This window comes from Kitasatospora sp. NPDC004289, from assembly GCF_053602875.1.
This window is the reverse complement of sequence record NZ_JBSGEL010000026.1, coordinates 1-55318: the sequence shown is the minus strand read 5'-3', so window position 1 is coordinate 55318 and position 55318 is coordinate 1. Positions and strand designations below refer to the sequence as shown.

The 55318-nt window shown below is 73.1% G+C and carries 51 protein-coding genes, 2 pseudogenes and 1 riboswitch (1 of these 54 cut by a window edge); of the genes and pseudogenes, 27 read left to right on the top strand and 26 right to left on the bottom strand.

All coding sequences use genetic code 11. The features are described 5' to 3' along the window. Window positions 1-1417: the 5' portion of a SpoIIE family protein phosphatase gene (locus ACWEPF_RS19290; protein WP_452173539.1), read on the bottom strand. The gene continues 1286 nt to the left of window position 1, outside the view; only the first 1417 of its 2703 coding nucleotides appear in the window; its start codon is at window positions 1415-1417; its stop codon lies off the left edge, out of view. A gap of 56 nt (window positions 1418-1473) precedes the next feature. Continuing rightward, window positions 1474-2475 (bottom strand): 2-hydroxyacid dehydrogenase, encoded by a 1002-nt coding sequence (locus ACWEPF_RS19285; RefSeq protein WP_452173538.1) that lies wholly within the window; start codon window positions 2473-2475, stop codon window positions 1474-1476. A gap of 125 nt (window positions 2476-2600) precedes the next feature. On the opposite strand from ACWEPF_RS19285, the gene ACWEPF_RS19280 reads away from it, so the two are divergent. Together ACWEPF_RS19280 and ACWEPF_RS19275 are read left to right on the top strand one after the other, a co-directional pair. Further along, window positions 2601-3074 carry an RrF2 family transcriptional regulator gene (locus tag ACWEPF_RS19280; protein WP_452173537.1) on the top strand — a complete coding sequence of 158 codons (474 nt, stop codon included), beginning with the start codon at window positions 2601-2603 and terminating at the stop codon, window positions 3072-3074. 80 nt (window positions 3075-3154) lie between these two features. Then, window positions 3155-3529: a RidA family protein gene (locus ACWEPF_RS19275; protein WP_452173536.1), complete on the top strand. Its 375-nt coding sequence runs from the start codon at window positions 3155-3157 to the stop codon at window positions 3527-3529. Between the two features lie 65 nt (window positions 3530-3594). On the opposite strand, the gene ACWEPF_RS19270 is transcribed toward ACWEPF_RS19275, so the two are convergent. The 7 genes from ACWEPF_RS19270 to ACWEPF_RS19240 all read right to left on the bottom strand — a co-directional run bounded on the left by ACWEPF_RS19270 (window position 3595) and on the right by ACWEPF_RS19240 (window position 11016). After that, window positions 3595-4620, bottom strand: a complete 1026-nt coding sequence (locus tag ACWEPF_RS19270) for a 6-phosphofructokinase (RefSeq protein WP_345286729.1) — start codon at window positions 4618-4620, stop codon at window positions 3595-3597. A gap of 208 nt (window positions 4621-4828) precedes the next feature. Further along, complete coding sequence (locus ACWEPF_RS19265; protein ID WP_345286740.1) at window positions 4829-5557, bottom strand: type 1 glutamine amidotransferase; 729 nt, start codon at window positions 5555-5557, stop codon at window positions 4829-4831. Between the two features lie 125 nt (window positions 5558-5682). Then, window positions 5683-6945 (bottom strand): MurT ligase domain-containing protein, encoded by a 1263-nt coding sequence (locus ACWEPF_RS19260; protein WP_345286727.1) that lies wholly within the window; start codon window positions 6943-6945, stop codon window positions 5683-5685. Between the two features lie 201 nt (window positions 6946-7146). Then, entirely contained in the window at window positions 7147-8505 is a 1359-nt protein-coding gene (locus ACWEPF_RS19255) for a carotenoid oxygenase family protein (protein WP_452173535.1), read from the bottom strand. Window positions 8506-8534: 29 nt separating this feature from the next. After that, window positions 8535-9008, bottom strand: a complete 474-nt coding sequence (locus ACWEPF_RS19250) for an SRPBCC family protein (protein WP_452173534.1) — start codon at window positions 9006-9008, stop codon at window positions 8535-8537. Next, window positions 9005-10360 carry an MFS transporter gene (locus ACWEPF_RS19245; protein WP_452173533.1) on the bottom strand — a complete coding sequence of 452 codons (1356 nt, stop codon included), beginning with the start codon at window positions 10358-10360 and terminating at the stop codon, window positions 9005-9007. The genes ACWEPF_RS19250 and ACWEPF_RS19245 overlap by 4 nt, the downstream gene beginning before the upstream one ends. An 89-nt stretch (window positions 10361-10449) precedes the next feature. After that, entirely contained in the window at window positions 10450-11016 is a 567-nt protein-coding gene (locus ACWEPF_RS19240; protein WP_452173532.1) for a TetR/AcrR family transcriptional regulator, read from the bottom strand. A 312-nt stretch (window positions 11017-11328) separates the two neighbouring features. Between ACWEPF_RS19240 and ACWEPF_RS19235 the strand changes: the two genes are divergently transcribed. Both ACWEPF_RS19235 and ACWEPF_RS19230 read left to right on the top strand, forming a co-directional pair. Further along, window positions 11329-12801, top strand: coding sequence for an alpha/beta hydrolase (locus tag ACWEPF_RS19235; protein WP_452173531.1), 1473 nt, complete (start codon window positions 11329-11331; stop codon window positions 12799-12801). Between the two features lie 108 nt (window positions 12802-12909). Further along, on the top strand, window positions 12910-13308 hold the full coding sequence (locus tag ACWEPF_RS19230; protein ID WP_452173530.1) for a hypothetical protein: 399 nt from the start codon (window positions 12910-12912) through the stop codon (window positions 13306-13308). 21 nt (window positions 13309-13329) lie between these two features. Here ACWEPF_RS19230 and ACWEPF_RS19225 read toward each other — a convergent pair. Continuing rightward, window positions 13330-13828: pseudogene (locus ACWEPF_RS19225) on the bottom strand (helix-turn-helix domain-containing protein). 169 nt (window positions 13829-13997) lie between these two features. Here ACWEPF_RS19225 and ACWEPF_RS19220 point away from each other — a divergent pair. Both ACWEPF_RS19220 and ACWEPF_RS19215 read left to right on the top strand, forming a co-directional pair. Continuing rightward, window positions 13998-14246 carry a hypothetical protein gene (locus ACWEPF_RS19220; RefSeq protein ID WP_345286713.1) on the top strand — a complete coding sequence of 83 codons (249 nt, stop codon included), beginning with the start codon at window positions 13998-14000 and terminating at the stop codon, window positions 14244-14246. Between the two features lie 50 nt (window positions 14247-14296). After that, the gene (locus tag ACWEPF_RS19215) at window positions 14297-14692 is read left to right on the top strand and encodes a hypothetical protein (RefSeq protein ID WP_452173529.1); all 396 of its coding nucleotides are present in this window, start codon (window positions 14297-14299) and stop codon (window positions 14690-14692) included. Between the two features lie 10 nt (window positions 14693-14702). Here ACWEPF_RS19215 and ACWEPF_RS19210 read toward each other — a convergent pair whose 3' ends face one another. Continuing rightward, a complete protein-coding gene (locus ACWEPF_RS19210; protein ID WP_452173528.1) occupies window positions 14703-15020 on the bottom strand; it encodes a cupin domain-containing protein in 318 nt (105 codons plus the stop codon). Between the two features lie 116 nt (window positions 15021-15136). Continuing rightward, a complete protein-coding gene (locus ACWEPF_RS19205; protein WP_452173527.1) occupies window positions 15137-15667 on the bottom strand; it encodes a DUF4240 domain-containing protein in 531 nt (176 codons plus the stop codon). 130 nt (window positions 15668-15797) lie between these two features. On the opposite strand from ACWEPF_RS19205, the gene ACWEPF_RS19200 reads away from it, so the two are divergent. From ACWEPF_RS19200 to ACWEPF_RS19175, 6 genes are all read left to right on the top strand, one after another. Beyond that, window positions 15798-16463, top strand: a complete 666-nt coding sequence (locus ACWEPF_RS19200; protein ID WP_452173526.1) for a class I SAM-dependent methyltransferase — start codon at window positions 15798-15800, stop codon at window positions 16461-16463. A gap of 31 nt (window positions 16464-16494) precedes the next feature. Continuing rightward, window positions 16495-17259, top strand: a complete 765-nt coding sequence (locus ACWEPF_RS19195) for a leucine-rich repeat domain-containing protein (RefSeq protein ID WP_452173525.1) — start codon at window positions 16495-16497, stop codon at window positions 17257-17259. 121 nt (window positions 17260-17380) lie between these two features. Next, a complete protein-coding gene (locus tag ACWEPF_RS19190; RefSeq protein WP_452173524.1) occupies window positions 17381-18178 on the top strand; it encodes a TauD/TfdA family dioxygenase in 798 nt (265 codons plus the stop codon). A 40-nt stretch (window positions 18179-18218) separates the two neighbouring features. Continuing rightward, window positions 18219-18566, top strand: coding sequence for a hypothetical protein (locus ACWEPF_RS19185; RefSeq protein WP_452173523.1), 348 nt, complete (start codon window positions 18219-18221; stop codon window positions 18564-18566). Between the two features lie 54 nt (window positions 18567-18620). Further along, window positions 18621-19001, top strand: a complete 381-nt coding sequence (locus ACWEPF_RS19180; protein WP_452173522.1) for a hypothetical protein — start codon at window positions 18621-18623, stop codon at window positions 18999-19001. Window positions 19002-19045: 44 nt separating this feature from the next. Continuing rightward, the gene (locus ACWEPF_RS19175; protein ID WP_452173521.1) at window positions 19046-19483 is read left to right on the top strand and encodes a DUF6210 family protein; all 438 of its coding nucleotides are present in this window, start codon (window positions 19046-19048) and stop codon (window positions 19481-19483) included. Between the two features lie 24 nt (window positions 19484-19507). Here the strand turns inward: ACWEPF_RS19175 and ACWEPF_RS19170 are convergent, their stop codons facing one another. From ACWEPF_RS19170 to ACWEPF_RS19155, 4 genes are all read right to left on the bottom strand, one after another. Beyond that, window positions 19508-20371, bottom strand: coding sequence for a maleylpyruvate isomerase N-terminal domain-containing protein (locus tag ACWEPF_RS19170; protein ID WP_452173520.1), 864 nt, complete (start codon window positions 20369-20371; stop codon window positions 19508-19510). Between the two features lie 230 nt (window positions 20372-20601). Further along, the gene (locus tag ACWEPF_RS19165) at window positions 20602-21993 is read right to left on the bottom strand and encodes a GNAT family N-acetyltransferase (RefSeq protein WP_452173519.1); all 1392 of its coding nucleotides are present in this window, start codon (window positions 21991-21993) and stop codon (window positions 20602-20604) included. Window positions 21994-22090: 97 nt separating this feature from the next. Beyond that, on the bottom strand, window positions 22091-23548 hold the full coding sequence (locus ACWEPF_RS19160) for a pyridoxal phosphate-dependent decarboxylase family protein (protein WP_452173518.1): 1458 nt from the start codon (window positions 23546-23548) through the stop codon (window positions 22091-22093). A gap of 201 nt (window positions 23549-23749) precedes the next feature. Continuing rightward, complete coding sequence (locus tag ACWEPF_RS19155) at window positions 23750-24853, bottom strand: hypothetical protein (RefSeq protein ID WP_452173517.1); 1104 nt, start codon at window positions 24851-24853, stop codon at window positions 23750-23752. 296 nt (window positions 24854-25149) lie between these two features. On the opposite strand from ACWEPF_RS19155, the gene ACWEPF_RS19150 reads away from it, so the two are divergent. From ACWEPF_RS19150 to ACWEPF_RS19140, 3 genes are all read left to right on the top strand, one after another. Next, window positions 25150-25425 carry a hypothetical protein gene (locus ACWEPF_RS19150; protein WP_452173516.1) on the top strand — a complete coding sequence of 92 codons (276 nt, stop codon included), beginning with the start codon at window positions 25150-25152 and terminating at the stop codon, window positions 25423-25425. Window positions 25426-25467: 42 nt separating this feature from the next. After that, the gene (gene glmS, locus ACWEPF_RS19145; protein ID WP_345287465.1) at window positions 25468-27294 is read left to right on the top strand and encodes a glutamine--fructose-6-phosphate transaminase (isomerizing); all 1827 of its coding nucleotides are present in this window, start codon (window positions 25468-25470) and stop codon (window positions 27292-27294) included. Window positions 27295-27597: 303 nt separating this feature from the next. After that, complete coding sequence (locus ACWEPF_RS19140) at window positions 27598-28254, top strand: NADPH-dependent F420 reductase (protein WP_452173515.1); 657 nt, start codon at window positions 27598-27600, stop codon at window positions 28252-28254. A 1-nt stretch (window position 28255) separates the two neighbouring features. On the opposite strand, the gene ACWEPF_RS19135 is transcribed toward ACWEPF_RS19140, so the two are convergent. The 5 genes from ACWEPF_RS19135 to ACWEPF_RS19115 form a co-directional block, all read right to left on the bottom strand. Continuing rightward, entirely contained in the window at window positions 28256-28918 is a 663-nt protein-coding gene (locus ACWEPF_RS19135) for a DedA family protein (protein ID WP_452173514.1), read from the bottom strand. 37 nt (window positions 28919-28955) lie between these two features. Beyond that, the gene (locus ACWEPF_RS19130) at window positions 28956-29153 is read right to left on the bottom strand and encodes a DUF1918 domain-containing protein (protein WP_452173513.1); all 198 of its coding nucleotides are present in this window, start codon (window positions 29151-29153) and stop codon (window positions 28956-28958) included. A 75-nt stretch (window positions 29154-29228) separates the two neighbouring features. Beyond that, window positions 29229-29933 carry a TetR family transcriptional regulator gene (locus ACWEPF_RS19125; protein WP_449795212.1) on the bottom strand — a complete coding sequence of 235 codons (705 nt, stop codon included), beginning with the start codon at window positions 29931-29933 and terminating at the stop codon, window positions 29229-29231. Between the two features lie 87 nt (window positions 29934-30020). Continuing rightward, window positions 30021-30683: a response regulator gene (locus ACWEPF_RS19120; RefSeq protein WP_452173512.1), complete on the bottom strand. Its 663-nt coding sequence runs from the start codon at window positions 30681-30683 to the stop codon at window positions 30021-30023. Beyond that, window positions 30671-31978: a sensor histidine kinase gene (locus ACWEPF_RS19115; RefSeq protein ID WP_452173511.1), complete on the bottom strand. Its 1308-nt coding sequence runs from the start codon at window positions 31976-31978 to the stop codon at window positions 30671-30673. The genes ACWEPF_RS19120 and ACWEPF_RS19115 overlap by 13 nt, the downstream gene beginning before the upstream one ends. 173 nt (window positions 31979-32151) lie before the next feature. On the opposite strand from ACWEPF_RS19115, the gene ACWEPF_RS19110 reads away from it, so the two are divergent. The 5 genes from ACWEPF_RS19110 to ACWEPF_RS19090 all read left to right on the top strand — a co-directional run bounded on the left by ACWEPF_RS19110 (window position 32152) and on the right by ACWEPF_RS19090 (window position 38364). Continuing rightward, complete coding sequence (locus ACWEPF_RS19110) at window positions 32152-33438, top strand: hypothetical protein (protein ID WP_452173510.1); 1287 nt, start codon at window positions 32152-32154, stop codon at window positions 33436-33438. A 41-nt stretch (window positions 33439-33479) separates the two neighbouring features. Next, on the top strand, window positions 33480-34643 hold the full coding sequence (locus ACWEPF_RS19105) for a glycosyltransferase family 4 protein (RefSeq protein WP_452173509.1): 1164 nt from the start codon (window positions 33480-33482) through the stop codon (window positions 34641-34643). Window positions 34644-34767: 124 nt separating this feature from the next. After that, the gene (locus tag ACWEPF_RS19100) at window positions 34768-36111 is read left to right on the top strand and encodes a GH1 family beta-glucosidase (protein WP_452173508.1); all 1344 of its coding nucleotides are present in this window, start codon (window positions 34768-34770) and stop codon (window positions 36109-36111) included. Between the two features lie 145 nt (window positions 36112-36256). Then, window positions 36257-36754, top strand: a complete 498-nt coding sequence (locus tag ACWEPF_RS19095; RefSeq protein WP_452173507.1) for a hypothetical protein — start codon at window positions 36257-36259, stop codon at window positions 36752-36754. A 116-nt stretch (window positions 36755-36870) separates the two neighbouring features. Then, window positions 36871-38364: a condensation domain-containing protein gene (locus ACWEPF_RS19090; RefSeq protein ID WP_452173506.1), complete on the top strand. Its 1494-nt coding sequence runs from the start codon at window positions 36871-36873 to the stop codon at window positions 38362-38364. Between the two features lie 100 nt (window positions 38365-38464). Here ACWEPF_RS19090 and ACWEPF_RS19085 read toward each other — a convergent pair whose 3' ends face one another. Next, complete coding sequence (locus tag ACWEPF_RS19085; protein ID WP_452173505.1) at window positions 38465-39787, bottom strand: PucR family transcriptional regulator; 1323 nt, start codon at window positions 39785-39787, stop codon at window positions 38465-38467. Window positions 39788-39976: 189 nt separating this feature from the next. Here ACWEPF_RS19085 and ACWEPF_RS19080 point away from each other — a divergent pair, with 189 nt between their 5' ends. Next, window positions 39977-41314, top strand: coding sequence for a lipase family protein (locus tag ACWEPF_RS19080; RefSeq protein WP_452173504.1), 1338 nt, complete (start codon window positions 39977-39979; stop codon window positions 41312-41314). A gap of 7 nt (window positions 41315-41321) precedes the next feature. Here the strand turns inward: ACWEPF_RS19080 and ACWEPF_RS19075 are convergent, their stop codons facing one another. Then, the gene (locus ACWEPF_RS19075; RefSeq protein WP_452173503.1) at window positions 41322-42056 is read right to left on the bottom strand and encodes an alpha/beta hydrolase; all 735 of its coding nucleotides are present in this window, start codon (window positions 42054-42056) and stop codon (window positions 41322-41324) included. Between the two features lie 971 nt (window positions 42057-43027). After that, window positions 43028-43231 (bottom strand): hypothetical protein, encoded by a 204-nt coding sequence (locus ACWEPF_RS19070; RefSeq protein ID WP_452173502.1) that lies wholly within the window; start codon window positions 43229-43231, stop codon window positions 43028-43030. A 432-nt stretch (window positions 43232-43663) separates the two neighbouring features. On the opposite strand from ACWEPF_RS19070, the gene ACWEPF_RS19065 reads away from it, so the two are divergent. Continuing rightward, window positions 43664-44365 carry an AfsR/SARP family transcriptional regulator gene (locus ACWEPF_RS19065; protein WP_452173501.1) on the top strand — a complete coding sequence of 234 codons (702 nt, stop codon included), beginning with the start codon at window positions 43664-43666 and terminating at the stop codon, window positions 44363-44365. Then, window positions 44362-48111, top strand: coding sequence for an AfsR/SARP family transcriptional regulator (locus tag ACWEPF_RS19060; RefSeq protein ID WP_452173500.1), 3750 nt, complete (start codon window positions 44362-44364; stop codon window positions 48109-48111). The genes ACWEPF_RS19065 and ACWEPF_RS19060 overlap by 4 nt, the downstream gene beginning before the upstream one ends. A 210-nt stretch (window positions 48112-48321) precedes the next feature. Here the strand turns inward: ACWEPF_RS19060 and ACWEPF_RS19055 are convergent, their stop codons facing one another. After that, window positions 48322-50151 carry a cholesterol oxidase substrate-binding domain-containing protein gene (locus ACWEPF_RS19055; RefSeq protein ID WP_452173499.1) on the bottom strand — a complete coding sequence of 610 codons (1830 nt, stop codon included), beginning with the start codon at window positions 50149-50151 and terminating at the stop codon, window positions 48322-48324. Window positions 50152-50271: 120 nt separating this feature from the next. Beyond that, a riboswitch (SAM riboswitch) is annotated at window positions 50272-50414 on the top strand. Window positions 50415-50607: 193 nt separating this feature from the next. Between ACWEPF_RS19055 and ACWEPF_RS19050 the strand changes: the two genes are divergently transcribed. Beyond that, window positions 50608-51321, top strand: a complete 714-nt coding sequence (locus tag ACWEPF_RS19050; protein ID WP_345288705.1) for an IclR family transcriptional regulator — start codon at window positions 50608-50610, stop codon at window positions 51319-51321. Between the two features lie 108 nt (window positions 51322-51429). Here ACWEPF_RS19050 and ACWEPF_RS19045 read toward each other — a convergent pair whose 3' ends face one another. Beyond that, window positions 51430-52350 (bottom strand): phytoene/squalene synthase family protein, encoded by a 921-nt coding sequence (locus tag ACWEPF_RS19045; protein WP_452173498.1) that lies wholly within the window; start codon window positions 52348-52350, stop codon window positions 51430-51432. Window positions 52351-52481: 131 nt separating this feature from the next. Between ACWEPF_RS19045 and ACWEPF_RS19040 the strand changes: the two genes are divergently transcribed. The 3 genes and pseudogenes from ACWEPF_RS19040 to ACWEPF_RS19030 form a co-directional block, all read left to right on the top strand. After that, window positions 52482-53333 carry a peptidoglycan DD-metalloendopeptidase family protein gene (locus tag ACWEPF_RS19040; RefSeq protein ID WP_449795228.1) on the top strand — a complete coding sequence of 284 codons (852 nt, stop codon included), beginning with the start codon at window positions 52482-52484 and terminating at the stop codon, window positions 53331-53333. Between the two features lie 165 nt (window positions 53334-53498). Continuing rightward, a pseudogene (locus tag ACWEPF_RS19035) lies at window positions 53499-54212 on the top strand (FHA domain-containing protein); the annotation flags it as partial. Between the two features lie 161 nt (window positions 54213-54373). Further along, a partial coding sequence (locus ACWEPF_RS19030; RefSeq protein ID WP_452173497.1) for a serine/threonine-protein kinase occupies window positions 54374-55318 on the top strand: 945 nt, incomplete at its 3' end.

Sequence of the window (55318 nt, the reverse complement as noted above, 5' to 3'; positions counted from 1 at the left end):
GCACCAGCCGCGCGTGCCGGGGGTTGTGCGCGCTCCAGGCGGTCAGGGTCTCGTCGAGGTCGGCCTCGGCCACCGGGTGCCCGCTGCCCAGACTGCGGGCGCGCGGTGTGCCGGGGACCAGCGGGACCGGTTCGCCCAGCGGGATGAAGGGGCTCCCGGGGCCGGCCGGGCTCAGCCCGGCCCGCCGCATCGGCGCCCCGGCCGGGGGCTCCTCGCCGCGGAGCACGGGCTCGGCCAGGTCCACCGTGACGTGGTCCGCGAAGGCGGGGACGGCCAGCTCGGCCAGCTCCTGGGCGGTCCGCGTCACGTCCAGCGTGGTGCCGACCGCCAGGCCCGCCCCGTACAGCAGCTCCAGCCGGTCGCGGGCCAGCTCGGCCTTCCCGGAGAGGGCGCGGAGCTCGGTGGTGTCGCGCAGCGTGGCCACCAGCCCGGGCGGGCCGCCGTGCCGGTCGGTGGGCCGGACGTTGACCGCCAGCAGCCGCTCCCCGGCCGCCAGCACCTCGTCGGTGACGGGCCGTCCGGAGGCGAGCAGCTCGGCTGCCCTGGGGTCGAGCCCGAGCTCGCCGACGCGTCGGCCCTCGGCGTCGGCGGGCAGCCCCAGCAGCCGCTCGGCCTCATCGTTGGCCAGCAGCAGCCGGCCGTCCCGGTCCAGGATCAGCACGCCCTCGCGGACCGCGTGCAGCACCGCGTCGTGGTGCTCGTACATCCGGGTCATCTCGGACGGCCCGAGGCCGCGGGTCTGCCGGCGGAGCCGGCGGCTGACCAGGGCGGCGCCGAGGGTGGCCAGGGCTAGGGCGGCGGCGGCGCTGCCGAGCAGCACGGGCAGCTGCCGCTCGGCGCTGTCGCTGACCCGGCTGATCCTGATGCCCGCCGAGACCATACCGACCACTTGCCCCGCGTCGTCGCGCACCGGGACCACGGCCTGCACCAGCGGACCGATGGTGCCGTTGACCTGTTCGGTGATCGACTCGCCGGCCAGCACCGGCGCCGTGGTGCCGACGAACTTCTTGCCGATCCGGTCGGTCATGGGGTGGGTGTAGCGGATCGCGTCGGTGTTCAGCACGACCACGAAGTCGACCCCCGACCCGATCCGCGCCGCCTCGGCCTTCGGCTGGAGCACGGCGGTCGGGTCGGGGGAGCGCAGCGCCTCGACCAGACCGGGCGAGCTGGCGAAGGTCTCGGCCACCGCGAGGGAGCGCAGCCGGGCCTCGTTCGCGCTGTCGCGCTGCGCCCGCACCACGGACTCCACGCCGATCGTGACCACCAGCAGGAGCACGATCACGAGCTGGAGGACGAAGACCTGGCCCGCCACGGTGCGCGGGACCAGCCGGGGCCGCCACCGTCGGCGCCGGCCGTCGGAGCCGGTGACGGCGTCGGTCCCGGCGTCGCTCCCGGGCGGGTCCGAATTCGGAGCCATGTGCCCAGGTGTACCCCTCCCGGCCCGTCAAGGCCAGGAGGAGCGCGGTCCTCGGCTCACCTGCCGCCCGTCGGGACCAGGGTGTTCTCGCTTCGGTGGCCGGCCTCGAAGTCGGTGACGTTGCGGACGGTGGCGTCGATGATCTGGCCGACGGCGGTGCGGGTGAAGTAGGCCTGGTGGGAGGTGACCAGCACCTGCGGGAAGCTGATCAGGCGGGCCAGCACGTCGTCGTGGATGCCCTCCATGGAGCGGTCGTAGAAGAAGACGCCGGTCTCCTCCTCGTAGACGTCCAGGCCGACCCCGGCCAGGCGGCCCTCGCGCAGGGTCTCGACCAGGGCGGCGGTGTCCACCAGGCCGCCCCGGCTGGAGTTGACCAGGATGGCGTCGTCCTTCATCCGGGCCAGCGCGGCCGAGTCGATCAGGTGGTGGGTGTCGGGGAGCAGTGGGACGTGCAGGCTGATCAGGTCGCTGCGCTCCAGCAGCTCCTCCCGGGGGACGTAGGTCATGCCGAGCTCCCGGCAGGCCGGGTTCTCCGCGATGTCCCAGCCGAGCAGCTCGGTGCCGAAGCCGGCAGCGATCCGGGCGAAGCACTCGCCGATCTTGCCGGTGCCGATCACCCCGACCGTCATGCCGTGGACGTCACGGCCCATCAGCCCGTCCAGCCGGAAGTCGAACTCGCGGGAGCGGTTGGCGGCGCGGGAGAGGCGGCGGTTGACCGCGAGGGCGAGGGTCCAGGCGTGTTCGGCCACCGCGTAGGGGGAGTAGTAGGAGACCCGGGAGACGGTCAGGCCGAGCTCCGCCGCGGCCTCCAGGTCGATGTTGTTGAAGCCGGTGGAGCGCTGGGCGATCAGCTTGGTGCCGCCCTCGGCCAGCAGGCCGAGCACCTCGGCGTCGAGCTCGCAGTTGACGCTGGTGCTCAGCGCCGGGTAGCCGGCGGCCAGCGGGGCGGTGTCGGCGTTGAGGAAGACCGCGAGGGTGCGCAGCCGGTAGCCGTCCTCGAAGGCGGCGCGCAGCATCGGCTGCTCGTCGGCCTGGACTCCGTAGGCGAGGATCTCCATCGGGCCTGTGTCCTTCCGGTCGGTCGTGGCTGGCTCTCCTCGTACGCTAACCGCCGGGTGGCCGACGGGCCGTCAGGGCGCGCTTGCCGCCGCTATTCTGGACATGTAGGGTCCAGGTTGTGAAGATGAGTGAGGGTGTCGAGTGGGCCCTGCACTGCTGCCTCAACCTGGCCTGGGTCGAGGGTGCCCGGGCGCTGCCCGCGGTGAAGCTGGCGGCCTACTACGAACTGCCGCCCGCCTATCTGAACAAGCAGCTCCAGGCGCTGGCCCGGGCCGGCATCGTCAGCTCGGTCTCCGGCCCGAGGGGCGGCTTCCGGCTGGCCCGGGAGCCGGAGCGGATCACGCTGATGGACGTGGTGGCGGCGATCGAGGGGCCGGAGCCGGCCTTCCGGTGCGCCGACATCATCGGGCGCGGACCCGGTGCGCAGGCGCCGGGGCGCGAGCCGGAGAGTTGCCTGATCGACCGGGCGATGGGCCGGGCCGAGCTGGCCTGGCGCCGGGAGCTGGCCGCGCAGACGCTGGCCGAGCTGATGGCGCAGGTGGAGCGGAGCAGTCCGGGCGTGCCGGGCCGGGTCCGCCGCTGGTTCGCCGACGCCTGAACTCCCGTCCCCTGGGCGGGAGTTCTTCAGAGCCATATTCCGGACATGAAACATCCAGGTTATCGAGGGGACAGAGAACCATGCCGCACACCGTCGTCAACCCCACCGCCTTCGGCTACAGCCAGGCCGTCGTCACCGCCGACGGCACCGCCTACATCGCCGGCCAGTACGCCGCCGACGCGGAGGGCAACGTGGTCGAGGCCGACTTCGCCGAGCAGGTCCGGATCGCGCTGGCCAACCTCGGCACCGCGCTGGCCGCCGTGGGCCTCGGGTACGAGAACGTCGTCCGCCTCGGCAGCTACGTGGTCGACCACGACCTGGCGAAGCTCGGCGTCCTGCTGGAGCAGCTCACCGCCGTCTGGGGGGACGAGCCCCCGGCCCAGACCCTCTCCGGGGTCGCCGCGCTCGCCCTGCCGGGCATGCTCTTCGAGATCGACGCCATCGCCGTCCCCTGACCCCGGGTGCGGCGAAGGGCGGGCCTCCCAGGAGGGAGGCCCGCCCTTCGGCGTGCGACGGTGCGTCAGATGACGGTCTCGGCCTCGGTGTAGCGCTCGGCCGGGACGGTCTTCAGGTCGGCCACCGCGTCGGCCAGCGGGACCAGCTTGATCTCGGTGCCCTGGAGCGCGGTGATGTGGCCGAAGGCGCCCTTGTGGGCGGCCTCGACGGCGTGCCAGCCGAAGCGGGTGGCGAGGACGCGGTCGTAGGCGGTCGGGGTGCCGCCGCGCTGGGTGTGGCCGAGGATGACCGGCTTGGCCTCCTTGCCCAGGCGGTGCTCCAGCTCGCGGGAGAGCTGGTTGGCGATCCCGGTGAACCGCTCGTGGCCGTAGATGTCCTTGACGCCCTCCTCCCAGTGCATGGAGCCGGGCTCGGGCTTGGCGCCCTCGGCGCAGACCACGATGGCGAACTTCTTGCCGCGGTCGAAGCGCTCGCCCACGACCTCGGTCAGCTTGTCGATGTGGAACGGCCGCTCCGGCACCACGATGGCGTGGGCGCCGGCCGCCATGCCCGCGTTGAGCGCGATCCAGCCGGTGTGACGGCCCATCACCTCGACCACCATGACGCGCTGGTGCGACTCGGCGGTGGTCTTCAGCCGGTCCAGCGCCTCGGTGGCGACCGAGACGGCGGTGTCGAAGCCGAAGGTGACGTCGGTGCAGGCGATGTCGTTGTCGATGGTCTTCGGGACGCCGACCACCGGCAGGCCGGCGTCGCTCATCAGCTTCGCGGCCTTGAGCGTGCCCTCGCCGCCGATCGGGATGACGGCGTCGATCCCGAGGTCGGCGCAGAGCTGCTTGGCCCGCTCCACGCCGTCCCGCAGGTGGCTCGGCTGGACCCGCGAGGAGCCGAGGATGGTGCCGCCCTGGGCCAGGATGCCGCTCACCGAGTCGAGGGTCAGCGGACGGTGGACACCCTCCAGGAGCCCACGCCAGCCGTCCTGGAAACCGATGATCTCGTCGCCGTGGTCGACCACCCCCCGGTGGACCACGGAACGGATCACGGCGTTCAGGCCGGGGCAGTCACCGCCGCTGGTCAGCACTCCGATACGCATTGTTTTGCAACTCCCGAGCAGATGGGACAGCCGGACTTCCACCATAAAGGCGCCCGTGTCCGGCCGGGCAGGCGCCGACGCGGGCCACGTCACCTTTGAAGTGGCCCCCGCGGTACTGCACCGAACGCCGAGGAGGGTGTGCGTTCGAGGTCTCTATTCTGGCCCGGATCGGGCGGGGGCAGCAGCCCCCGCCCAACCAGCGGACAGGTCAGGCGGGCTGACGGGCCGCCGCGATCCGCTCCGCGCGCAGCGCGTCGTACCAGGTGGTGTCGGCCGGCGGCAGCGCGTTCACGTCCAGCGCCAACTTGATGAGCATGTCGGCCACCTGGGGGTTGCGGGCCATCACGGGCCCGTGCAGGTAGGTACCGAAGACGGTGTCCCGCCAGGCGCCCTCGGTGCCGTCACCGGTGCCGTTGCCGTTGCCGACCTGCACCGTGGCGAAGGGCCGCACGCCCTGGCCCAGGTGAGTGACGCCCTGGTGGTTCTCGAAGCCGGTGAGCTGAGGGAGGTTCAGCTGGGGGTCCGTCTCGGCGAGCACGTCGCCGACGCAGCGGGCGCCCTCGCCGCGGCCGGTCCAGACGTCCAGCAGGCCGAGGCCCGGCTGGCGCTCGCCCCGGTCGTTGAGGAACTCGTGGCCGAGGATCTGGTACCCGGCGCAGACCGAGAAGATGATCGCGCCGTTCTCGGCCGCCCGGACCAGGCCCTGGTCCGCCGCCAGCCGCTCGGCGGCCAGCCGCTGCGGGCGGTCCTCGCCGCCGCCGATCAGGTAGATGTCACCGCTGGTCGGCACCGCCTGGTCCGAACGGACGTCGATCCGCTGGACGTTGAGCCCGCGCTGGCGGGCCCGGCGCTCCACCACGAGCGCGTTGCCGCGGTCGCCGTAGGTGGACAGCAGGTCGGGGTAGACCCAGACCAGCCGCAGGGTGCTCTCGGTCATCCGCTGGGACCTTCCGTACTGAGCCTGCGCCTGCGGCGGCTGCTGCGGCTGGGCCGGTGCGGCCGGCGCGGGCTGCTGGGGGTGGACCTGGGGGGTGTAGTTCGGGTCCTGGTACGGGTTCGACATCAGTTCGCCACCGCCTTCCGGAGCTGCTGGAACGCGGTGTAGTTGGCGATCGCCTCGATCCGCCCGGGCGGGGCCATCTGGACGGCCTGCTCCAGGGTGTCGACCACGTGGAACTGGAGGCCCGCGACCTCCAGCCGGACCGCGAGGTCCAGCTTGCGCTGGCCCATCACGAAGATCGGGTGGCCGGACAGGCGCTCGTAGTCCACGTCCCAGAGCCAGGAGGTGTCGGTGCCGTCCGCGTCCAGCGCGTTGACCGCGAGCACCACCGGGGCCGGGGGCTGGTCGATCAGCGAGAAGGTCTCCAGCCAGCCGGCCGGGTTCTTGGCCAGCAGCAGGCGGACGTCGCGGCCCAGGTACTGCACCACGTCGTAGCGGCCGGCCACCGCGGTGACCGCCTGCATCCGCTGCAGCGCCACCTGCGGGGCGACGCCGAAGACGGCGGCCACGGCGGCCGAGCTGGTCGCGTTGGCGAGGTTGGCCCGGCCCGGCAGCTGGAGCTGGATCGGCCAGGCGCCGCGCTGAGGGTCGATCACATGGGTGCCCTGGAGCGCCCAGTGGGGCTGCGGACGGCGGAAGCCGCAGTCCTGGCAGAACCAGTCGTCGCCCGGACGCTGCATCACACCGCCGCAGGACGGGCAGGACCAGGCGTCCTCCTTCCACGCCTGACCGGCGGCCACCCAGACCACCTTGCGGCAGGAGGAGGCGGCCCAGGTCACCAGCGGGTCGTCGGCGTTGGCCACGATCACCGCGTCGGTGTCCTTGAGGCCCTCGCGCCACTTCTCCGCCATCATGCGGGTCTCGGCGGCGCGGTCCAGCTGGTCGCGGGAGAGGTTGAGCAGCGCTATGGCCTTGGGGCGGGTGTCGCGGGCGACCCCGGCCAGGTACTTCTCGTCGACCTCGATCACGCCGAAGCGGGCGTCGCCGCCACCGGCCAGGGCGGCGGTGATGCCGGCCGGCATGTTGGCGCCGAGGGCGTTGGAGACCACCGGGCCGGCCGCGCGCAGGGCCTCCGCGATCAGGCGGGTGGTGGTGGTCTTGCCGTTGGTGGCCGAGACCAGGACCACGTCGAGGTGGTCGGAGAGGGTCGCCAGCAGGTCCGGGTCGAGCTTGAGGGCGATCTTGCCGCCGATCACCGAACCACTGCCCCGGCCGGCCTTCTGCGACAGGGCGGCGGCCATCCGGCCGGCCGTCACGGCGATCTTGGCGCGGGCGGGCAGCGAGGCGTCGCGCACGGCTGCGGCTTCCGAGTCGGGGCCTGGCATGCTCAGTCGTTCCTCCTTGGCGCGGCACCGCTATCGCGGCTGGGACGAGCATCAGCCTACCGACTCTCCGTCAGCCAACCGCGCAGGGTGTCGCCGAGCGGGCGTGCGGAGGCGCGCGACGGCGTGCGGAGGGCCTCCGGCCCGGCGCGCGCCAGGGTCGGAGGCCCTTGCCGCAGCAGGCCTTCCGGGGGTTCTCCCGGGTCATCCGGCCAGTGCGGCGTCCGGGATCCAGGAACCGTGGATCATGGCCGGGACCCGGCGGGGGAGGTGCACGGTGGCGACCGTCGCCAGGTCGGAGGCATCGACCACCAGCAGCCGGGAGGCGTCCGCGTTGAGGTCGCTGACGACGGTCAGCAGGTACCCGGCGTCCTCGGCCCCGCCGCCGTCCGCCGCCTCGACGAAGACCGCCTCGCTGGGGAGCTGCCCGGTGCCGAAGGGGCGCAGCCGGCGGGCGCCGGTGCTGCGGTCGTACTTCACCAGGGCGTGGTTGCCGATGCCGAGGTCGTCCGGGAAGGAGAGGGCGTACTGGTAGCGGTGGTGCTGCCCGGTGCGGGCGTCGTTGATGGTCGGGAACTCCACCACCAGGTCGTCCGTCCGCTCCTCGGCCACCCGGCCGGTGGCCAGGTCCACCGTCCACCGGGTCGCGTACGCGCCCGAGTTGGGCTCGGCCCCGCGGTCCGGCGCCCCGACCCACCAGTTCCAGGAGCGCTGCCAGCCCTGCCGCCCCACCGACGGGCCCTCGACGACGATCCGTCCGTCGGCGTCCTCGTAGGCGTTGGCCAGGTGCATCGCGTAGCCCGGCGCCACGTCGAACCAGCGCACCCGGGCCGCCCCGCCGGCGCCGCGCGGCATCACCCCGATCCGGGACGGCTGGGTGTCGCTCCAGCCGTACGGGATGCCGGAGTGCTCGGCGGGGTCGAAGGTGACCGAGCCCTCCAGGAAGACCACGTACCGCTCGGTCAGCGCGAAGTCGTGCTTCAGCGCGGCGGTAGCGCCCGGCACCTCCTGGCTGCGCAGCTCCTTGCCGTCGGGGGAGGAGACGTGGTGGACCAGGTACGGCGGGAGGGGCGAGGAGGCGAAGAAGTGCAGTTCGCCGGTGGTCGGGTCCTCCTTGGGGTGGGCGGTCATCGCGGTGGTGAGCTTCCCCTCCCAGTCGAAGGCGCCGACGGTCTCCAGCCCGGGGGTCAGCTCGAACGGCAGGGCCGCCTCGGAGAGCGCCAGCAGGCGGCCGCCGTGCTCGATCACGTGGGTGCCGGCGGTGCTGGCGGTCAGGTCGGGGCCGTGCTCGGTCAGGTACGGGGCGCCGTCCAGGGCGGGGGTGTGCACCCAGCGGTTGCGGTACCACTCGGCGCGGCCGTCGCGGAGCCGGATGCCGTGCACCATGCCGCTGCCCTTGAACCAGTGGGTGGGGGTGATGCCGGGCTTGGGGTTGTGGCTGTTGCGGATCAGACGGCCCGTCAGCTCGGGCGGCAGGGTGCCCTCGACGGTGAGGCCGGTGGCGGTGGTCTCGTCGGCGACGGGGGTGTAGTGGCCGGTCAGGTACGGGGGCTTGGCGCTCATGGTGGCGGTCCTTCCGGGAGTGGCGGGGGTCAGCGGGCTTCGGCGGTGGTGCGGAGCGTGGTGAGCCAGCTCTCCAGCGACTGCCGGAGGGCCTGGCCGAGCGCCTCGGGCTCGGCGTCGACGGGGGCGCCGCTCCAGGACTCCTCGGTGCGGACGGTCACCTCGTCCGGGGCGGTCTGCTCGAAGGTCCAGACGTGGACGCCCTCGATGCCGTGGGCCGGGCCGCCCCAGACGATCCGCTCGCCGGGGACCAGCTCCAGCACGGTGGAGGTGATGTCCAGGCCGTGGGTGTGCCAGCGGAAGACCGAGCCGACGGTGAGCGGGCCGCCGTCGGTCTCGGCGCGGTCGACGTCGGGCAGCCAGCTCGGCCAGGCGGCGATGTCGGTGTGCAGGTTCCAGAGGCGGGTGAGCGGGGCCCGGACGGTGGTGGAGAGTTCGACGACGGCGGGGGCGGTGCGGTCGATCTGGATGTGCTGGGCGTGCTGGGTGTTCTGGGCGTTCATCGGGTGGCTCCTTCGGTGATGGTCTTGCGGAGGAAGGGAGTGAGCGCGGCGGCCGTGGTGGCCAGCGCGGCGGTGAGCAGGAAGGCGGTGCGGTGGGTGGTGGCCGGGGTGGCGGCGGAGGCGGTGGAGAGCAGGGCCAGGCCGATGGCGCCGCCCAGTTGGCGGGTGGTGTTCACCAGCCCGCCGGCCACGCCGGTGTGCTCCGGCCGGACCCCGTCCACCGCCGCGCCGGTGAGCTGGACGAAGGCGGCGCCGAGGCCGAGGCCGATCAGCACGGTCGGTGCGGTCAGTGCGGCGAGCGCGGTGCCGGGGGCGGCGAGCAGCGCCAGCCAGAGCAGTCCGGCGGCCTGGGCGAGCAGGGCGGTGGCCAGGGCCCGGTGCGGGCCGAGCGTCCCGACCAGCCGTGGCGCGAGTGCGGCGCCCGCCATGTTGGCGACGGCGAGCGGGAGTTGGGCCAGGCCGGTGGCCAAGGGGCCGGCGCCGAGCACCTGTTGCTGGAGGAGCGGGAGGAAGAAGAACAGTCCGACCCAGACGGCACCGAGCAGGGCCATCAGCAGGTTGGCCGGGCGGACGCTGCCGCTGCCCAGCAGTCCGGGCGGCACCAGCGGTGCGGCCGAGCGTCGTTGGGTCCGGCGGAAGAGCAGGAGGAGCAGAGCGGCGGCGGCGAGCGGGCCCAGCACCGCGGGGGAGGCCCAGCCGTCGGCGCGGGCCGAGGTCAGGCCCTGGACCAGGGCGACGACCGCGGCGGCGCCGACGAGCGCCCCGGGCAGGCCGGCTGACGGTGCGACACCTCCGCGCGGGGCGTCGGGCGGGACGGTGCGGAGCGCGGCGGCGAGGGCCAGCGCGGCGAGGAGCGCGCAGACGTGGAAGATCCAGCGCCAGCCGACCGCCTCGGTGAGCACCCCGCCGAGCAGCACCCCGGCCGCCCCGCCCGCTCCCGAGACCGCGCCCCAGACCCCGAGCGCCCGGGCCCGGGCGGCCCCCGGCGGGAAGAGCCCCACCAGCAGGGCGAGTGCGGCGGGGGCGGCGGCCGCCGCGCCGATCCCCTGCACGGCCCGGGAACCGACGAGCAGCCAGGGGCCGTCGGCGAGCCCGGCCGCCACCGAGGCGGCGGCGAACAGGGCCAGCCCGGCGGTCAGCACCCGGCGCGGCCCGAGCAGGTCGGCCGCCCGGCCGCCGAGCAGGAGCAGGGCCCCGAAGGCCAGCCCGTAGGCGTTGACCACCCAGGCCGTGCCGTCGGGGGAGAGGCCGGCGCCGTCGCGGATCTGCGGCAGGGCGACGTTCACCACGGAGGTGCTGAGGACCACGGTGAACTGGGCCGTGGCGAGGGTGGTGAGTGCGGTGCGGTGCATGGTGTCCCCCCTTGGACTCTGCTGATGAGTGGTTGATCACTCACTCTTCGGGCCTGAGAGTGGCGGCCCGTCAGGACCGCCTGCTGCTCTCAGTAGTGCGTGATCCCGGCGCTGAGCGTGCGGGTCCACGGCGCGTCCACCGACTCGACGTCGAGCGAGACGATGAGGTGGCAGAGCATGCCCACCGCGAAGAACTCCTGCACCTGCCGCTCGTCCCCGCCGGAGGCGCCCCGCACGTACTCCACCACCCGGGCGTACCCCGCCCGGACCGCGTCGCGGACGGCCGGCACCGAGACGGCGGCCGCCTGGGCGTGCAACTGGACCAGGAGCAGGTCGTTGTCGCTGATCAGCTTGGCGTACGCGTCCCCCATCGAGGTGAGGACCGCCTCCGCCGTGCTGCCCTTCGCCTCGGCCGCGCCGCGTTCGAGTGCGGCGCGGACCTGGACGAAGCAGTGCTCGACCACGGCGGCGAACAGTGCCTCCTTGCTCGGGAACAGCCGGTACACGTACGCCTGGGAGATCCCGGCGGCCTTGGCGACCTCGGTGGTCGTGGTGCCGAAGTACCCCCGGGCCGCGAAGGCGCCGATGGCGGTGCGGAGCACCGTCTCGCGGCGTTCGTCGGCGGTGGAGAGTTGGCGTTGGCGTCCCGTCTGCATATGAGTAATAAACCACTCACACTTCTGGTCCGTCAACCCCCTCGGGGCGGTGGCCCTCGGCGAAGGCGTCCACCGAGGACGGCGGCCGGCCAGGTGCTGATGTTCCCTCAGCTCCGCTCGGCGTGCCCGAGGTTGGCGCTGCCCTGGCGGACCGGGGCGTCAGGGCAGCGCGGCGCGTTCCCGTAGGGGGTGGCGCGTCCCGCTCCTCCATGAGTTGGATCATGAAGCCATCCCGACGTCGTACGGGGAGGGGGTGTGGCGGATCGGAGACTGATGGACATCCGAGGTACTGATTCCGCACAGGGGGCCGGCATGGTTCTGCGAGATGGACGCACGATTTCCGCACTGACGGTGGGCGCGGTGGCGGCGTTGATGGCCGGGCTCACCCCGGCGGCCGCAGTCGCGGCGGAGGGCTCGGTGGAGGGGTACGGCAAGCAGCAACTCCACTGGGAGCGCTGTGACGTCAACGGAGACGCGCGGCTGGAGTGCACCGAGGTCAGGGTGCCGCTGGACTACGCGGACCCCGGCGGCCGGACCATCGGCGTCGCGGTGTCGCGGGTCAGGGCGGGCGACCCCGCGAAGCGGCACGGCGTGCTGCTGATGAACCCCGGCGGACCGGGCGGCCCCGGGCTGACCCTGCCCGTGGACATCGAACCGGTGCTGTCGGCGGAGGTGCGGGACCGCTACGACCTGATCGGGTTCGACCCGCGCGGGGTCGGGCAGAGCTCGCCGGTCGGCTGCGGCCTGACGGCGGACGAGATGACGGTCCACCACCCCTACTCGGCGGCGACCTTCGAGAAGGACGTGGCCCGGGCGCGGTCGGTCGCCGAGAAGTGCTGGTCCAAGTCGGCGGACCTGCTGCCGCACCTCACCACCCGCAACACCGCCCGGGACATGGACGTGGTGCGGGCGGCCCTGGGGGAGCGGAGGATCTCCTACCTCGGCCACTCCTACGGCACCTACCTGGGCGCCGTCTACACGCAGCTGTTCCCCCGGCGGGCGGACCGCTTCGTGCTCGACAGCGCCCTCGACCCGGCCCTCGCCTGGCGGGGCACCTTCCGCGGCTGGTCGGAGGGCGCCGAACTGGCCTTCACCCGCTGGACCGAGTGGGCGGCGGCGCGGAACTCCGCGTACGGGCTGGGAGCGACGGCCGCCGAAGTCCGTTCGAGCTTCTGGGAGTTGGTCGCACGGGCCGACCGCACGCCGATCACGGTCGGCGGTGAGACGCTGAGCGGTGACGCGATCCGGCTGCGGTACGAGGACTTCGTCCACGTCGAGACCGTCACGTCGTGGGTCGTCGCGCTGAAGACGGCGGCGGCTGCGGGCGGATCGGCCGGCGTCGCTGCTGCGGCCGTCGAGACCCCGTCGGACAACGCGGTCGCCGCAGCCTGGGCCGTCTTCTGCGGCGACACCCGAAGCTGGCCGCGCGACCCCGAGCAGTACCGCCGGGACGCGATCCGGGACCGGGCCACCCGCCCGCTGGCCGGCGACCTGGCCGCCAACATCCAGCCGTGCGCCTTCTGGAAGTCGGCCGCCCGAGAGCCCGCCACGGTGGTGGACAACGAGGTCAACGCCCTGATCGTGCAGAACGAGTGGGACCCCAAGACGACGCTGGCCATGGCCCGGGGCATGCGGCGCGCCCTGCACGGCGCCCGGATGGTCACGGTCGCCGGCGGCGAGGGCCACGGCGTGGTGGTGGCCGGCCCGTCCTGCGCCGACGGCCCCGTCAATCGCTACCTCACCACGGGCCGCCTTCCTGCGAAGGACCTCACCTGCGGCGGCTAGTGCTGTGACCGAGAACGTTCGCCGTGTTGGGCATGGCGGCTTGATGAAGCCGCGGAAGCCGCCTCTGTAGGATCACGGGCCCAGGGTGCGACCGGTCGGAGTATGACGATGGAAAAGCCGCAGATACGCCTCGGTGATGATGGTTCGTGGCTGGAGCTGGTTCAGACCGGCGAGGACAGCTGGCGGGTTACTGCCGAGTGGTGCTCGTCGCTGTCAGCTGACTTCCCCGCGTACCTCACCGGGGAGGAGGTTGCGGACTTCGCTGCACGGGTGCTGTCCCATTTGCGCGCCCCGTCGGGGTCTCGATTCTCGGCAGCGGTGACTCCTGGCCGCAACAACCCGCTGAGGCTGAGCGCCGAACCCGTCGAAGACAGGTTCGCCTTCTTCGTGTATTTGACTCCCAGTGGTGACGACGAGGTGTGTCACCTGCAGATGGAGATCGATCCCATCGACGCCACCGAACTCTGCGACAAGTTCGATGCGCTGCTCGCATCGTTGGCGCTCTGACTGCACGGGCTTCCGGCCAGGTCAGGCCGCGGTTTGGAGCGGCCGGCCTCCCCAGCGGATGCCCTTCTCGCTGCGGACGCGGGCGCGCTCACGGCGCTGGGCGCCCAGGATGTCGGGATGGCGGGCGTTGGCGTTGCGCCAGCGCAGGTGGGCGTGCAGTGCGCGGGTCTGGACCGTGTGGTTGGGGTGGCTGGAGTTGGCGAGGGTGAACTGCCGCAGGGGTCCGAAGCGCGCCTTGATCGGAGTCGTCAGGACTGAGCAGGCGGGGACGGCCTCCCGTCCACCGAGGGTCCAGACAGGCCAGCCCGATCTCGTTGAACCGGTGAATGACATCCCGCACCGTGTCCTCGTCCGCCTGCACCAGCTTCGCGATCACCGGGACCCGGTTCCCGCCGGCGGACGCCAGCAGAATCAACGCCCGCCAAAAGCGCACCGAACTCGTGCTGCCCCGACACACGATCCGCTGTAACTGCTGACCCTCCTGATCGGTCAACCTCCGGACCCTCACCGGCTCCACCACCATGCCTCCCCACACCGAATCGGACGTCGCACAATCCAACTGGTTCAGGCGGTGCCATCGCCAACCCGGCGAACGTTCCCGGTCGCAGCACTAGCGTCCTACTTTCGTCGAGCGGGTTCGAGACTCACGGAGGATGCCCGACTCGCGCGGGCCCGGCTAGCGTCGTGGCATGAGCTCCTCCTCCGGCACGTCGAAGAACCCGCCGCTCACCTCCGTCGCCAACCTGCTCGCCTTCGTCCTCCTGGTCGGCGGCGCCTCCGGGCTGCTGCACGAGCTGTTCGGCTGGATCCACTTCCTGGGCTTCACCCGCTTCCTGGTCCCCTCGGGGTGGGAGGTCTTCGGCTACGTGGTGATGATGGCGGTCGGCCTGGCCGTCGGCGGAGCCGGCGAGCGCTACGCGAAGCGCCACAAGGGCTGACCGCGTCGGACTCCTGGTCGGCGGGTGGCCTGCCGTGACAGGCTGCGGGCATGTCGGAGGCGGAGGCGCGGCCCGTGCGCCGCAGGGTGAGGTTGATCGGCTTCTGGGGCACGGCGGAGAGCGACCGTTTCCCCCACCCCGCCGCACTGGTCGACCCCGGGTGGGACGAGGCCGAACGCCACCAGGTGGCCGGCTACCTGGAGGACGGGCAGATCGCTGCGGAGTGGATGGGGGTCTCGCGCTGCCGCCTGTGCGGCAGGCCCAACGGGAGCCGCGACCTCACCGACGGCGTCTACCTCTGGCCGGAGGGACTCGCCCACTACGTCGTCGAGCACGCGGTGAGGCTCCCGGCGGAGTTCGTCGACCACGTCGAGGTCAGCCTCCAGGCCCTGGAGGACCTGGAACGGGACAGTTCCTGGTGGTGCGAGAACGCGGCCAGGACCTAGCCGGCCCGGTTCAATCGGCGGGGTCCTCCTCCGGGACCTCGACTATGAGGAGGGTGCCGTGGCTGCCGGGGCGGACGGCGTGTCCGGTGTGCGCGGGTACGTGGTACAACTCGCCTGCGACGAGGGTGAGTTCGGTGCCGGCGACGAGGAGTTCGAGGCGACCCTCGATGACCAGGAGGACCTCCGGGGTGGGGTGGCTCTCAACAGGGAGGGCGCGGCCGTCCATGTGGAGGAGCTTGACGGCGGCGGTGCCGACCTCCGCGAGGACGTGGGAGCTCCAGGCAGCGGGGAGCTGAGCGGCGGCGGTGGGAAGGTCGACGAGGTTCACGGCACGTCCTTTCGACAGGCGGCCCGGCCGGGGGCGGGCGCCTGTGGTGGTGTTCGGTGGATGCCCTGGAAACTACCGGGCACGCGGCGTGCGTTGGTCGACCGTTTGGTAAAGCTTCAGAGGTAGAGCGCCGCGAGGCGGGGCAGGCGCCGCGCCATCTCCGCGTCGTCGTCGAAGTCGAAGTCCTCGCCCATGTCGGGCGGGGTGGTGGCGGCCGGACGCGCGGCGGCGCGGTAGAAGGAGTCGCGCTCGCCGGTGAGGCGGGTCCAGGCCTCGGCGGGGGCGTAGAGCACGCCCTCCTGGAAGAAGTCGTCGCAGTCCGCGTCGGGCGCGTCGGCGAGGACCACGGGGTGGTCGGCCAGGGCGTCGGGCGAGGCGGCGGCCCGTTCGTACCAGTCCCGGCCGAGGGTGATCAGCCCCGCCCGGAAGTCCATGAAGCCGTCGTCGGAGCAGCCGCCGTGCAGCAGGTAGGCGGCGGCCCACACGTCCCAGCGGTACACCGCCTCGCGCAGGCGGTCGAGGTGCCCCTGGAACGCGACCACCTCCTCCGGTGAACGCTTCGTCAGTTCGCCCACCAGTGCCTCGTCCACCGGCCCGGGCTGCCGCCGGGCCGTCTCCACGATCTGCCAGAACTCGTCGATCTCCATGCCGGGAGACCCTGGCATCCGCCGGTGACAATCGGCGGCTGGAGGCAGGGGAAGTCGGAGGGGCCGGACGCGTCCGCGGGTGGGGTGACGGCTACCGGAAATGTCAGTGGTGACCGGGATCATGCCGGACATGGACGACCGAAGCTCCGCCATCGCCGGGTACTGGAACGCCGCCGCACCGACCTTCGACGACGAGCCCGACCACGGTCTGACGGCCACTCACACCCGGCTGGCCTGGGCGCGGTCACTGGACTCCTGGCTCCCGGCCGGGGCACCGCTCGACGTGCTGGACCTCGGCTGCGGGACGGGATCGTTGTCGCTGCTGCTCGCGGAGGCCGGCCACCGCGTGACGGGCGTCGACCTGGCGCCGGCCATGGTCGAGCGGGCGCGCGGGAAGCTGGCCGCGGCCGGCCTTCCGGCCCGGTTCCTGGTCGGGGACGCGTCGGCGCCGCCGACCGGGGACGAGCGGTTCGACGTACTGCTCTCGCGCCACCTGCTGTGGACGCTGCCCGACCCCGAGGCCGCGCTGCGCGAGTGGGTCGGGCGGCTGCGGCCCGGCGGGCAGTTGGTGCTGGTCGAGGGTCGGTGGCGCGAGTCGGGGCCGGAGGCGGAAGCGGAGCCGTACGTGGCCGGCGCGGAACTGCTCCCCTGGCAGGGCGGGATCGGCGCGGACGGCCTGACGGCGGCGGTCCGGCCGCTGGTCACCGAGCTGCGGGTCGACCACCTCAGCGCCGTACCGGAGTTGTGGGGCAGCCCGGTCGCCGACGAGCGGTACGCCTTGGTGGCCCGGGTCTGAGCGGACACCTCCCGGAACTTAGGGTGGCGTCATGCGGAGCGGAGTGAGTTGGATGCGCGGGCCGGACCGGGGAGCGGGCCGGGAGGCCTGCCGGTGCTTCAGCCAGACGGCTGTGCACCCGCGGGCCCGGGTGGGTTTCCACGGTGAGCGGCAGGACCTCTCGGCGCCCGGGTGGCTGCGGCTGCTGGAGCTGGTGGACGAGGCGGTGGAGGACGGGCGCGAGGAGTTCCGGCCGTTGGCGGAGCTGAGCCCGGAGGAGCGGCGGCAGGTCGTCACCCTGCCGCCGAGCATCGCCGGGCTGACCTCCGTCCGGCACCTCGTGCTCTACGGCAGCAACCTGGTCCGCCTCCCGCCGGAGATCGGCGCGATGACCGCGCTGGAGGAGTTCACCCCGTACACCTCGGGCCGGCTGCACTGGTTCCCGTACGAGATCACCCGCTGCACGCGGCTGGTGCGCAGCACGGTGAGCACGCGTGCCCTGTTCGGCAACCACAAGTTCCGCCCGCCGTTCCCCCGGCTGCGGCCGGTCCGGGACTCCGTCGGAGTGGACCTGACCGACCTCGACCCCAAGCGGTGGGGGCCGACGGCCGTCCACGGCTGCAGCGTCTGCGACCGGCCGATCGCCGGGGGCGGGCTGCACCAGGTGTGGCTGACGCTCCAAGTGGCCACGGACGCACTGCCGTTGTTGGTCAACGCCTGCTCGGCGGCGTGCGTCGCGGCACTGCCGCCGGCCGCCGAGGGGTACGCGCCCGGCCCGCACACGGGGGGCCGCGTGGACCTCCCGGCCGATGGGTAGGGCGGTTTCCGGTCGTATCCGTCCGACGGGGCGTCAGAACGGGTGACCGGCGCGGCGCGGGGGCCTAACCTCGCGGTGTCGTCGGGCCCGGCCCGGGGTGGCCGGGGGAGGGAGGGGGTTGATGGAGCGGCTGGTCGCGGTGGCGGGGCCCTCGGTGTGGCGGGGGGCGGAGTTGACCGAGCGGGACTGGGCGGTTCCGGCCGGCCGGACGGTGGCCGAGGTCGCCGAGCGGCTCCGGCGCGGGCCGGGGTTGGCCGTGGTCCGGGGGATCGGGCTGGACGGGCTGACGGACGGCGAGTGCGTACGGGTCGCCCGGCGGTACCTGGCGGGGCTCGGTACGGTGCGGCCCGAGGACCCGGCACGGCCGGCCGACAGCCTGGTGGTCGCGGGCGCGGCACGCGACGAGGCCGGGCTCGACCTGCACACGGACCGCGCGATGTACCCGGGGCCGCCGCGGCTGCTGGGCCTGCTGTGCGTACGGCCGGCGGCGACCGGCGGTGAGTCGCTCCTGGTCAGCGGACACGCCGTCCACGACGCGCTGCTCGCCTCCCGACCGAGGGCGCTCGCGCCGCTCTACGCGGACTTCCACTTCGGCGACGGCCCGGACTTCGCCCGCACCTACCCCGTCTTCCGGCGCCGGGACGGACGTCTGGACGTGCAGTACAACCGCTACTGGATCGGACGGGGTCATGCCGAGCGCGGGCTCCCCCTGACGGGCGCTCAGCTGTCCGCCCTGGACGCCTTCGAGGAGGTCCTCACCGAACCGGGCCTCGCCCTACGGGTGTCGCTGCGCCGGGGCGACCTGCTGCTCGTCGACAACATGGCGGTGCTGCACGGCCGGACGGCCTTCACCGACCCGCCGGAGCCGGGGCAGGTGGAAGGGGAGGGGCGCTGCCTGGTCCGGGTGTGGGCGGACTAGGGTCTCCCGCAGCGCGGGTGGTCCGCGGACAGGGGGAGACATGACGGGGATCGGCGCCGGGCCCGGCCGGGCGAAGCGGCTCGACTTAGCGTGCACCGTGCGGTTCGGTGCGCTGTACGCCGCCGGGGCGGCCCTCGTGGTGACGGGCTTCGCGGTGGAGCCGAGCGGCTGCGGCGGGCGGTTCCGGGCTTCCTGCACCGGGGCGGCGTACTGGCGGCTCGGCATCGGGTTCGGCCTCGTCGTGGTGGTGGCGCCGCTGCTCCACAAGCTCCTGCCGAGCGTGCCGTTCGAGCAGGGCGTCGGCCGGGCGGCCGGCGTCGCGGCCCTGCTCTCCGGTGCCGCCGCCGGTGTCGGCCTGGTGCTGGCCGCGCCCCTCCTGGTGGGCTGAGGCGGCCGGGCAATCCCGGTGCGCCGCGCGGCGGTCCGGGCCTACGATCACCGGGTGACGAGTACGGGGTGGCGCGTGACGGCCGGTGTGGTGGCTTCGGGGGCGTTCTTCTGGGCGGTGGCAGGGACGGTCGACGTGGGCCTGGTGCACCGGGGGCGCGGCTACTCCGTACCGGACGGCGGTGGCTGGTACACCTTCGCGCTGTTCGCCGGTTTCGTCACCGCCTACTTCTGCGTGGCCTCGCTCGTCGACACCACCGCCGAGCGCCACGCCGCCCTGGTCCCGGCCGCCGGGGCCTTCTTCGGCGCCGTCTGCTGCCTGCTGATGGGCCAACAGGTCCGCCACTGGGTCGCGGCCGCCGTCCTGGCCGCGATCGGGTCCGCCCTGCCGGTGGTCGTCGCCCGGCTGCGGACCCGCGCGTGCCGGTTCGTGTGAGGGGTGCCGACGTGGCCCGCCCCGCGCACCGGCAGGATGCCGCCATGGACCGCCGCCGCCTCCACGTCGACCTCGACCACGTCGAAGCCCTCGCACACGACTGGCTCCACGTGGTGATCGAGGCCCCCACGGGCGTGGTCTACGAGCTCCAGTACGCGGGAACGCTGTGCCGCCGGGCGGGCATCGAGGGCCACCTCGTCCCGACCGAGTCGACCGTGGGCCACGCCGCGCTGATCGACCTGTTCGTCGACCGGCTGGGCGGTGTGGGGATCCCGATGGACGCCGTCCCGCAGCACCTCGACGCCCTGCGCGCCGCGGTGGAGCACATCGTCCTCCCCGTCGGTACCTCGTCGGACGGCCTCGGCCCGACCCTCAGCCGCATCGGCGTCGACGAGACGCGGCTGGCCGAGGCCACCGAGGCACACGTCCCGGTGACCACCGAGTTCGGCCCCGGCGTTCTGGTCTGGTCGAACTCGGACTGAGTGCCCTCGGCCGTATGCGCCCGGTCAGGGGGTGGCGACCAGCTTGCTGAGGCTGGTGGCCAGCCAGGGCTTGCGGCCGCCGGCGCGCATCCTGCCGAGGGCGATGGCCTTCCACATCGGGGCGCGCTTGAAGGAGACCAGCAGGAAGGTGACCGGGTCGGCGGTGATCCGGCAGTCGTGGGGGCGGGTGGGGGTGTCGTCGCGGGTGACGGTCATGGTGCCGTCGTCCACCACCACGGAGAGGCGCGGGCCACCGTCGAAGGCGAGGTCGAAGGAGCGCCGGACGCCGCGGGAGCGGGTGGTGTCCAGGGCGAGCGGCATCATGGTGGGGATCGCCTGACCGAGCACCAGGGAGGCCTCGTCCTGGGTGATGGGCCAGGCGTCGCCGGTGCCGCGGGCGATGTCGAGGCCGTGGAGCAGGGTCTCGTTGAGCACCAGCCCCGTGGCGGCGGCGACGGTGAGCGACCGCTCGGGGCCGTACCAGGGGGTGGCGACCGGGTCCTCGGGGTCCAGGCCGGCGGTGGCCCCGAGGAAGGCGGCGGCCCGTTCGCTGATGAACTCGCCGATGCGGGACCGCTGTTCGCCGTCGAAGAGGGCGATGGCCTTGGCGTTGACGGCGGCGATCCGCTCGGCCAGCAGGCCGTCCTCGCCGCTCGGCAGGATGCCGGACCAGTCGACCGGCTCGTCGGTGACGGCGGAGGAGTAGGCGAGGTGCACGGCGGCCAGGTGGGCGGCGGTGTCGCCGACGCTCCAGTGCGGCAGGCCCGACGAAGCGTCCAAGTCCGTTGCTCCGGCGAGCAGTTGACCGAGTCGGGCGACGGCGCCGGCGAGTGCGGCGCGAGTCCGCTCGTGCTCGCGGACGGCATCGAAACGTACGACGGCACCCATGCCGGCCCCCAGGTTCTCGAACGGACCCCGAACCTTACCGGCGGGTAGCCTGCTCGCGGTAGGGCTGTGCACGGTGGGCTGCGGCCGGCTCTCCCCGGCCCGTTCTCCGGGCGCTCCGTTCTTCCGCCGGGCCGCCCCGACGCGGTCCGGTCCGCAGCGTCACCTGACGCACCGTCCGGGGCCGGCACGACCCGCGCACGGGGCATCGCCGGGTCCCGGACGGCGCGGTGTCAGCGGGTGGGCCAGGGGGCGGGGAGGGGTTCGGTGGCCTGGGTGAGGTGGGCGGTGATGACGAGGGTGGCGTCCTCGACCTGGTAGTCGAGGGGGGCGGAGAGGCGGCGCATGGTGGAGATGAGGCCGGTGTTGGCGGCGTGGGTGACGGCGTAGACGGTGGGGACGCCGGCCTCGAGGGCGAGGGCGGCCATCCGGCGGAGCAGGTCGACGCCGAGGCCGTGGCGCTGCCAGGCGTCCTCGACCAGCAGGGCGACCTCCGCGCCCTCGTCGTCCCACATCAGGTGGGCGAGGGCGACGATCCGGCCGTCGGGGGCCTCGGCGACCAGGGTCTGGCCGTGCCGGGGGTCGAGCAGGTGGTCGAGGTAGCGGTCGGCGTCGCGGACCGGGCCGTGGTAGCGCTTGCGGAGGGTGTCGGGGGAGCAGCGGGCGTGCATGGCCAGGGCTTCGGCCTTGTCGGAGGTGTCGGCCCGGCGGACGGTGAGGTCGGTGCCGGCGGGCAGCCGCAGGCGGGCCTTGACCTGGGGGACCCGGGGGCCGAGCAGGGAGTCCAGCTCGACCAGGGCCTGGGCCCGGGCGAACTCGGTGGGGGTGAACGGCAGGTGCGGGCGGCTGAGTTCGATCAGGTCGCCGGAGGGCACGGGCAGCCGCATCAGGTGGCCGTCCATCCCGGCCGCCGCGGCGGCCCCGCCGCCCGGGAACTGCCGGATCGTGCACCGGCCGAACAACTTGCGCAGCGCGACCGGGAGTTCGGCCGCGTCGAGCGCGGTGCGGGTGGCCAGGGCGAGCACGTGGGTGGGCTCGTCCACCAGGTCGTGGGCGTCGGCCCGGTCGGTCCAGATGTCGGTGCCGCCGCCGGCCGCGACGGCCCGGGCGAGCTCGGTGCGGCCGAGCGGCAGCGGGGCGCGGACCAGGAACTCGTCCACCGCGCCCGCGGGCAGCGGGTGGGTCTGCATCGAGACGATGGAGACCTGCCGGCCGGCCAGTTCGGTGCAGATCCGGGCCAGGCTGCCGGGGGAGTCGGAGACGGTGGCGCGCAGCCGCCAGAGCGCGGTGGGCACGTGCTCGTCCAGCGGGCCGGTCACCGGGGCCGCCTCGGGGCCGCCCGGGGGCGCGGTGGGGTCGGGGCCGGGCGGTCCGTGCGGATGCCGGTGTGCCCACCATGCGTGGAACACCGCCGTGGCGACCAGGGCGAGGGCCGAGAGGACCAGCAGCAGCGGTCCGTCGTGGCCGTGCACCACCGTGTTGGCGACCAGGTCGGCGGCCGCCACCGCGACGAAGACGGCGGCGAGCTCGGTGGTGGAGTGGCGCCAGCGGTGGTTGCGGGCGCTGCGACGCTGCGCCCGGGAGGGGGCGGCGGGCTGCTGGGCGAGGTGAGAGGTGCTGTCCATGGAAACATGGTGCTCTGCCGGTGTTTCACGATCACGAATCCCCCGTGACCTGTTGGTTAATCTCTGCGGAGGGCATTCGAACGGTCCTTGGGCCGCTTCAGGAAGCGGACGGACGGTCCGTCAGTTCGCGCGCCGCGGCGCGGACTTCGGCCAGCAGCAGCTCCAGGTCGGCCTCGGTGGTGGCCGGGTTCAGCAGACAGGCCCGGAGGATCTCGCGGCCGCGGTGGACGGCGCCGGTGACGAAGGCCCGGCCGCGTGCCTGGACGGCGGCGGGGAGGTCGTGGTTGACGGCGTCGCCGCCGGTGTGGCGGAAGGCGACGATCGAGGTGTGGACCGGGGCGGTCAGCTCCAGCTCCGGGTCGGCCTCGACCAACGCGCCGAGGTGGCGCGCGAGTTCGGTGGTGCGGGCGATGTCGGCGGAGAGGCCGGCCCGGCCCTTGTGGGCGATGGTGGCCCAGACCTTGAGCGAGCGGAACGGGCGGGTCTGCTCCATGCCGTACTCGGAGAACCAGCCGAAGTCCCCGGCCGCCGCGTCCCGCAGGTAGGAGGGGACGAGGGAGAAAGAGTCACGCAGCGCGTCGGCGTCGCGCACCAGCGCGCAGCCGCAGTCCACCGGCACGCCCAGCCACTTGTGCGGGTCCAGGGCGAGCGAGTCGGCCCGGTGCATGCCCGCGTAGCGGTCGGCGATCACCGGGTCCAGCACGCCCCAGGCGCCGTACGCGCCGTCCACGTGCAGCCACAGGCCCTCGGCCTCGGCCACGTCGGCGATCGGGTCGAAGGCGTCCACCGCGCCGGTGCCCACCGTCCCGGCGGAGGCGACCACCAGGAAGGGGAGCAGCCCGGCGGCCCGGTCGGCGGCCACCGCCTCGGCCAGGGCGGCCGGGTCGAGCCGGCCGTCGGAGTCTTCGGCGACGGTGCGCAGGTGGCGGCTGCCCAGGCCCAGCAGCTCGACGGCCTTGCGGACGCAGGAGTGCGTCTCGGCGGTGGCGTAGGCGATCAGCGGGGGCAGGCCGGACAGGCCGTCGGCCCGCAGGTCGTGCCCGGCCCGGACGGCGGCCCGGTGCCGGGCGGCGGCCAGGCAGAGGATGGTGGCCATCGAGGTGCCGGAGGTGAGGATGCCGCCTGGGGTGCCCTTGGCGGCGGAGGGGACGGCGGCGGGGAAGCCGACCAGCTCGGCGATCCAGCGCACCACCGCGCGCTCCAGGTGCACGTCGGCGTGGTCGCCGCCGGCCGAGCTGGGGTTGGTCGCGGCGGCGGCCAGGGTGGCCAGCACGCCGGCGGGGGCGGGCGCGGAGTTGACCCAGCCGAAGAAGGCGGGGTGCCCGTTGCCCATCGGGGCGCTGAGCACCTGACGCTCGATCACCTTGAGCAGCCCGTCCAGCGGGGTGCCGTCCTCGGGCAGCGGGAGTTCCAGCAGGGCCCGCCGGTCGGCCTCGGCCATCGGCTGCCAGACGGGCCCGTCGGCCACCCCGGCGAGGTGGTCGGCGGCCAGGTCGGCGACGGCCCGGGCGGCGCTGCGGAAGTCCTCGTGCGAGGTGGAAGGGGTGGTGCTCATGCTGGCGCTCCATCAGACGGCTGTGGAGGGACGGCTTCCTCGACGTACCCGGTGCGCTCGATCGTACGCGGCGCCAGGTCGCCCGGTCCCCGCCGTCCGGCGGGTGGACACCGCGCGCGCCGCGTGGTGCCGCGTCACACCGGGGGCGCGGGGAACTGCGCGACCGGGGTGACCACTACCGGACCCGGGTGTCGGCCGGTGTCAGTCCAGGGTGGTGGAGAGGCCGCCGGCGGAGCGGCAGTAGCCCTGGATCTCCTTGTTGGTGATCTTCGAGCAGAGCCGGGCGCCGGCGCCGGACTCGGTGTAGTTGACGGTGTAGTAGCTCATCAGGCCCTGGGTGCAGGCCTTGCGCTGCCAGCCGTCGGCGGCGGTGGCGCACTGGTTGGCCGCCCAGTCCTCGCGGTCCAGGTTGTACTTCATGGTCCGCGAGCCGACCCCGCGCGAGCAGTCCTGGGCGCCGCCGGAGGCGACCCCGTTGAGGCACCACTTGAGCGCGTCGGCGAAGACACCGGGGTTGTTGGCGTAGTCGTGCGAGGAGAGGTAGAAGGTCGGCGCGTAGAAGAAGCAGGCCGACTGGAAGAGCGAGGGCTGGTCCTTGCAGGGGTAGAGCGGGTCCTTGGCGAGGGCGGCCGGGTCGAGGTTGGCCTTGGCCTTCTCGTCCTCCTCGTCGGGGCCGAACAGCTGCATGAAGAGGCCCTCGGAGCAGGTGATCTTCCGGCTGTCGGTGGGGAACTTGTTGCACAGCGCGCGGGCCTTGGCCACGTCCTGCTTGGCGACGAACATCGTGCCGTGGCCGACGCCGTGGATGCACGGGCCCTTGTTGGCCGGGGCGCAGAGCTTGAGCAGGTCCTCCTCCGGGTTGGCGGAGGCGTTCAGCATCTCCTCCACCGCGCCGTGCAGGTAGCCGGCCGCGCAGGTCTCGTGCGGGAAGGAGATGACCTTCTGGAAGTCGGCGTTGAAGCGCTTGACCGCGGAGTGGCCGAGCTCGTGGGCGATCGGGTGGCAGAAGCGCACCGTGTAGGGGAGCTTCTTGGTGATCGCGTCCAGGTCCGCCAGGGCCTGGCCCGGGTCGGTGGCGTCCATCTTCGCCATCAGCTTGTTGCGCAGGGTGGAGCGGGTCCACACCGCCGGGTCCCCGGAGGGGGAGGGCGAGGCGCCGGCCGGGACGATCGCCGCCTGCTGGGTGGCCGGGGCGGCGGCCGCGGTCTTCGGCGCCGGTGGCGTCCACTCGGTCACGGCCACCGAGCCGAGGCCGAGCGCGCCCAGCAGGAAGGCGGTGATGATCGCGAAGAGTCGCGGCTGCATGTGCTTCGGTCCCCCGGCGGTCGCTACGGACGGTGGCGGTTCCCATCCTGGCTGTTCTCGACCGAAACGGAGCGTTTCTGACGGCCATTCGGGAGTGTCGGCTCGGCCGACTGGTCAACGAGGGACGGGCCCCCCGGTCACCGGAGCCACAGGCTCTCACAGCTTCTCCTCATCCGGTCGGCCGACCCCGTGGTACGGACCAATGCGGCCCCGTTGCGGCGGAAGAGGGGGATCCCTGCCCGATTTCGGGCACGATTATTGGATTGGACGACCGAGAACGCATAGGCTCCCCTCTCGTGTCCGCCTCACCGCACCCTCATGAAGACCTGCTCGTCCACCTCACCCGGACCACCCCACTGGGACCGGGCGAGGCCGTACGGGTGGTCGCGGAGGTGCTCGCGTACTTCTCGGAGACCACCGAGGAGTACGTCCGCCGCCGTCACGGTGAGCTGCAGGCACGAGGACTGACCAACGAGAGGATCTTCGACCGGCTGACCGGAGAGCTCGCCGCGCGCCGGGTCACGGCGCCCGAGCTGTCCGTGCGTCAGCTGCGCCGGATCGTCTACGGCTGACGCCGCCTCAGGGGGCGGCGGGATCAGAGGAGTTACCACCACATGTGCGGAATCGTCGCCTACATCGGCCCGAAGGACGCCACCGCCTTCCTGCTGGAGGGCCTGCAGCGCCTGGAGTACCGGGGGTACGACTCGGCGGGCATCGCCGTCACCGGCAAGACCGGCGGCCTGAAGGTCTGCAAGACCAAGGGCCGGGTGGCCGACCTGGCCGCCGCCGTCCCGGCCCGCTTCAAGGGCACCACCGGCATCGGGCACACCCGCTGGGCCACCCACGGCGTGCCGAGCGACGCCAACGCCCACCCGCACCTGGACAACGCCGAGCGGATCGCCGTCGTCCACAACGGCATCATCGAGAACGCCGAGGAGCTGCGCGCCAAGCTGACCGCCGACGGCGCCGTCTTCCGCTCCGAGACCGACACCGAGACCCTCTCGCACCTGATCGCCGCCCACCTGGGCGAGGGCATCGACCTGGAGGAGGCCGTCCGTTCGGCCCTCAAGAAGGTCGTCGGCACCTACGGCATCGCCGTGCTCGACGCCACCCAGCCCGACCGGATCGTGGTCGCCCGCAACGGCAGCCCGATCGTGCTCGGCCTCGGCGAGAAGGAGATGTTCGTCGCCTCCGACGTGGCGGCCCTGGTCCGCTACACCCGCCAGGTGGTCCACCTGGAGGACGGCGAGCTGGCCGTGGTCAAGGCCGACGGCTTCCGCACCTTCACCGAGGACGCCCGCACGGTGACCCGTCAGCCCTCCACCGTGGACTGGGAGATCGACTCCTACGACACCGCCGGGCACGAGCACTACCTCCACAAGGAGATCCACGAGCAGCCCGCCTCGGTCGAGCGCACCCTCGGCGGCCGCCTCGACGAGCGCTTCGCCACCGCCCACCTCGGCGGCCTCAACCTGGACGCCCGCGTGCTGCGCGAGATCCGCCGGGTGAAGATCCTCGGCTGCGGCTCGGCCTACTACGCCGGCGAGATGGGCGCCCAGCTGATCGAGGAGCTGGCCCGCATCCCCGCCCACAGCGAGCCCGCCTCCGAGTTCCGCTACCGCAACCCGGTGATCGAGGCCGACACCCTCTACGTCGCGGTCAGCCAGTCCGGCGAGACCTACGACACCCTGGCCGCCGTCCAGGAGATCAAGCGCAAGGGCGGCCGGGTGCTCGGCGTCGTCAACACCGTGGGCAGCGCGATCGCCCGCGAGGTCGACGGCGGCATCTACCTGCACGCCGGCCCGGAGATCTCGGTCGCCTCGACCAAGGCCTTCACCTCCACGGTGATCGCCTTCGCCCTGCTGGCCCTGCACTTCGGCCGCATCCACGACCTCTCGCCGGCCGACGGCCGCCGGATCGTGGCGGGCCTCAAGGCGCTGCCCGACCAGATCCGGGAGATCCTCGCCGAGGAGGAGAAGATCGCCGCGCTGGCCGAGGAGTACGCCAAGCACGAGGGCATGATGTTCATCGGCCGGGTGCGGGGCTTCCCCGTGGCGCGGGAGGGTGCGCAGAAGCTGAAGGAGATCAGCTACGTGCACGCCGAGGCGTACCCCGCCAGCGAGTTGAAGCACGGCCCGCTCGCGCTGATCAACCCGGAGCTGCCGACCGTCGCCCTGGTGCCGGACGACGAGCTGCTGGACAAGAACCTCACCACCCTCGGCGAGATCAAGGCCCGCTCCGGCCGGGTGCTGGCGGTGGCGCACCGCGAGGTGGACGCCAAGCTGGCGGACCACACGGTGATCGTGCCGCGGTCCGAGCCCGAGCTCGACCCGCTGCTGCTGAACATCCCGCTCCAGCTGCTGGCGTACTACGCCGCGGTCGCTCTCGGTCGGGATGTGGACAAGCCGCGCAACCTCGCCAAGAGCGTCACCGTCGAGTAGGAGGGGTCGCCTCCGGCGGGGGTCCCCGGGACGGGGGAGGGGAGGGGCGGCCGTGGCACTCGGCCGGGATGTGGACAAGCCGCGCAACCTCGCCAAGAGCGTGACGGTCGAGTAGTCCGGACTTAACGGAGCGCGGGTCGTTCCGAGGTCGGTTTCCCGGCCCGGTGGGAGTGCGGATGCCGCTTCCCGCCGGGCCGGGTGCCCACGGGACCGTCACTCTCCGCTCGCCCGGCGGCCACGCTGTGCCGATGTGCGCTCGGTAGGGTGTGGGCCCACAGCCGGTTGAGGGACGGGAGTCGTGTGATGCGGGTCGGGATCATCGGTACGGGCATGGTCGGTCGTGCGCTGGGCGGGAAGCTGGTGGAGCTCGGGCACGAGGTGATGCTCGGCTCGCGCACCGAGCAGAACCCGACCGCCGTCGCCTGGGCCCAGCAGGCGGGCGAGAAGGGCAGCCACGGCACCTTCGCGGAGGCGGCCGCCTTCGGCGAGCTGCTGGTCGTCGCGGTCTCCGGTGTGGTGGCGGTCAAGGCGCTGGCGACGGCCGGCGACGAGAACCTGACCGGCAAGGTGCTGATCGACGTCTCCAACCCGCTGGTCTTCTCGCCGCTCGGCGAGGTCAGCCTGGAGCCGGTGAACGTGGACAGCATCGGCGAGCAGATTCAGCGGGACTTCCCGCAGGCCCGGGTGGTCAAGGCGCTCAACACGCTCAACTGCGACGTGATGGTGGACCCGAGCCGGGTGCCGGGTGACCACCAGCTCTTCATCGCGGGCAACGACGAGGCCGCCAAGGCCGACGTGACCGAGCTGCTGCACTCCTTCGGCTGGCCCAAGGGCGCGGTGCTGGACCTCGGCGACATCACGGCCTCGCGCGGGCTGGAGATGCTGATGCCGTTCTGGCTGCGGCTGATGAACCACTACGGCCACGCCGACTTCAACTACTCGATCCGCTCGGCCCGCTGACCTACCGTCCGGCGGACTTCCGCGCGTCCTGACGGCGCGCCAGGTGCCGCCGCCGGAGCCGGTACCCCACCAGCCCGGCGGCGGCCACGCCGACCGCGACGAGCAGGACCAGCTGGTAGCGGGCCAGCTGGCGGTAGATCGGTCCGATGTTGTCCCCGGCCAGGTAGCCGGCCGAGGCCCAGACGCCCACCCAGAGCAGCGCGCCCAGCACGTTGGCGGGCATGAAGCGCCGCCAGGACATCCCGGTGGTGCCGGCCACGATGCCGTTGGTCTGGCGCAGCACGTCCACGAAGCGGGCGACGGTGACCACCTTGCCGCCGTGCCGGGTGAAGAAGTGCTCCCCGCGCTCCATCCGCTCCGGGGTGAGCAGCACGTACCGGCCCCAGCGCTCGATCAGCCGGTGCCCGCCGGTGCGGCCGATCAGGTAGCCGAGGCTGTCGCCCGCGACGGCCGCCAGCACGGCGACGGTGACCACTCCCGCGATGCTCAGGCGACCGGCCCCCGCGTACACGGCCGCCAGCACCAGCACGGTCTGGCCGGGCACCGGGACGCCGCAGTTGTCCAGGAAGACCAGCAGCCCCACCGCCGGGTAGCCGTAGCTGTCCAGCAGTGGGGCGAGCGAGTCGAGCGGGGCGGGGAGGTCGGCGGGCGGGGTGTCCGTCATGGTGCTCCGGTGGCCGGGGGGCGGGGGCGGTGTCCGTTCAGTGGGCGGCCTGCTGACGCTCGATCACGGTGCAGTCGGAGCCCGGGTAGACCAGGCCCTCGTGTCCGTCCTCGAAGTGCACCAGGTACGGCGGTTCGCCCTGGGTGCCGCGCACCTCGAGGATCTCACCCTCCCGGTCCTTCATCCCGACCGCCCTGCCGTGCATCACCAGGTGGTCGCCTGCGGTCGCGTGCATGGTCCGGCTCCTTCCACTGTGCTGGCGGGTCCCGTCTCCACTGTGCGGCGGGCGCGGGGAGGCCGCAACGGCCGGTCAGGACGCCTGGTGGTCGGTGAGGTAGCAGCGGAGCAGGCGCTCGCACTCGGCGATCAGCGCCGGGTCGCCGTGCGGGTCGGTCCGGAAGGCCAGCTTGAGCACCGCGTCCGCGCACTCCAGCGCGACCCGCAGTGCCAGCGGGTGCCCGGGGCCGGCGAACAGGCCGCCGCCGAGGGCCTGGAGGCGCTGGGCGACGGCGGCGTTGTTGTCGAGCTCGGTGTCCAGCAGGTGCTGGTCGTCCACGCCGCCCTCCTCCTCGGCGGCGGCGCCCTCCGCCCCGGCGGTCAGCACCTCGACCAGGCCGAAGTCCAGCTGGCCGAAGCCGGGCACGGCGCGCTTCATCGCGACGAACTCGGCCACCGCCAGGTGGACGAAGCCGGGCACGCCGGGCGGGGCCTCGGCCCGCAGGCGCCCGCCGAGGCGGTCCAGGTAGAGGTCGAGGTTCCGGGAGGCCAGCGCGGAGAGCAGGCTCTCCTTGCCGGAGAAGAACTGGTAGAGCGTGCCGATCGGCACGCCGGCCCGCAGCGCGGTCTCCTTGGTGGTCAGCGCACCCGGGCCGACTTCGTCCAGCAGCTCGGCGCAGGCGTCGAGCAGGCGCTCGTAGCGCTCCTGGCTGCGCTGCTGCACCGGCCGCCGCCGGGGCGGGACGGGGGCGCCCGGCAGGCTGGTGCTCGGGCCGGGGCCGTCCGTCTCCTGCTTCATGGGCCCACTCTGCCGCATCCGGAACGCGGTGCGCCAATCTCCAACGCGAGTCGCGCTCATGTTGTCCGCCGGGCTGACGGCCCGTCATCAGGCCTGGGTGCCGCGCAGGTGGGCCAGGACGGCGAGCACCCGGCGGTTGCCCTCCTCCGGGTCCAGGTCCAGCTTCATGAAGATGTTGCCGGAGTGCTTGACCACCGAGGCCTCGGTGACGCACAGCCTGGCCGCGATCGACTGGTTGTTCCAGCCCTCCGCCATCAGGGCCAGCACCTCGCGCTCGCGCGGGGTGAGCCGGCCGAGCGGGCGGGCCGCCGTCCGGTGGGCCAGCAGCACCCGCACCACCTCGGGGTCGATGACGGTCTGCCCGTCGGCGACCCGGCGCAGCGTGTCCAGGAACTCGGCCACCTCGCCGACCCGGTCCTTGAGCACGTACCCGAGCCCGCCCCCGCCGCCCGGTGCGCCGCCGAGCAGCTGGGCGGCGTAGGCGGTCGCCACGTACTGGGAGAGCACCAGGACGGGCAACTCCGGTCGACGGGAGCGCAGTTCGAGCGCGGCCCGGAGGCCCTCGTCCCGGAAGTCCGGCGGCATCCGGACATCGGTGAGGACGAGGTCGGGGCGGTGCTCCTCCACGGCCGAGGCCAGCGCCCGGGCGTCGCCGACGGCGGCCACCACCCGGTGGCCGCTGCGGTCGAGGATCTCGGTCAGCCCGGCCCGGAGCAGGACGGCGTCCTCGGCCAGAACTATCCGGAGCACGGTACCTCCACCCGGACGAGGGTCGGGCCGCCGGCCGGGCTGGAGACCAGCAGCCGGCCGCGCAGCACCGCCAGACGGTCCGCCAGGCCGGACAGGCCGGTGCCGGCCTCGGGATCGGCGCCGCCCCGTCCGTCGTCGGTGATCAGCAGGACGAGCCGGTCGTCGGCCAGGGTGCCGGTGACGCCGACCTCGGCCGCGCCGCTGTGCTTGGCGGCGTTGGCCAGTGCCTCCGTCACCGTGAAGTACGCCGTGGCCTCCACCAACGGCGGTAGCCTGCGCGGCAGTTCGATCTCCACCCGGACCGGGACCGGCGAGCGCTCGGCCACCTCGGCCACCGCGGCGGCCAGCCCGTGGTCGGTCAGCACCCGCGGGTGGATGCCGCGTACCAGCTCGCGCAGCTGCTCCAGTGCCCGGCGGGCCTCGGCGCGGCCCCGGGCGACCAGTGCGGCCGCCTCGGGAGCGGCGGCGCCGAGCTCCAGCTCGGCCAGGCCCAGCGTCATGGTGAGCGCCACCAGCTGCTGCTGGGCGCCGTCGTGCAGGTCCCGTTCGATCCGCCGCCGCTCGGCCTCGAAGGCGTCGGCCAGCCGGGCCCGCGAACGGGTCAGCTCGACCACCCGGTGGCGGTCCCGGTCGTCGGGCGCGGCGGCTAACAGGGCGGTGGCCACCCACACCTGGCCCGCCGTCAGCCAGGCCGCGGCGTACGCCGACAGTGCCACCCCGGCCAGACCGGCCAGGCTGAACGGCAGCGCGGAGAACGGCCCCGGCACGGCCCGGCCCGGGATCAGCATCACCGTCTCCGGGGCCAGCGCCCACACCACCACGGGGGAGGCAACCAGGGCGCAGCAGAAGGCCAGCAGCGCCAGGACCCCCAGCCCGGCACCGGGGAAGACCACCGCCAGCAGCGCCGCGTAACCGCACTCGCGCCAGGTGGCCCGCTCCGTCAGCCGGTGCCGCAGCAGGCCGCGGCCCGTGGGGGCAGGCCCGTGCGGATCGGCGAGCGGGTCGGGCCGCACCAGGCGCAGGCGGCGCCGCTCCACCCGGGCGGCCCCGACGGCGAGCAGCGGGACGCCGGCCAGCACCAGCAGGCCGACCCCCGCCACCGAGAGCAGGACCCCGACGGCCAGCAGGACCGCCAGGGCCGCCAGCAGCCCGAGGCCGAACAGCGTGCCGCCCAGCAGGTGCAGCCAGCAGCGCGGCGGCCAGGCGGAGAACAGGAACTCCGCCGGCCGCCGTCCGAGCGCCCGGCGGACGGCGCTCGCGGGCGGCGCCGGGTCGGCCTGGTGCGGGAGGGACATCCGGGCCCTTTCTGTGGAGAGTTCTTGATCATCAAGCACCCTAACCCGAGCCGACGGCCGCTGTCGGTAGGGAAAACCCGACCTCCGGCCCTCGACCCAGACCCCCTGACGGGGAGGGGGCGCGCGGCTGGAATGGAGCCGTGCCGAAACGACTGTTCACACCATCGATCACCTTGCCGGACCGAGGAGTTGGGAGTGCCTGGTGGCTCGCCGCCGCCGGCTACGCGCTGGCGCTCGCCGCGCTGTCCGGGCTGACGCCGCACCGGGTCTGGGGCGGCTGCGCCGCCGTCGGTTACCTGGCGGCCGCCGCCCTCGCGGGACGGTCGCGCGGCCGGGCCGCGGCGCTGCCGGCGGCCCTGGCGGGGAGTGTCCTGCTGCCGCTCGTGGTGCTGCTGACGAACGGTCAGGCACAGAGCGAGGTCGGGGTGGTCGCACGCTCCGCCGAGGTCCTGCTGCGCACCGGGACCCCGTACCTGGCCGAACCGCAGGGGGTGGACGACTACAACCCCTACCTGCCCGGCATGGCGCTGTTCGGACTGCCCGCCCGGCTGCTCGGCGACGGTCCGGGCGTGCTCCCGGTGCTCGGGGACCCCCGGCTGTGGTGCGCCGCCGCGTTGGTGCTCTGCCTCGTCGGCGCGTCGGCCCTGGTGCGGCGCGGCGGCCGGCCGGCGGGGGCCGGGGCCGGGCGGGTGGTCGGGCGGTTGGTCTGGCCCCTGGTGGCCTCCCCGCCGGTGGCGCTCCCGCTCTGCGTGAGCGGCGTGGACCTGCCGCTCACCGGGCTGCTCGTCCTCGGGCTCGCCCTCGCGGCCCGGCGGCGGCCGGTCGCCACCGGGCTGGTGCTGGCCGCCGCCTGCTCGCTCAAGTGGACCGCGTTGCCCGCCGTCGCGGTGGCGGCCGCCCTGCTGACGGCTGGTCAGGCGGTGGGTCGGGCGTCGGGTCAGGCAGCGGGCCAGGCATCCGGCGGGGGACGGCGTCCCGCCGCGCGGTGCCTGGCGGCGTGGGCGGCCGGGACCTCGGTGCTGGTGCTGCCCGCCCTGGTGGCCGTGCCCGGCCGGCTGGTCGAGCAGGTGCTGCTCTTCCCGACCGGCCGGGGCGCCGTCCCGACCCCGGCCGCCAGCCCCTTGCCCGGACGGCTGCTGGCCGAGCTCGGGCCGGTCGGCCAGTACACCGCCGCCCTGCTGCTGTGCGCCGGAGCGGCCGTGGTCGCGGCCTCGCTCCTGGTGCGCCCGCCCCGGACGCTGCTCGCCGCCGCGGACCGGCTCGCGCTCGGACTGACCGTCGCCTTCCTGCTCGCGCCGGCCGGCCGGTTCGGCTACCTCGCGCTGCCGCTCCTGCTCGCGCTCTGGGCCCGGCTCGCGGCTCCGGCGGACAGCTCCGCGCCCGCCGCCGCGCCCGTCGCCCTGGCCGCGCCCGCCGCCTTGGCCGGCCCGGCTCTGCGGGCCCGCTCGCTCGCCTCCTGAGTCCCCGTCAGCCACCGCAGAAACCCCGAGAGGTCACCACCGTGGGCACCACCCTCGTCATCACCAACGACTTCCCGCCCCGCCAGGGCGGCATCGAGACCTTCGTGCACGCCATGGCCACCCGGGTCCCGGGTCACGACGTGGTCGTCTACACCTCCGCCGAGCCGGGCGCCGCCGACTTCGACGCCACCCTGCCGTTCCCGGTGGTCCGCGACCGCGCCCGTACCCTGCTCCCCACCCGCCGGGTCACCGACCGCGCCGTCCGACTGGTTCGCGAACACGGCTGCGACCGGGTGTGGTTCGGCGCGGCGGCCCCGCTCGCCGCGATGGCCCCCGCGCTGCGCGAGGCGGGCGTCGAACGGATCGTGGCCACCACCCACGGCCACGAGATCTGGTGGGCCCGGGTGCCCGGCGCCCGCAGGCTGCTGCGCCGGGTGGGGGAGAGCGCCGACGTGGTCACCCACCTCGGCGAGTACACCCGGGCCCGGATCGGCCCGGCGCTGGGCCCGCGCGCCCGGCTCAGCCGACTGGTGCCAGGGGTGGACGCGGAGGTGTTCCGCCCGGAGGCGACGGCGGACCGGGGCCGGGCGGTCCGCGACCGGCACCGGCTGCACGACCGCCCGGTGGTGCTGTGCGTGGCCCGGCTGGTGCCCCGGAAGGGGCAGGACGTGCTGATCCGCGCGCTGCCGCTGATCCGCCGTGCGGTGCCGGAGGCCGTCCTGCTGATCGTCGGTCAGGGGCCGGACGAGCGGCGGCTGCGCGGGCTGGCCGCCGGGCTGCCCGAGGGCTCGGTGGTCTTCGCCGGCGGACGCGGCCACGCGGAGACCTCCGCCTACTACGCGGCGGCCGACGTCTTCGCGCTGCCCTGCCGCACCCGCCGGGCCGGGCTGGAGGCGGAGGGGCTGGGCATCGTCTACCTGGAGGCCGCCGCCAGCGGCCTGCCGGTGGTCGCGGGGGACTCCGGCGGGGCCCCGGACGCGGTGCTCGACGGCTTCACCGGTCTGGTCGTCGACGGCCGGGACGTCGCTGGCGTCGCCCTGGCGGTCATCCGGCTGCTGCGCACTCCGGAGGGCGCCGCGATGGGCCGCGAGGGCCGGGCCTGGGCCGAGCGGGCGTGGGCCTGGGAGGGCTCCGCCGCGCACCTCGACGCGCTGCTAACGCCCGGGCCGGCGATGTCGGGGCCGTCGGCGCCGTCTGGGCCGTAGGCAGGCCGACCCGGCGGCACCGGTGGATCGGCCGTGCCCGGCTCTGGCCCTCGGCGGGTGGATCTCCCTAACATGAGCACCCCTCGCGTTTTCGGAGCCATGCTCGCCCTGCGGAAGGAATCCCATGACGGACCGTCACGACCTGCCCCCCGGTTTCCGCTGGGGCGTGGCCACCGCCGCCTACCAGATCGAGGGCGCCGCCCGGGAGGACGGCCGGGGGCCGTCGATCTGGGACACCTTCACCGCGCGCGAGGGCACCGTCCGGGACGGCCACACCGGCGACACCGCCTGCGACCACTACCACCGCTGGCCCGAGGACGTCGCGCTGATGCGTGAGCTCGGGGTGGACGCGTACCGCTTCTCCATCGCCTGGCCGCGCGTCCGGCCCACCGGCCGGGGCGCGGTGAACGGCGCCGGGCTGGCGTTCTACGACCGGCTGGTCGACGCGCTGCTGGACGCCGGGATCGAGCCGCTGCCCACCCTCTTCCACTGGGACCTGCCGCAGGCACTGGAGGACGGCGGCGGCTGGCTGGAGCGGGACACCGCGTACCGCTTCGCCGAGTACGCCGCCGTGGTCGCCGACCGTCTCGGCGACCGGGTGCGCAGCTGGATCACCCTCAACGAGCCCTTCGTGCACATGGTCTACGGCTACGCCCTCGGCAACCACGCCCCGGGGCGGGCCCTCCTGCTGGACGCCCTGCCGGTGGCCCACCACCAGCTCCTCGGCCACGGGCTGGCCGCCGCCGAACTCCGGGCCCGGGGCGGGGCGGTGCTGATCACCAACAACCTCACCCCCGTCCGTCCCGCCTCCGGCTCGGCGGAGGACCTGGCGGCCGCCGAGGCCTATGACATCCTGCACAACCGGCTCTTCAACGACCCGGTCCTGCTGGGGAGTTACCCCGACCTCTCGGCCTTCGGCGTGTCCGCCGACCTCGGCGGAGCGGTCCGCGACGGCGACCTCGAACTGATCGCCGCCCCGCTGGACGGACTGGGCGTCAACTACTACAACCCGACCCTGATCACCGCTCCCGCCGACCCCGGCCTCCCGTTCGCCGACGCCCCGATCGAGGGCGTCCCGCGCACCGCCTTCGGCTGGCCGGTGGTCCCCGACGGCCTGCGCGAACTCCTGGTCGGCCTGCGCGGGCGCTACGGTGCCGCCCTGCCCCCGGTCACCATCACCGAGAACGGCTGCTCCTACCCCGAGGACCTCGACGACCAGGACCGCATCGAGTACCTCTCCACCCACCTCGACGCCCTCGCGGCTGCCGCCGCCGAAGGCGTCGACGTCCGCGGCTACTTCACCTGGTCCCTGCTCGACAACTTCGAGTGGGCCGAGGGCTACCACCAGCGCTTCGGCCTGGTGCACGTCGACTTCGACTCCCAGAAGCGCACCCCCCGCGCCTCCTACGCCTGGTACCGCGACCTGATCGCCCGTCACCACACCCTGCACGCGCGCCAGGTGTACTGACGCGCGGCTCCGTTCGGCGCGGGACGTGGGCCGCCGGCCTCGCCCGCGTCGATCGGACGGCCGGGGCGTGGGAAGATCGGTTCACCGACGGCATCCGTACCGGAGCGGTCGGCAGAGCCGTCCGAACCGTGATCGAGGAGCAGCTGTGACCGAGCAGCCCGGCCCGCAGCAGCGCATCGCCGAGGTCATCCGCCCGGCCATGCTCGACGGCCTGCAGGACGCCCACCTGACCGGCAGGCCGGGCACCGAGCTCATCAACCAGTGGGCCGACTGGATCGCCGCGGTCGTCGCCGGGCAGGTGGTGCAGTCGATCGCGGCCGAACGCGACGCCTTCGCGGACCGGGTGGACACCCTCAGCCAGGTCGCGAAGCGCAACCTGGAGGGGCAGAAGGACGCCGCCCGGGAGGTGCAGCGACTCGAGGCCCGGGTCGCCGAGCTGGAGGCGGAGCTGACGCGGCTGCGCGAACCCGGAGCGGTGGTCCCCGGCCCGGAGGTGGTGCCCGACGCGGGATCCGCGGCCGGCGAGCCCGCCGGGTCGCTCCGGGACCGGCTCCGCGCCAAGTACCCCGCGACGGCGGAGGCCCTGGACCGCCGGGACGCCCGGGCCGATCCGGGCCCGGACGCCGACGGGCTGCCCGGATGACCGGGTCCGCTGGCTGATCGCTGCTCGCCGGTGGTGTGTTCGGACGTACCGCGTTTCCTCGGGAGCGGCCGCTCGTTGGTCTCGCTGGGCCCTGTGGCCCGCGAACGGAGCAGCTCATGCGAGTGACCGACATCCAGCGTTGCGAGATCCGCCCCGGACATCTCGTGGAATGGACCCTGCATCCGGCGGCCGTCGAGGTCGCCGCCGGACTGCCGGACGACGCGCGTCGGCCCGCGTACGTCCAGGAGGCCCACGTGCGGACGGCGCGGACGGTGCGCGAAGGGGGGCTGTCGGTCCCGACCTGGCTCGGCACCGCGTTCGACGTCCCGGGGAGGGTCGACCTCGACGTCCTCCAGGAGGCGCTCAGGGTCTGGACGCTCCGGCACGAGACGCTGCGCAGCGGATTCCGCTGGGCCGGTGACGAACTGCGCCGCTTCACGCTGGCCGCCGAGGCCGTGCGGCTGCACCGCACGGACGCCGGGGACTTCCCGGACGGGGCGGTGCTGGCCGAGTATCTGCAGGATCGTTTCGACGTGGCGGCGGACGCGCTCACCTGGCCGAACTACGTGTTCGCCGCCGTCGTCCGGGACGACGGCACCAGCGTCTACATGGCGTTCGACCACACGAACGTCGACGCGTACTCGCTCCAGCGCATCGCCGCGGAGATCCACGAACTGTACGCGGCCGGCCTGGACGGCCGTACCGTCCACGCGCCGGAGGTGGCCAGCTACATCGACTTCGGCGCGACCGAGCGCGCCGAGGCCGACCGGATCGACGACACGGACGCGGTGGTCGCCCGCTGGAGGGAGTTCATCGCCCGGTGCGGCGGGAAGCTGCCGAACTTCCCCGTCGACCTCGGGCTCGACCCCCAGGGGCCTTTGCCCGCACAGAAGTTGATGAACGAGATGCTCGTGGGTGACGCGGACGCGTCGGCCTTCGAGGCGTACTGCCGCCCGTACGGTGGGAGCCTGATCGGCATCCTCGCCGCCACCGCTCTGATCGTCCGGGAGCTGGGCGGCCAGGAGGTGTACCGCACCGTTCTGCCCTTCCACACCCGGGCGCACTCCCAGTGGGCGGACTCGGTGGGCTGGTACGTGGGCGTCGCGCCGATCGAGGTGCCGGTGGGGCGGGCGCCGGACTTCGACAGCGCCTTGCGGATGGTCCGCACGACGCTGCGGCAGAACCGGGCGCTGTCCCGGGTGCCCATCGCCAAGGTGCTGCGGCTGCTGGGATCCGACTTCCGGCCCACCTCGCCGGACCTGTTCTCGATCGTCTCGTTCGTCGACGCGCGCGGTTGCCCCGGGGCCGAGCGCTGGCACGACCTCAAGGCGTACACGCTGCTGCGGGTCTCGTACGGCGACCAGGTCTGTGCCTGGACCACCCGGATCCACGAGGGCCTGCAAATCGCCAGCCGCTACCCGGACACCGACCCGGCGCACAAGAACATCCGGCTGTACGTCGAGCAGCTGCGGGAGTTGATCGTCTCGGTGGCGCAGCGGTACCGCGCCGCGCTCGCCACCACGGGCGGCGCCGTCCTTCCCGGACCTCCCCGGCAGCACCCGCGCGCGGCCGCCGACGCGGGAACCGGTAGCAGGGTGCCGCGATCCTGACCGTGGGTCAGCCGGATGCCCCGGACGGTGTTCACCACCCTGTGACTCGACCACGACCGGCGTGGACCTACCGGCCGGGAACGGTGCATCGGAGTCGGCCTCAGTCGTGGCCGTCCCCGTCGGGCAGGCCGAGGCCGATGCCGTCTCCGGCCCGGCGATGGGAGTGCTGCGACGCGTCGTGGGCGGCCAGGGCGGCGCGCAGGGTCAGTTGGTCGGCGCCCCGGGAGGCGTCCAGGCCGGTGAGCTCGGCGGCCCTGCGGAGGCGGTAGTCGACGGTGTTGGGGTGGACCAGCAGCCGGGCGGCGGTGCCGCGCCGGTCGAGGCCGGAGGCGAGGTAGCCGCGCAGGGTCTCGAGCAGGTCGGGGCGCACGGACAGCGGGGCGAGCAGGGCAGCGAGCCGGTCCCGGGCCGGGCTCGGGCGGCTGAGTTGGTACTCCAGCAGTACGTCGTCGAGCAGGTACAGGCCGGGGCCGCGGCCGGAGGCCCGTGCCACCTCGCGGACTTCGGCCACCAGCCGGGCGGCGCCCGCGACGCCCTCGGGCGGTGCGGTGGCCGCCGCCACCAGCAGCTCCGCGCCGCACCGTCGACCGAGCTGCTCGACCAGGCGGGAGAGACGGTCCCGGTCGGCCTCGCCGAGGCCGGCCGGCGGGGCGTCGGAGGGGATCAGCACCAGGCCGCTGTTCCCGGACAGCCCCGACAGCAGATCGCCGTTGGTCCGGCGCTGCAGTTCGTGGCGCAGGCGCCGGAGCTTGCGCCGGCCCGCGACGGCGTGGTTCACGCCCGGCAGCAGCTCGTCCGGGTGCGGGCCCACGGTGATGCCCAGCACCAGGTAGCCGGCGGGCAGCGGCAGGCCGGCCCGGTCGGCGGCGGCCCGCGGGTCGCCGCCCTCCAGCAGCCTGGACAGCAGCTCCTGCCGGGCCACCTGCTCGTCGCCCAGGGCCGCCTGCCGCTCCTGGACGTACCCGGCCGCCACGGCGCAGCTCACCAGCCGCAGGTAGTCGAGCAGCCGGTGCTGGACCCGCAGCACGTCCGGCAGGTCCTCGGGCCCGGCGGCGGCCAGCACCCGGGCCGCGCACTCCTGCGCGCCGAAGTGGTAGGCCCCGACGACGGCCTCCAGCGGCACGCCCTCGTCCGCGCGCCGGGCCGAGGACTCGCTGATCCGGGCGAGTTCGGCCTCGCCGGGCAGCTCACCGGTGCGCAGCGTCTCGGTGAACGCCCGGATGCCGCGGTCGACTTCGCGGGTGATCTCGCCGCGGAGCTGCTCGGAGGGCAGTGCCCCGTAGGCGGGCAGCTGCTCGACCAGCCGGGCCATCACGGCGGGCGCCAGGACGGCGGCGGCGGCCCGGAGCCGTTCGTGGACGGGGGTGCCGCCGAGCCGTGGCACCGTCTCGTGGGGCGTCGGGCTGGACACGGGACTGGACACGGTCACAAACCACCTCGCGAATCTCTGGTGCACGGCCCGGGGACACTCCGCCGTGCCGCCGCCATCATGTTTCCGGGACGTCACTTACCCGTTGGTAACACGTTCACCGGTGTACCACCCGACGTCTGCGGACCCCGACCGCACCGTCCACCGGACCCTCACACCCACCCACCCCACGGGGGACCCCACATGCGCAAGCACACCTCCCGGCTGCTCGCCGTCGCCGTCACCGCCGTCCTGGCCGCAACGCCCTTGGCGGCCACCGCGGTTCCCGCCTCGGCCGCCACCGCCTCCGCCTCGGCCGACTCCTTCTACGCCTACGACGGCAGCGCGCCGCTGGCCTCCTTCGAGCCGGGCGCCGTCCTGAAGACCAGGACCCTGACCTACCACCTCGTGGGCCTGCCCACACCGGTGCGGGCGATCCAGCTGCTCTACCGCACCACCGACGCCCAGGGCCGCCCCGCCGCCAACGTCACCACCGTCGTGCGCAGCCTGACCGGTGACTCCACCAAGGCGGTCTCCTACCAGTCCTTCTACGACTCGCTCGACCCCACCGACAGCCCGTCCCGCGCGATCGCCGGTGACCTGAGCCTCGGCGGGCTGATCCCGAACGCCGAATCGCTGTTCCTGATCCCGGCCCTGACGCAGGGTTACAACATCGTCATCCCGGACACCGAGGGGCAGAGCGCCGACTTCGCGGCCGGCCCGGAGTACGGGACCAACACCCTGGACTCGATCCGCGCCGCCGTCAGGTCCGGGGCCACCGGCATGAACGCCGACACCCGCTTCGGCCTGCTCGGCTACTCCGGCGGCGCCATCGCCACCAACTGGGCGGCCGCGCTGGCCCCGTCCTACGCACCGGACGTCAACGCCAAGCTGGTCGGCTTCAGCGAGGGCGGCCTGCTGGTGGCCCCGGCCCACAACCTCAAGTACGTCGACGGCTCGCTGGCCTGGAGCGGTGTCATCCCGATGGCGGTGATCGGCGTCTCCCGCTCCTTCGGCATCGACCTCAAGCCCTACCTCAGCGACTACGGCCTGTCGGTGTACCGGCAGCTGGAGGACGGCTCGATCATCGACGCCGTCGGCCACTACCCGGGACTGACCTGGAAGAAGATGGCCAAGCCGCAGTACTCCGACCCCAACTCGGTGCCGGCCTTCGTCGACGCGGTCAACCGGGTCAACCTCGGCTCGGCCCCCACCCCGACGGTCCCCGGCCAGATCGCCCAGGGCAACGGCGGCGTCCTGGAGGGCACCTTCGCCAGCCCCGCCGGCATCGGCACCGGCGACGGCGTCATGGTCGCCGGGGACGTCCGCGCGCTCGCCCGCCAGTACTGCGCCACCGGCAACGGCGCGATCACCTACCAGCAGTACAACCTGCTCAGCCACCTCGGCGCCGCCGTCGCCTGGGCCCCCACCGCCTTCGTCTGGATGAACGACCGCTTCGCCAACCGCCCCGCCCCCAGCGACTGCGGCCACATCCCGGCCGGCAACGACCTCACCCCGGAGCGCGCCGTCCCGGCCTCCTGACGGAGGCTCAGCCGCCCGTCCGCGTCGGACGGTCCGCGGTCGCCAGCCGGTGGAGCAGCTCGACGGTCTCCTCCCGGTGCGAGGCGAAGGCCCCGTGATCGCTGTGCCAGGTGACGGTGTGCGTCGCGCGGGCGGCGAAGCGGCGCTGCAGCTCCGGGTGCACGGCCCGGTCCTCGGAGCACAGCACGTAGGTGCTGGGCCGCTCGCGCCAGGCGGCGCGGACGGTCGGCTGGAGGCCGGCCGCCATCACCTGGGGGACCAGCCGGGCGGTGTGGCGGGCGCGCTCCTCCTCGCTCAGCCGGGCGTGGAAGAGGGCGCCCGCGGCCTCCGGGTCGATCGTGGTGGTGCCGGCGCGGTCGCCGACCATGGCCGACACCAGACCGGTCGGCGGCGCGCCGGCCAACAGCCCGAGGGCGGTCTCGCCCTGATCGGGCATCATCGCGGCCAGGTACACCAGGTGGCCGATCCGGCTCGGGGCGAGGCCGGTGATCACGGCCCCGCCGTACGAGTGGCCGCACACGACGGCGGGGCCGTGCCCGGACAGCCCGTCAAGTGCGGCCTCGGCCGCGGCGACGTCACCCGCCAGCGAGCCGCGGTGCAGCTCGGCGACCGCCACCGGAACGCCGCGGTCCCGCAGCCCGGCCGCGACGCCGTCCCAGGCGTGCCCGGTGTGCCAGGCGCCGTGCACCAGCAGCACGCCGCAGGACGGCTCGGCTGCGGGGGCGGAGGAGGAAGGGTTCATGACGGGCCTCTCGGTGCTCGTGGGTCCATGGCCGCAGGGCCGCACCGCGTGTCGGTGCGGCCCTGCGGCCATGAGAGTCACCGGCCCGGCAAAAGGATTCGGGCGGTCTGTCAGTACTCCACCGTTGGCGACGGCTTCATCGAGCTGGCTCAAACGGTTCGACCTGCTCAGCCGCATCGTGGGCAGCTTCCTCGCCCTGGAGCCGCCCACGGTGCGGAGCTGACGGCCCGTCGTCACCTCGCCGACTCACGGCACCCCGTGCACAGCGACCGAACTGGCCACCGCCGTGGTGCTGGATCTGGGTGTCGCTCCAGGGCAACTCTGTGCTGTGATGGGGGTCCCAGTGCCGAGGCGCGGAGCACGTATCAGTGGGCCCCGACGGTGTAGCGGAGGTTCGGGCGGCAGTGCCACGCGTGGTTCGGGGGTTGCGGGTGGACGATGCCGAAGTCGGGAACGGGGTAGCGGCACCTGCGCCGGACGACCGCCTGCCACAGGCCACCGCCCCGGCCCAATCCAGGACGCCGAGCGCACGGCCGACCAGCCGGGCGGCAGCCTGCCGTGAGGGGGGAAACCCGTGTCGAGAGCCAGGTCGACACTCTCGGGCGCCAGCTCCACGGCGTCGAGCGTGTCATGCACGGTGGTGGTCGACTCGACTGGAGAGGGCGGAAGTTCACCCATGTCGAGGCGGAGGTAGCCGCCCTGCCCATCGCGTACCCGGGGAACCCGGTGCCGACGGCACCGCGCTGCCACAGCCGCCCGCAGGCGACCGTGACCACGAGGTCCTTGGGAAGGTCCTCGCCCAACTGACGGGCGAAGGTCTGCACGGAGTCGGCCAGCCGTTCGTCCGGGACCACCTCGAGCGCCGGCCGGCCGCTCCGCACCTCGGGGCTGTGCCAGTGTGCGATCCGGCTCTGGGTTTCAGGAGGCGCCGTGTCCGGCCCTGCCTTGAGACAGGGCCGGACACGCGTACGTCAGCTCATGCCACCAGTAGGTGCGGCGATGATGGAGAAGACGTACAGGATCGTGGGCAGTGCTCCGAGGAGCGTGATGACCGCGACCAGTACAGCCACCGGGCGAGGGGTGCTGCGCAGCATCCACACGAGGGAGCCCACCAGGGTGAAGAATGCCAGGGCGACGATCCCGGCGGTCAGCACGGCAGACATCTGAACTTGCATGCAGCTCTGTCCTTTTGGTGTGAGGTGTCCAGTCCGATTGCTGGCGCGCTACGAAGAGCAAAGATCTTTGACCCCTTGGTAGGAGGGGCGACTCTTCGGCAACGCGCCAAGACTGACGCTAGCTCAGTTACGGTCTGCGCCAACAGCGTTAGGGAAAACGAAAAGAGGTGAGGACCCCGGGCTACCACCCCCGAGGGTCCTCACCTGCAACGCACGATGGACTGGACAAGTCACACGACGTCTGACCCAAGTATCAGAGCAAGGGCTAAACGATCGCGAAACGGTAGTTCTCACAGGTCACTTAACGATCCCTAAGTGCCCTGTTACTGTGTGAGAGTGGCAACAGACCTACAGTTCCTCTTGTTGGGGCCGGTGGCTGCCCGCCGGGCAGGAGTGCCGTTCACGCTGGGTCCGCCTCAGCGAAGGGCCCTGTTGGCAGTCCTGTTGCTCGCCCGCTCGCAGGCAGTTCCGGTAGCTGTGATCCGGGAGCGGCTGTGGCCAACAGGAGCGCCGGCCAGGGCGATCGATGCGATCCAGGTACACGTTCACCACCTGCGTCGGGGGCTCAGGGAACACGGCGGGGCCAGTGCCCGGGTGCCGGACCTCGCCGGCTATCCGGGCCACTCGCGAGAGCAGGCCAGCTACGCCCTACACGTTGAAACCGAAGCGGTTGACGTCCTTGTCTTCCAGCGGCGAGCCGACCGGGGGCGGGAGTTGGAGGAGAAGCACGACTACAAGGGTGCTCTTGAGATGTGCATCACGGCGGAGTCGTGGTGGCGGGGTGAGCCCCTGGCGGACCTGGAACCCACGCCCTACGTGCGTACGGTCCGCCAGGGGCTGAACGACCTGTATCAGGACGTCCGGACTCGGGCTGCCCGGGTCCGGATGAGGACCGGGGCGTTCTCCGACGCCATTGTCGACCTACAGCAGCTGAACCTGGACCACCCGGGCAACGACAGGATCGTGGTCCTGTTGTCGACCGCGCTGGCCATGACTGGGTCTCACCGGCATGCGCTGGAACTGCTCGATGGTGAACTGGCTCGCTGGGAGGAGCAGTACGCACGAGTGCCGGAGCGGCTGTTGCGGCAGCGCGAACTGGTCGTTTCAGGAAGGCTGGTGGAGGAGTGGGGATGATCGAGGCTCGCCTTCTCGGTCCGGTGAGTCTGGTGTCCGATGGAGTCCCGGTGAACCCTGGGGGTCCGAATGGCCGGACACTGCTGACTGCGCTGCTGTTGTCGCCCGGGCGGCAGGTTCCTGCGGAGCAGCTCGTCCTGGACGTCTGGGGTGAGACTGCTCCGGTGCGGGCGCGAGCCCAGCTGTACTCCCTGATCAGTCGCCTACGCGGACAACTCCGAACGTCGGGCGGGGGAGTGACGGTCTCTCGCCATGCGCGGATGGAGAGCTACTCGTTGGACATCGCACCCGAGTCAGTGGATTCCACTCGATTTCGTGCCCTGCACCGGGACGCCGTCGATGCGTTGGCTGATGGTCAGGCGGAGCATGCGTTCGCGCTGTCCGAGCAAGCACTGGAGTGCTGGAGTGGACCGGCACTGAGCGGTGTCAAGGCACACGGGCGACTGGAGGTCGAACGGCGTGGGCTGGAGGAGCTACGACTGGAGGTACTGGCACTACGTCACGACGCTGGTCTGCGACTCGATCGACTGGCAGCCGTGATCCCTGGGTTGCGTTCGTTGGTAGCCGAATTTCCCAGCCGGCGACGATTCAAGGACCAACTGGCGGAAGCACTGGAGCGGTCCGGCCGATCCGCCCAGGCCTGGGAGTTGAGACATGAGTACGAGCAGCAGGGCCGTGCTTCCGATGGCTCGGTCGATGTAGTGCCCCAGGCACCGGTCGGGGTCACGACCGCCCTTGGGTCTCGGCCGGCCGGTCCAAGGAAGGCCGGGGGCTCCTTGCGAGCGGATTCGGACATGCCTCAGATCTCTTTGCTGGGTCCGGTGCGGGCCTGGATCGGGGGCCACGAGATCCCTCTCGGGTCACCCCAGCAGAGGGCGGTGCTCACCATGCTCGCCGCACAACCCGGCGGACCGGTCTCCATCCCGGAGCTTGTCGACGGAGTCTGGGGCGACCGCCCTCCACCGCAGGCGGTCGCGGCGGTCCGCACCTACATGTCACGCCTTCGAGCGGTCTTGGAACCGGTGAAAGAGATGCCGAGCTCAGCCGCCCGGATCGTTGGTACGAGCGACGGCTATGCCCTGCTGTTGCCCCGGGAAGCAATTGATCTCCATCTGTTCGAGGACACGCTCGCTGAGGCGTGGTCGGCCCAGTCGGTCGGGGATGCCAGGGCGACCGCACAGGCAGTGACGGCGGCATTGGATCTCTGGCGAGGTGGCCAGGCATTGGCGTCGGTGACAGGTCCCCATGCGGAGATGCTGCGGATCAGGCTTGAGGAGCGTCGAATCGCAGCCCAAGAACTTCGGTTCGAGTCTGAGCTGGCGCTGGGCGGCGGTCCTGAGCTCATCGCGGAGCTGTCCCAGACGGCTAGTCAGCACCCGCTACGCGAGCGGCTACGCGAGTTTCTGATGATTGCTCTGTATCGTGCAGGACGTCAGGCCGAGGCTTTGGGAGTCTACGCCGACACTCGCAAGCTGCTGATCGACGAACTCGGAGTCGAGCCGGGAGTCGGGCTGTCTGCCGTGCACGCCCGTATCTTGTCTGCGGACCCAGAACTCCTCCCTGAGCTGCCTGCAGTCTCTCGACAGGCACCGCCGACGAACGCGTTCGTCCCCCGGCCGCCAGCTCAACTTCCGGCAGACCTTACGGACTTCACCGGCCATCATGAGCTGGTTCACAGACTGACCGAAGATCTGCTGGGCGGGGGCGGGCCAGCGGTGCAGGTGCAGGTGCTCCGGGGAATCGGCGGAGTGGGAAAGACGACGCTTGCCGTGCACGTGGCCCACAAGGTCAGGCTCGCCTTCCCGGATGGCCAGCTCTATGCCAATCTGCGCGGCACTGGCGCAGCCCCAGCTGATCCGGCGACGGTGTTGGGTGACTTCCTGTACGCGCTGGGAGTGCATGACGTTCCGGACTCGTACGAGCAGCGTGCCGCCCTGTACCGTTCGTTGCTGGCCGACCGACGGTTGCTCGTCGTACTGGACAATGCCAGAGATGCCGAACAGGTTCAGTCGCTCATCCCCGGGGTCTCCGGAAGCGCTGTGCTGGTTACCGGTCGTTCCCGGTTGGTCGGGATGTCTGGCGTACGCGTATGGGATGTTGACCGGCTGACGGAGGCCGACGCCTTGGAGCTGTTCGCCGCAGTCGTGGGGGATGGTCGCGTCGGAGCCGAGCTGGAGGCGGCGCGCGCTGTGGTGTTCGCCTGTGGACTTCTCCCACTTGCCGTCCGTATCGCCGCCGCGAGGCTGGCCAGCAGGCCGCGGTGGAGCGTGTCGGACTTGGCCCGGCGGCTAGCCGATCAGCAGCGCCGACTCGACGAACTTCAGCTGGGGAACCTAGCGGTAGAGACGACGATCGGGCTCGGGTACCACCAGTTGTCGAGTGAGGAGTCCCGCGCGTTCCGGCTTCTTTCGGTGGTCGATTCCTCCGAGCTGCCGCTCTACGCCATTGCCGCGCTGATCGGCAAGGACGAGACCAGCGCTGAGAATCTCGCCGAGGGCTTGGTCGAGGCCAACATGCTGGAATCCCACTCCCCCGGTAGGTATCGCTTCCACGATCTTCTGTTGCTCTTCGCGCAGCGACAGAATGAACGGGTGGGTGATTCCGATGAGCAGAAGGCTGCGCTGGGGCGACTGCTGACCATCCTCCGGGCGATGGTGTATGACACAGCGCAGGAGCCGAATCTCGGTGATGAGTTTCCCGATTCGCCGGGAATGAAGCGCAGCGCTGCCTCGGCGCAGGTGGAGGGTGTCCGAGATGTTCGAGACTGGCTCAACTCCAGCCGCGCGATGATCCTTGGTGCAGTCGAGGCCGCATTCTCTTGGGCAGGGCTCGAACATCTTGCCATGGATGTCGTCGTTGCGCTGACCACAGCCCTGAACGGCTGGGAGTCGACGTGGAGGTTGCGCGCAATCCTCGACGATGCTGCCAGCTCGCGACGGTATCAGTCGGATGCGTATCTCCTTGCGCGGATCCGGTACGTGCAGGGTGACTTGTTCGCAACAGGAGGTGAGTTCATAAAAGCAGAGGAGGTACTTCGTGAAAGCATTTCCCTGCTGTGGAAGGAGGATCATCCCCGGCTCAGCGCGATGGTTTCTCTTCGCCTGGCCGGCGTACTCAGCGTCACCGGCCGATCCGGCGAGGCGCTGCCCCTGTATGACAAGGCGCTGGAGATTTCCCGTCGTTTGGGAGCCGCTCTGACGGAGATTCGGATTCTTGCGAACGTGGCGAGGGCCTACGTGCAGTCAGGACGGCCGGAAGCCGGAGTTCAGTCAGCGCGAACGGCAGTCGAGGCGGCACGCTTGACAGGTAGCGCGCCGATTCTCGCCGATGCACTGTACCAACTCGGTGTCGTGCTCAACGCCACCGAGGAACCGGGCGAAGCTGCTGATCACCTGAGCGAGGCGCTGACGTTGTACCGAACCGAGCAGAGTCGACTCTGGGAGTGCTACTCACTCGCCAGGCTTGCTGCGAGCTTGCTGGCGAGCGGACGGTACTCGGAGGCGGCCGCTGCGGCCGGCCAGGCGCTGGCCATCGGTCAGGAACTGGACGCTGCATACTGCCAGGGCCTCGCCCACGCAGCGCTGGGCGAGGCCCTGCTACGGCTGGGCCAGCAGGCAGCCGGGCTGCAGAGTCTTCGCGAGGCGCACTCGGTGTTCGAGCGGCTCGGGGTGCCGGAAGCCGCAGCGGTGGAGGAACGCCTTGAAGCGATAGTGATGGATCACGGCAGTTCGGAGGTTTCCTGGTAGCCCTGAACCCGCTGCGCGCTGTCACTCCAAGCGTCGGAAGAGATGTAGGCCGCTCTCACCGAACCTGGCGGGTAGGGCTCGACCATTTCTCTCCCCCCGCCGAGGCCGACTGGCATGGGGCGTGAAGTGGCCCTGGCAGCTGGGTCTGTTGTGCGCCAGAGCCACCGCGTGGCGGTTCCTGATGCGGCTTGGTGACTGGAAGCCTGACGATCAGCGCAGGAGGGTGTCCAGGAAGGGGTTGCCGAAGACGTGGTGGGGGTCGAGGCGGTCGAGGGTGGTGACGGCCTCGGTCCAGTCGGGGAAGGAGGCGGGGATGGTGGTGGTGAGGAGGGTGGGGTCGGACCAGGCGGCGGTGTCGGTGTAGGCCCAGCCCTTGGACCATTCGACCCGGAGGGCCGCGCGGGTGCCGTCGAAGAGGGCGAGCAGGGCCTGTTCGAGGTCGCGGCAGAAGCGGTGCAGGCCGGGGGTGCCGGGGAGGGTGAGGATGTCGAGCCAGAGGGCGGTGTCCCGGTCGGGGTGGGCGGGGTCGGGGCGCAGGGCGGAGAGCAGGGCGGGCCGCGCGCCGGGGATGCCGGTGGCGGCGGGGTCGTCCAGGCCGGTGACGCGGATCTCGACGGCGCCGTTGACGGGGTACTCGCCGCGCTGCTGGTACTCCGTCAGCAGGCGCTCGTAGGTGGTGGTGAAGGCGTTGACCGCCCACTGGAGGTCGGCCCGCCGCAGGTGGACCGCGTAGCCGTTGGCGGTGACCCGCAGGGTGGTGGGGCGGACGTACTGCAGGAGGGCCCGGGAGGGGCCCCAGAGGTCGGAGCGCAGGCCGTCGGCGAGCAGGTGGGTGAGGAGCTCGCCGGTGAGCAGGGAGCGCAGCAGGCCGCTGGAGAGCAGGACGTCGGTGAGGTCCCCGGTGAGGCCGATCTTGGTGATGAGGAACTGGAGCTGCCCGAAGACCGGGGCCAGTTCCGGCGCGCCGGAGACCAGTTGGCCGGCCAGGTCGGCGACCGGCTTCGGGATGTTGTCGGAGAAGGGGTAGTTGTAGGGCTCGGTGACGGTGCGGGCGGCGAACGGCCGCCCGGGGGTGAGCCGCCAGGTCTTGAGCCAGGGGTGGGTGGTGAAGGCGTACCAGATCGCCTCGGCCCGGCCGTCCCGGTCGACGAAGGAGGCGAGGGTGCGGGCACCCGCGGTGCCCGGGGCGGCGAAGAGCTCGGTGGCCGGGACGTCGACCCGGCTGACGCAGCGCAGCGGACGGTCGGGCCCGACCCGGAGCACCGCCTCGGTGAGGAAGGCCCGGCCGAGCTGGACCAGCAGGGCGCCGGCCTCGGCCTCGGTGCGGTCGTAGGTGCGGAGCGCGTAGCGGCCGGCGGTCCCGTCCCAGACCACGGCGGTGAGCGAGACCACCTGGTTGGAGAGCGAGCCGTAGCCGTGGCCGGCCGGGGCGGTCTCACCGGCCGCCGGGACGGCGGTGCCGTGGCCGCCGATCGCGAGCACGCCGCCGACGGTGAGGTCGCCGGGGGCGGGGCAGGCTGTGACGCCGAGGCCCTGCTCGGCGAGGCGGGCCAGCAGGTCCTCCATCGCGGCGCCGGTCTGCACCCGCACGGTCGGTGCGCCGGACACCGTCGCCCCGGTGAGGGTGACGGCGGTGAGGTGGCGGGTGGTGTCGACCAGCAGGACGCGGGCGGTGGACGGGGTGCCGGGCGCGACGGTGAGCGGGGCCCAGCCGTGCCGGTGGCCCTGCGGGCGCAGCCGCCAGCCGGCGGCGCGGGCCCAGTCCGCGAGTTCGGCGACCTGCTCCGGGGTGGTCGGCTCGCAGACCCAGAGCGGGTCGGTGCGGACCTCCCCGGCCCAGTTCTCGAACACCTGCTGGTACGGGACCAGCCCTCCGGGGAGACCGGCGGGGGCGGCGCCGACGGCCTGCGCGCTGTCGGGCCCGACGGTGCCGCGCAGCAGCCAGGCCGCGCCGGCCGTGCCGAGGGCCGCGGCGAGCGTCTGACGGCGCGTCAGTCCCCGGTCGGTGTGCTGTGGTTGCCCTGCTCGTTGGTCTGTCACGCGGCGACGCTACCAATGTGGATCATCCGACGGGCCGGTTTCGGCCCGGGGCGGGGCGGTTCCGGACGAGGTGGGGGGAGGTTGGTCACGGCGCCGCCACGACTTGATATGGTTCCTCGCGAATCATCCAGAGGGGTGGAGGGACCGGCCCTACGAAGCCCCGGCAACTCCCCGTTCGACCCGGCGTCCGAAGTACGCGCCGTGCCGTGCGGGAGCAGTGCCAACTCCGGCCTGTCGCCACTGTGGCGCGGGAAAGATGAGGAGACACGGTGCTCTCTGTGCTGTCCTTCGCCCGGGCGCTACCCGCCCCGGCGCTTTCGCGTACCCGTTTCGTGTCCGGCGCAGGCATTCGGCCCACTTCTGCGGCCTTCCCTCGCTGACCACCCCCGGCTCCCCGCACGGAGCCGCCGCGGGCGGACCCACCCGCCGTCCGCGGTTCTGAGACGGAGTACACCCATGGAAACCATCAGCGGCGTCGGCGTCCTCGACAAGGTCACCTCGATCCTCGGCACCCTGGAGGCCGGCCCGACCACCCTGGCCGGGCTGGTCGCCGCCACCGGCCTGGCGCGGCCGACCGCCCACCGGCTGGCGGTCGCGCTGGAGCAGCACCGGCTGGTCGCCCGCGACATCGAGGGCCGGTTCACGCTCGGCGCCCGGATCGGCGAACTGTCGGCGGCGGCCGGTGAGGACCGCCTGCTGGCGGCGGCCGGGCCGGTGCTCGCGCACCTGCGCGACGTCACCGGGGAGAGCGCCCAGCTCTACCGGCGGCAGGGCGAGATGCGGATCTGCGTGGCCGCGGCGGAGCGGCTCTCCGGCCTCCGGGACACCGTCCCGGTCGGGGTCACCCTTCCGATGCGGGTCGGGGCCGCGGCCCAGATCCTGCTGGCCTGGGAGGAGCCGGAGCGGCTGCACCGGGGCCTGCAGGGCGCCAGCTTCACCGCGACCGCGCTGAGCGGGGTGCGGCGGCGGGGCTGGGCGCAGGCCGTCGGGGAGCGCGAGCTCGGGGTCGCGTCCGTCTCGGCGCCGGTGCGCGGCCCGTCCAACCGCGTGGTGGCGGCCGTCACGGTGTCCGGCCCGATCGAGCGGCTCAGCCGCCACCCCGGCGCCCGGCTGGCCCAGGCCGTGGTGGACGCCGCCGAACGCCTCACCGAGGCCGTCCGGCAGTCCTGAGCCCGGGCCGTCCTGAGCCCGGGCGGTCCTGAGCCCGGCGGTCACGAGAGCGCTGGGCCCGGCCGGTTCTGAGCCCTGAGTCGGGCAGCCGGGTGACCCGAGGGGTCGTCAGGGGTTCGCCCGGCGGACGCGCCGGGCCCGGAGGTACTCGCGTGCCAGCAGGCGGAGCGCGGCGCCCTTGGGCGGGCCGGCCGGGCGCCGGAGGAGGGCGGGGAGGTCGGCCCGGGCGGCGCGGGAGGTGAGCGCGTCCAGGCCGACCATGCAGCGGACCATCGGACGGTGTGAGGGCGGGGCGAGGTCGATCACGGCGCGGCCCTCGGCGAGGGTGCGGTCGGCGTGGTCGAGCTGAGCGGTGATCAGGGCCCGGACGGCCGGGAGGTCGGCGGCCCGTTCGAGGTCGGGGCGGGTGACGCCGTGCCGCTCCAGGACCTCCTGGGGGAGCGTCAGCCGGCCGTCGGCCAGGTCCTCGGCGAGGTCGGCGACGAAGTCGATCCGCTGGGCGGCGTCGAGGTAGGTGCGGCAGGCGGCGCGGTAGTCGCCCTGGTCACCGTCCGGGCCGAGCAGGGTGGCGACGACCAGGAAGGCGGGCAGCGCGTAGGCGTCCAGGTAGGCCTGGTAGTCCGCCTCGGTGGCGAAGCCGGGGAAGTCGAGGTCGGCGAGGGCACCGGCCAGGTGCTCCGGCACCAGCGTGCGCAGCGCGGGGTGGGCCTCGACGGTGTGCAGGAACGGGCGCAGCTCGGGCTGGTCGGTGGCCCCGGTGGCGAGGGCACGCTCGACCTCGTGCTCCCACCGCGCGTACGCCGCCCGCCGTCCCTCCGGAGGGCCGCTGTCGAGCAGGGTGTCGGTGCGGTGCATGTAGGCGGTGGCAGCGATCACGTGCGGCACCAGACCTGCGGGGAGCAGCAGTTGGGCGGCCAGCGCGGCCTCGCGCCGGTACCGCGTCACCTGCCGCCGCTGCCGGGTGTAGTCCTCCCGCAGCCCGGGGTCGGTGATCCCGGCCGCGTCCAACGCCCTCGTCCAGCCACTCATCCCGGGCCCGCCCCTCTCCTTGATCGTCTCCGCGAACCCTAACCGGACCCTCGGAGTTCCGAGGTGTCCGGGCGGCGCGGGTCCGGGGACGATGGGCCGGGGCGGCGCCGGCCGCCGGAGGAGGGTGGGGCGTGCGCAGGGTGTGGTGGGTGCTGCTGGCCTTGGCAGCGGCGTTGGTGACGGTGCCGGGGGTGGCGTCCGGGGTGGCGTCGGCGGAGCGGAGTGCGGAGCGTCCGGCGTTCCAACTCCCGTTCCCCTGCGGGTCGGTGTGGCAGTTGAACACCTGGGGCCATGACCCCGCGCTGGACATGGTGGTGGACGGGAACACCGGCTCGGACGGCCTTCCGGTGCTGGCCTCGGCGGCGGGCACGGTCTCCGCGACCTACCGGGACAACGGCTCGGGCAACACGATCCAGATCAACCACGGCGGCGGCTGGTTCACCGCCTACTACCACCTCAAGGACGCCCCGGACGCGTACGTGAAGAAGGGCGACCGGGTGGCCGCCGGTGCGGCCATCGGCCGGATCGGCACCTCGGGGGCCTCCAACTGGGCGCACCTGCACTACGAGCAGCGCTACCTCGCCAAGGGCGACTTCACCGACGAGCGCCACCGGGTGCCGTCCCTGCTGGACGGCGTGCGCTACTCGGGCCCGAACGCGAGCTGGACCGGCGTCGTCAGCCGCAACTGCGCGGGCGCCCCGCCCGCCTGGCAGGACTGCCCGAGCGGCTACGTCTGCTTCTACGACGGCCCGGACGGCACCGGTTCGGTCTGCCGCTCCGACTCCGACCAGCCGGTGAGCAGCTGCGGGTTCCGCCGCTCGTACTTCAACAACGGCTCGCCGCAGCCCGGTTACGACCACGTCCAGGTCTCCTTCCAGGGCGGTGGGGGGCTCTGCCTGCACCGCGGCTGGACCGAGGGCCGCGGCAGCCTGCCGGACGGCGGGAAGGTCGTCGAGGGCTTCGTCTGGCGCGGAGAGTGCTGAGAGCGGTGAGGCCGGTGAGAGCTGTAGGAGCAGTGAGAGCTGTGAGAGCGCCGGGACACCGGACGGAGTGCTGATCCGGTGACCGCTCCAGCGGTGATCGTTATCTGAACGATGTGTTCCGCTCGTTACCCTTCCTCCACCACCAGTGGGGAGGGGTATCGGCGCGTGTACAGCATCATCGTGGTTCCGGGGCCGGGGATGGAGCCGGAGGGGCAGTTGCGGCTCGCCCCCGGCGAGGGCGTCCGCTTCGGACGTGAGGGAGGGTCAGGAGACCTGGTCATCCGGCACGGTGGCGTCTCCAGAGTCGCCGGGGAGATCACCGCCGACGGGAGCCACTGGCTGCTCAGCAACCTCAGCCGCTCCGCCACCTACGTGGTGGAGAACCCGGAGGGCGCCGGCGAGCACCTCAAGGTCTCCCCGGGGCGGCTCGGCGCACCGGTGCCCTTCGAGTTCTCCCGCCTGGTCCTGCCGGCCGGGTCGGAGCTGGTCACCCTGGACGTCTGGGCGCCCCGGCACGACTACGCCGACCGCGACCTGCCGGCCTTCCCCGGGGGCGAGCCCACCCTGCTGGCGTTCCCCCTCGACCGCTCCAAGCGGTACTTCCTGGTGCTCGCGGCCCTGTGCGAGGCACGCCTGCGCACCTCGCCGCACGCCGCCCTCCCCACCGTCGACCAGGTGGTCGAGCGGCTGCGCCCGCTCTGGCCGGCCGCCAACCGGGCTGCCGTGCAGTGGAACATCGACTACCTGGCGGTGAAGCTGCGGATCAAGCCGGGCCCGGAGAGCTCCGACCCGGGCCCCCGGCTGGCGGGCAAGAAGGACTCGTTGGTCTCGCTGGCCCTCCGCTTCGACCTGGTGCGCGAGGACGACCTCGGCCTGTTGGACCTCGGCGGCGCGACCGCCCTGGGGCCGGCGGTGGCGGGGCGGGCGGCCTGTCCGACGGTGGCCCCGGAGGCGGTTGACCAGGAGCCGGTGGCCTGTCCGGCGGTGGCCGCGGAGTCCGTGGCCGCGGAGTCCGTGGCCGTGGAGCCGGGCGGGGCCCGGTGACCGGCCGTGGTGACGGGCCGTCGGACCACGTGGCCGTCCCGGCCGGCTACCGGATCGGGCCGTGGACGGTCGGCCGGCCGCTCGGCTGCGGCGCCTTCGGCACCGTCTACGCCGGCCTGCGCACCGTGCCGGTGGCCGGGGTGCCCAGCCGGGCCGCCCTGAAGATCCTGCCGACCGGTACCCGCAGCCCCCGCCAGCTCGCCCACCTGCGCGAACTGGCCGAGCGGGAGGTGGAGTTGCTCCGCAAGGTACGGGCACCCCGGCTGATCCGGCTCTACGAGGTGCGGACGGTGGACGACTCCGCCCGGCCCGAGATCGACGGGGCGAGCGTGCTCGTCCTGGAGGAGGCGGAGCGCTCGCTGGACGACCTGCTCACCGCCGGCCCCGTCCCGCGCGGCGGTCCCGCCCTGCTGGTCGACGTCTGCGCGGGCCTCGACCAGCTGCACCGGGCCGGCTGGGTGCACGGTGACCTCAAGCCCGGCAACGTGCTGCTGATGGCCGACGGCACCGCCCGCCTCGCCGACTTCAACGTGGCCGCCGAGCTGGAGGGCACGCACGCCTACGCCCCGGTCTTCGGCACCGCCGACTACACCGCGCCGGACCTGCTCTGGTGCGAGATCGGCGAACGCGGCCGCAAGGTCCGCCCGAGCGCCGACATCTGGGCCTTCGGCGTGCTGGCCCACCTGGTCCTCACCGGCGGCCACCCCCTGCCCGGAGGCACGCCCGGCGCCCGGCGCGATGCCGCCCTGCGGTACGCGCGGGGCGAGGAGGAGCTGCGCCTGTCGCCCGAACTGCCCGAGCAGTGGCGCCCCGTGCTCATGGACTGCCTGGCCCGCCGGCACGAGGACCGGGCGCCTGTGTCCGTACCCAGGCGCTGGCATCGAGAGTTTCCGACCGAGTTAGAAATGGGGTACCGCATGTACGCGATCGTTCGCGCAGGC

Bases quoted from the DNA above. Each gene is read 5' to 3' on its own strand.
- ACWEPF_RS19220 (WP_345286713.1), top strand. From the start codon at position 13,998: ATGAGCTCCTCCTCCGGCACGTCGAAGAACCCGCCGCTCACCTCCGTC.
- ACWEPF_RS19195 (WP_452173525.1), top strand. From the start codon at position 16,495: ATGCGGAGCGGAGTGAGTTGGATGCGCGGGCCGGACCGGGGAGCGGGC.
- ACWEPF_RS19175 (WP_452173521.1), top strand. From the start codon at position 19,046: ATGGACCGCCGCCGCCTCCACGTCGACCTCGACCACGTCGAAGCCCTC.
- ACWEPF_RS19265 (WP_345286740.1), bottom strand. From the start codon at position 5,557: ATGACCGAGAGCACCCTGCGGCTGGTCTGGGTCTACCCCGACCTGCTG.
- ACWEPF_RS19045 (WP_452173498.1), bottom strand. From the start codon at position 52,350: ATGAGTGGCTGGACGAGGGCGTTGGACGCGGCCGGGATCACCGACCCC.
- ACWEPF_RS19230 (WP_452173530.1), top strand. From the start codon at position 12,910: ATGGAAAAGCCGCAGATACGCCTCGGTGATGATGGTTCGTGGCTGGAG.
- ACWEPF_RS19245 (WP_452173533.1), bottom strand. From the start codon at position 10,360: ATGCACCGCACCGCACTCACCACCCTCGCCACGGCCCAGTTCACCGTG.
- ACWEPF_RS19080 (WP_452173504.1), top strand. From the start codon at position 39,977: ATGCGCAAGCACACCTCCCGGCTGCTCGCCGTCGCCGTCACCGCCGTC.
- ACWEPF_RS19060 (WP_452173500.1), top strand. From the start codon at position 44,362: ATGATCGAGGCTCGCCTTCTCGGTCCGGTGAGTCTGGTGTCCGATGGA.
- ACWEPF_RS19050 (WP_345288705.1), top strand. From the start codon at position 50,608: ATGGAAACCATCAGCGGCGTCGGCGTCCTCGACAAGGTCACCTCGATC.
- ACWEPF_RS19130 (WP_452173513.1), bottom strand. From the start codon at position 29,153: ATGCACGCGACCGCAGGCGACCACCTGGTGATGCACGGCAGGGCGGTC.
- ACWEPF_RS19125 (WP_449795212.1), bottom strand. From the start codon at position 29,933: ATGAAGCAGGAGACGGACGGCCCCGGCCCGAGCACCAGCCTGCCGGGC.
- ACWEPF_RS19280 (WP_452173537.1), top strand. From the start codon at position 2,601: ATGAGTGAGGGTGTCGAGTGGGCCCTGCACTGCTGCCTCAACCTGGCC.
- ACWEPF_RS19070 (WP_452173502.1), bottom strand. From the start codon at position 43,231: ATGCAAGTTCAGATGTCTGCCGTGCTGACCGCCGGGATCGTCGCCCTG.
- ACWEPF_RS19275 (WP_452173536.1), top strand. From the start codon at position 3,155: ATGCCGCACACCGTCGTCAACCCCACCGCCTTCGGCTACAGCCAGGCC.
- ACWEPF_RS19240 (WP_452173532.1), bottom strand. From the start codon at position 11,016: ATGCAGACGGGACGCCAACGCCAACTCTCCACCGCCGACGAACGCCGC.
- ACWEPF_RS19270 (WP_345286729.1), bottom strand. From the start codon at position 4,620: ATGCGTATCGGAGTGCTGACCAGCGGCGGTGACTGCCCCGGCCTGAAC.
- ACWEPF_RS19285 (WP_452173538.1), bottom strand. From the start codon at position 2,475: ATGGAGATCCTCGCCTACGGAGTCCAGGCCGACGAGCAGCCGATGCTG.
- ACWEPF_RS19170 (WP_452173520.1), bottom strand. From the start codon at position 20,371: ATGGGTGCCGTCGTACGTTTCGATGCCGTCCGCGAGCACGAGCGGACT.
- ACWEPF_RS19190 (WP_452173524.1), top strand. From the start codon at position 17,381: ATGGAGCGGCTGGTCGCGGTGGCGGGGCCCTCGGTGTGGCGGGGGGCG.
- ACWEPF_RS19100 (WP_452173508.1), top strand. From the start codon at position 34,768: ATGACGGACCGTCACGACCTGCCCCCCGGTTTCCGCTGGGGCGTGGCC.
- ACWEPF_RS19155 (WP_452173517.1), bottom strand. From the start codon at position 24,853: ATGCAGCCGCGACTCTTCGCGATCATCACCGCCTTCCTGCTGGGCGCG.
- ACWEPF_RS19090 (WP_452173506.1), top strand. From the start codon at position 36,871: ATGCGAGTGACCGACATCCAGCGTTGCGAGATCCGCCCCGGACATCTC.
- ACWEPF_RS19165 (WP_452173519.1), bottom strand. From the start codon at position 21,993: ATGGACAGCACCTCTCACCTCGCCCAGCAGCCCGCCGCCCCCTCCCGG.
- ACWEPF_RS19255 (WP_452173535.1), bottom strand. From the start codon at position 8,505: ATGAGCGCCAAGCCCCCGTACCTGACCGGCCACTACACCCCCGTCGCC.
- ACWEPF_RS19185 (WP_452173523.1), top strand. From the start codon at position 18,219: ATGACGGGGATCGGCGCCGGGCCCGGCCGGGCGAAGCGGCTCGACTTA.
- ACWEPF_RS19160 (WP_452173518.1), bottom strand. From the start codon at position 23,548: ATGAGCACCACCCCTTCCACCTCGCACGAGGACTTCCGCAGCGCCGCC.
- ACWEPF_RS19215 (WP_452173529.1), top strand. From the start codon at position 14,297: ATGTCGGAGGCGGAGGCGCGGCCCGTGCGCCGCAGGGTGAGGTTGATC.
- ACWEPF_RS19140 (WP_452173515.1), top strand. From the start codon at position 27,598: ATGCGGGTCGGGATCATCGGTACGGGCATGGTCGGTCGTGCGCTGGGC.
- ACWEPF_RS19205 (WP_452173527.1), bottom strand. From the start codon at position 15,667: ATGGAGATCGACGAGTTCTGGCAGATCGTGGAGACGGCCCGGCGGCAG.
- ACWEPF_RS19250 (WP_452173534.1), bottom strand. From the start codon at position 9,008: ATGAACGCCCAGAACACCCAGCACGCCCAGCACATCCAGATCGACCGC.
- glmS (WP_345287465.1), top strand. From the start codon at position 25,468: ATGTGCGGAATCGTCGCCTACATCGGCCCGAAGGACGCCACCGCCTTC.
- ACWEPF_RS19075 (WP_452173503.1), bottom strand. From the start codon at position 42,056: ATGAACCCTTCCTCCTCCGCCCCCGCAGCCGAGCCGTCCTGCGGCGTG.
- ACWEPF_RS19115 (WP_452173511.1), bottom strand. From the start codon at position 31,978: ATGTCCCTCCCGCACCAGGCCGACCCGGCGCCGCCCGCGAGCGCCGTC.
- ACWEPF_RS19200 (WP_452173526.1), top strand. From the start codon at position 15,798: ATGGACGACCGAAGCTCCGCCATCGCCGGGTACTGGAACGCCGCCGCA.
- ACWEPF_RS19260 (WP_345286727.1), bottom strand. From the start codon at position 6,945: ATGCCAGGCCCCGACTCGGAAGCCGCAGCCGTGCGCGACGCCTCGCTG.
- ACWEPF_RS19235 (WP_452173531.1), top strand. From the start codon at position 11,329: ATGGTTCTGCGAGATGGACGCACGATTTCCGCACTGACGGTGGGCGCG.
- ACWEPF_RS19135 (WP_452173514.1), bottom strand. From the start codon at position 28,918: ATGACGGACACCCCGCCCGCCGACCTCCCCGCCCCGCTCGACTCGCTC.